Genomic DNA, 55,760 nt, shown 5'->3' on the forward strand with positions numbered 1-55,760 from the left:
GCCAAGCAACACGCGGACAATAGCGAGCGCAGCAAAACAATAAACCAACTGCTGAACAAAGCGCGCATTAGTGTAGATAAACACGCAGCAGCATTTCATAAATCGGCGCAGGCCACTTGGGATGCGCACATAAGCGGAACAGGAATAGGAGAAGCATTAATGATTGAGGGAGCCGAAACAGTATTGGCTATATCAGCATGGGTGCCCCAAATAACCACCAACATCTTTTCGCATTTGGGAATGACAGCCCTTATGGAAAAGCAACAGCTTAACCGCGTGTACCGTAACCTGCTTACCGCCAATCAGCACATACTTTTAAGAAAGTATTAAATTATTTTGATGCAAAGAGGTTGGATTATAAACACTCAACCTATTTACTACATTTGTAATCTTTCTAAATAAGAACATCAGTACAATGAAACATATCAGCGAAAGGTTGTTAGTCCCTGAAACCGTTGCCGCCATGTCGAACGAGTTTAAAACCAACCATCCGTACCCACATATAATTATCGATGATTTTTTAAAGCCTGAAACTGCCTCGGCAGCGTTTGACAACTTCCCTCCATACGAGTTGTTCAACAAAAAATACAAAGGGCTGAACGAGAAAAAGGCAGAAGGAAGTAACATTGAAGACTTTAACCCTATTTTCTCTGAAATCATCAACGATTTGTCATCGCCTGATATGTACAAATGGATACAACAGGTATGTAATATAAAAGAAGAAGTGGTGATGACTGACGATGCCGAAGGCCGCGGATTGCACCAAGGAGGCAAAGGCAGCTTTTTGGATATACACATCGATTTTAACATACATCGCAAACACAACCTGCACCGCAGGTTAAACATACTTATCTACCTTAATAAGCACTGGTTGCCCGAGTATGGGGGTGGCTTAGAAATGTGGAACCCCGATGTAACCAAAATGGAAAAGGTAGCAGAGCCTAAATTTAACCGCTGCCTTATTTTTGAAACGAACGAGATAAGCTACCACGGTTACGGTCGCATAAACGTACCCGAAAACGAAAGTCGTAAAAGCATTTACGGCTACTATTATACCCAAACCCGCGATGGTGCAGTACCCTATCACGACACAGTGTTTAAGGCACGTCCGGAGGAAGGAAAATTGAAGCAAATACAGACGGATTTGAAGGAAACTACTAAAAACACCATCAAAAGGGTGTTAAAAAAAGTAGGAATAACCTTTAAATAATTGATTGTTTGGCCTTGCCAAAAGCAAGTAACAATTCTTTAACCTTTACTTAACAATCCACTAACTGGCAAAAATTTGTTGAGAAATACTTTTGCGGCAGCAAAAAGTATTATATGAAATTAAAAATCCTGGGTTCTTTATTGTTAATGCTATTGGCATTATCATCGTTTGCCCAAAACGGCACTATTTCAGGAAAAGTGGTTGATGAAGCAACCGGCGAAGAAATGGTGGGCGTTACCATACAGGTACTAAACAACGGTAAGTTTACTACAACCGATCTTTTTGGCGACTATGCCATCCGCGATTTAGCCCCCGGTACTTACACCATAGAGGTTAAATACGTTTCTTACTCAACAAAACGCATCAGCGATATTATTGTTGCCAAAGGCGCTAACGTAACGGTTAACGTTACCATGCAGGAAGTGATAAGTGAAGTGGGCGAAGTAGTAGTTGAGGCTACCTATAAAAAGGAATCGATTAACGCACTGCTGGTTCAGCAAAAAACAGCTATCCAAATCGGTGACGGTATATCAGCCGACATTATAAAGCAATCACCTGTGAGCAACTCGGGCGATGTGCTTAAAAAGGTGAGCGGCGCCAGTATACAAGGCGGTAAGTTTGCGGTAATACGCGGCTTGAACGACCGTTATAACACAGCCTACCTGAACGGCGCACCACTACCCAGCACCGAACCTGACCGTCGTGCATTTTCGTTTGACATTATCCCTGCGGGTATGTTGGACAACATGGTGATTAGCAAAGCTGCTACACCTGATATGCCCGGTGATTTCTCGGGTGGTATTATCCAATTGAACACAAGGGATTTCCCCGCTGCTAATTATTACAACTTTTCACTTAGCACCGGATACAACACAGTTACTACCGGAAAAACATTTTTTGATTATGAAGGCGGAAGCCTTGACTGGGCCGGTTTTGATAACAGCCGCAAATTGCCCGAAGGCTTAACACAAGACAATTTAGGCAGGATGGAAAAAACAACTGCCAACTCGCAAAAGTTTAAAAACGATTGGGGTAGTACCAAAATGACGGCAATGCCCAACGCCAGCCTTTCATTCTCAATGGGACAAGTGTTTAAAAAAGACTCGTCTGAATCTGAATTTGCAAGTGTATTTGGACTTAGCTATAGCCACTCATACAAAACCAACCCTATACGCCGCCAACAACGTTTGGTAGAAAGTACCGATAACCAATTACTATTGGATGTAAACGATACCCAGTATATAACCGAAGTTTTGTGGGGTGCTTTGTGGAACTTGTCGTATAAAATCAACAAGAACAACAAAATATCGTTGAAAAACCTTTACAACGTTAATGCTGAAGACCAAACTATTCACCGTTGGGGAACCAACTACGATGCTGACCAAAACCAAAAGGCGGAGTCGTATTTTTATACCCAAAACCACATTTACTCAGCACAGCTTACCGGAGAACACATGTTCCCCAAAAACAAGATTAAATTTACTTGGACCGGCGGTTACAACAACATCCAACGCGATATACCTAATTACCGTATTATTCAATACCAAAAAGGAACTACAGCTCCTGATAGTACTTACAACGTATTCTTAGGGCCCGCCCCCAGTGAGCGTTTTGGCGCACGCTTTTTCCAACGCCTGAAAGAAGAGCTTGCCAGCGTAGGCGGTGATGTGTTGATTCCGTTGAAGCAAATACGCAGTGTAAAAACCGACATGAAGGTAGGTGCTTACTTCCAAACCCGTAGCCGTAGCTTTGATGCGCGCTTTACAGGTTATACCGCAAACATTGGCGGTTTAGACCCACGTTTCTACTTACCGGTTGATAAAATATTTGCACAAGAAAACGGGTTTTTGATGGCTGAAGCCACTAACCCTAACGATAAATACACTGCAAGCTCAGACTTGCGTGCTGCTTACATAATGTTTGACAACCGTATTGGCCGCAGGATTAGGGCTGTATGGGGTGTTCGCTACGAGAGCTTTGTACAACGTTTGGATTCGCGTAAGCAAGGTTCCGGTGACCCTGTGAGCATTGGCAAAGAAAACGCTGACCCATTGCCCTCTATCAACTTAACGTATGAAATGTCGGCCACAACCAACATTCGTGCATCATACAGCCGCACAGTTTCAAGGCCTGAGTTTAGGGAACTAGCCCCCTTCGGTTTCTTTGACTACAACAACTTTAGCGTAGTAACCGGTAACGATTCGTTGGTACGCGCTACAATTAACAACTTCGACATTCGCTACGAAATTTACCCCGGCGAAGGACAGCTACTTTCAGTATCTGCGTTTTATAAAGACTTTACAAACCCTATTGAAGGTATTATTATTCCTAACGCGGGTGCAGGTTCATTTAACGCATCTTACAAAAACGCCCCTAAAGCTACTTTGTACGGTATTGAAATAGAAGCCCGCCGCAACCTTGGCTTTATTAAAAAGAACAGCGAGTTCTTTAAGAACTTTGTGTTGTTTGGAAACTTTGCCTACATCATCGGTGAGGTAGATTTGAGCAACGTTACCAGCTCTACTCAAAAAAGCCGCCCAATGCAAGGTCAATCTCCTTACGTGTTGAACGTTGGTGCACAAATGAAGGAATTGAAATCAGGCTTGCAGATTGCAACATCGGTTAACCGTGTAGGTCGTCGTATTGTGTTTGTAGGTACAGGTGATGCAGGTTTGTTCCCTCACTTGTGGGAAAACCCACGTACCGTTTGGGATTTGCAAATAAGCCGCAAGTTTGGCAAGTTTGATTTGAAACTGAGCGTATCAGACATTCTTGCACAAAAACTAATCTTCTACCAAGACCGTAACAAAAACGGTAAGATGGATAGTTTTGAGAGCAACGAAGACATTCACTTTACCTCTTACACCCAAGGCCGTACAATCAGCTTTGGTGCCTCGTACAGCCTACGTTAACAAAACGTTAACTGTTTTAGATAAAATTATAGTTTAAGCGCCCCTTTACTAAAGGGGCGTTTTTATTATACGGCTTATTTACAGGGAATTGTGTTTTTATCAAATAGGCATTTAACATTCTTTTAACCAAGTTTTAACACACACACAAAGTGGGGCTTCTAATCTTGCACCCAAAGAAAAATCATCAAGAAACATGAAAAAATTATTTTTTACTTTACTTGCCGTGTTTGCAGCAAGCTTCATGTTCGGACAGATAGTAGTGAATGCCGACATTACTACTAACACCACATGGACTGCTAACAACAGGTACGAACTAAAGAACATTGTGTTCGTTACCAACGGAGCAACTCTAACAATTGAGCCCGGTACCGTTATTATGGGTGACTCAGCATCCAAAGGTACTTTGGTTATTACCCCCGGCTCTAAAATATATGCCGTAGGTTCAGTAGAAAAACCGATAGTATTTACCAGCAACCAACCTGCAGGAAGCCGTACTCGCGGTAGCTGGGGTGGTTTGGTACTTTTAGGTAATGCAAAAATCAACGTACCGGGTGGTACTGCAAAAGTAGAAGGCATTATTGATGCTAAAGGTACTTACGGTGGTAACGACGACGATGATTCATCAGGTGTTTTGAAATACATCCGTATTGAATTTGCCGGTGTTCCTTTGAACCCTAACCAAGAGATTAACTCACTTACTATGGGTGGTGTAGGTCGCAAAACCTCAATCTCTCACATTATGGTTACCGAAGCTTATGACGACTCTTACGAGTGGTTTGGCGGTACTGTAAACGCTAAATACCTTATTGCTAACCGCGGTTGGGATGATGATTTTGATACAGATTTCGGTTATACTGGTAAAGTACAGTTTGGTGTTGTTGTTCGCGACCCGGCTATCGCCGACCCAGGTTCAGGTTCTTCATCATTTTTCGAATCAGATAACGACGGTACAGGTTCAACCAACACTCCTCAAACAGCTCCTGTATTCTCAAACATTACTGTTATCGGGCCATTGCAAACGTCTTCAACCAGCATCAACACAAACTTCGTTCGTGCTGCGCAATTGCGTCGTAACACAGCCCTATCACTATTCAACTCAGTAGTTACCGGTTACCCTCGCGGTATTATGGTTGACGGTGCTGCAGCTGTTGCCAACGCAACCGCAGGTACTCTAGATGTTCGTAACACATTGTTTGCAGGTATCCCAACCAACCAAAAATTCTACACCAACCAAGGCTCTTTTGATGCTTACGCTTGGGGTAACGCTACAGGAAAAGGTAACGACAGCGTAACTAACAGTTCTGATATTAACGTTGTTAACCAAACTACTTTCAACGCTCTTGATTTGAGGCCAAACACAGGTTCTCCTGCTTTAACAGGTGCTGCTTTTGCTGATGCTAAACTACAAGGCGGTTTCTTCTCAACTACTACTTACCGTGGTGCGTTTTCACAAAACGATACTTGGGCTGATTGCTGGTGTAAGTGGGATGCTCAAGGCGAAAACTACACCAACGGTGTTAACTATACTGCTACTTCTGATTTTACAGTAAACGTAAACGGTGCCACAGTATCAGTAACTAACAACTCAACCAACGCTACTTCATACTCTTGGAACTTTGGTGACCCTAACAGCACAAACGACGTGTTTACTGTTCAATCACCAGCTCCTTACACTTATACCTCAAACGGTACTTACAACATCACTTTAGTGGTTCGTAACGGTAACTGTCCTCCAAAAACCATCACTAAATCAATTCAAATCACTTCATTGGTTTCTCAAACTGTAGTTGTTGCCGGAGATATCACCACTAACACTACTTGGACCAGCGACAAAATTTATGAATTGAAAAACATCGTGTTTGTTACAAACAACGCTGAACTTACAATCCAACCCGGTACTATTATCAAAGGTGACTCTGCTACTAAAGGTACTTTGGTTATCACTCGCGGTTCAAAACTATTTGCAATAGGAACTAAAACTCAACCTATCGTTTTCACATCTAACCAACCAGCAGGTAGCCGCAAACGTGGTAGCTGGGGTGGTGTAGTATTGTTGGGTAGGGCTACTATCAACGTTCCCGGCGGTACTGCTATTGTTGAAGGTATTACCGATGTTAAAGGTACTTACGGTGGTAACGACGATGCTGATAACTCAGGTGAATTGAAATACGTTCGTATTGAATATGCAGGTGTTCCTTTGAACCCTAACCAAGAGATTAACTCACTTACTATGGGCGGTGTAGGTAGCGGAACAAAAATCAGCTACGTACAAGTAACCGAAGCTTTTGACGACTCTTACGAGTGGTTTGGCGGTACTGTAGATGGTAAATACCTTATCTGTAACCGTGGATGGGATGATGATTTTGATACTGACTTCGGTTTCCGTGGTAAAATTCAATTTGGTGTAGTATTGCGCGACCCAGCTATCGCTGACCCAGGTTCTGGCTCTTCAGCTTCATTTGAATCTGATAACGATGCTGCCGGTTCAAGCAACACTCCTCAAACATCTCCTGTATTCTCAAACATTACCGTTGTAGGTCCTCGCGCTGTTGCTGGTCAATCAATCAACAGCAACTACGTTCGTGCTTTGCAAATCCGTCGTAACTCAGCTACTTCAGTATTCAACTCAGCATTTGCCGGTTACACTGATGGTTTGTTTATCGATGGTTCAGCTTCATCAACCAACGCTACCAACGGTGCTCTTGCATTCAAAAACAACGTAATGGCCGGTTTCACAAGGAACTTCCGTAGCAACACTGCTTCGTTTGATATTAACACTTGGGTAAAAACTACAGGTTTCAACAACGATACTGTTGTTCTTTCAACCGACTTGCGTTTGAACGATCCTTATACATTTGCTAACCCTGATTTGAAACCTAACGCTACTTCACCATTGCTAACCGGCGCCAACTTTACTGATGCTAAATTGCAAAATGCGTTCTTTACTACTACAACTTACCGTGGTGCATTTGCACAAAACGATACTTGGACTGATTGCTGGACTAAGTGGGATCCACAAAGTGAAACTTACAACTCAGCTATCAACTACGTAAAAGCTACTGCACAAGGTAACGGTCAAGTACAATTTGGTGGTTACACTTACAAATTCACCAACAGCTCACTAAACGCTGATAAGTATTTCTGGGATTTTGGTAACGGTGATACCGATACTGCTAAAAACCCAACCTATACGTTCCCTTCAGACGGTCCTAAAGCAGTTAAGCTTATTGCCTTCTCTGGTTGCGGAAACGACAGCACAACCATCAACATCACTGTTGTGAACGTTCCTGAAGTTGCCCGTAAAGTAGAAGCGTTGGTATATCCAAACCCTGCTCAAAACATTCTTAATGTTGAGTTTAACATGCCGGTTATGGAAAATGTTAAAATCATCGTTACAGATATCACAGGTAAAACAGTTGTAAATGCTTACGAAGTTGAAAACGCCTTCGGTCGTCAAAACCTAAGCCTAAATACATCTGAATTTAACAACGGTGTGTACTTCATCAACATTAGCACTCCTACTGCTATGGGTACTCACAAGTTTGTTATCATCAAGTAATAATAAACCACTTTTTAAAAGTTGATAAGGCCCGCACTATGTGCGGGCTTTTTTGTTTTTCGGGCTGCAGCAAAAACTTCATGTTTTTTTGAACGCACCCAATACTTATGTGTATAATGCAAAAGCAACGCTAGGGCACAGTTTGCCCATCTTGGGTTGTTAAGGGCGGGTTTAGCAAACGTTAAGCTATGTGTTTTTAGGTCAATGTAATTGCATACCTATTGGCAGGCTTAAAATCTTTGCTATTTTTGCCGTTTGGAGATAATTTATGGCTAAGATACACGACAGGGAAAGGCCTAGTTTTGAGCCTTCTAATAACGTAACAGTGCAACGCTGCTTTTATGCCTACGAATGGGCTGAAGAATTTGTGAAAGGCAAGCGCGTAGCCGATATAGGCTGTGGTACCGGATACGGCACCATTCATTTGGCAAAATTTGCCGAAAGTGCCGTTGGGGTAGATTACAGTGTGGAAACGGTAGCACAAAACAAAAAAGACAACGCACACATTACCAACCTTGAGTTTATAAACTGCACGGTACCGCCTATTACGCTACCCGATGCAAGTTTTGACGTGGTAACGGCGTTTCAGTTTATTGAGCATTTGAACGACCCCTTGGGTTTTATAAAAGAAGCTAAACGCATTTTGAAACCCGGCGGTGTGTTTTTGTGCACCACTGTAAACGCAAAAATGTCATTAGCCCGCAACCCCTTCCACGTGTTTGAATACACGTTTGACGGCATGGAGGCTGATTTCCGCAAAGTTTTCGGCGATGTAGAAATGATTGGTTTGCAAGGAAACGACCGCGTAAACGAATACTACAAACAAAATGCTAAGTGGGTTCGCAGTATTATGAAGTGGGATATATTGGGATTGCACAAAATATTGCCCGGCAAAGTATTGGCGTTTCCGTATAACTTGCTTACCAGCATGATGCGTCGCAACCTTATGGAAGAGAACAAACAAACAACTGACATAAATACGTCGGATTTCTTTTTACAAAAAGATAACCTTGATAAAACTTGGGATATATTCGTAATTGCAAAAAATTAAAATTGCTTTCCGCTTAGAACTAAGACATGAACAATTACAAAAAGATAAATAACATTTTCGGCTGGTTGTCGTTTGTGGCGGCTTTTGCCGTGTATGCGCTAACCATGGAGCCAACATCCAGCTTCTGGGATTGCGGCGAGTTTATTTCGGCATCATACGGTTTGCAAGTAGTGCACCCGCCGGGCGCGCCCCTGTTTTTGATAATAGGCCGCTTCTTTTCATTGTTTGCCGGCGATAATCTGCAAATGGTTGCACCGTTGGTAAACATGGTGTCGGTGCTTTCAAGCGCATTTTGCGTAATGTTTACTTTTTGGATTACCACCTACTTCGGTCGCAAACTGGTACAAAAAACCGTTGCACAACCGGGTATGGGTCATACAATAGCCATTATGGGTGCCGGTTTGGTGGCCGCACTTACCCTTACCTTTAGCGATACCTTCTGGTTTTCTGCTGTTGAGGCTGAGGTGTACGCTGCTTCATCATTCTTTACCGCCATTACCTTTTGGGCCATTTTGAAATGGGAAGAAAATGCAGACGACCCCACCAGCGACAAATGGTTGGTGTTTATAGGTTACCTAATCGGTTTGGCAATTGGTGTCCATTTATTGAACCTGTTGGTTATTCCTGCAATTGTTTATGTGTACTACTTCCGCCGTTACAACGGTAAAATTACTCGCAAGGGTCTTATCCTTGCCGGTTTGTTGGGCGGTGTAATACTTGTGTTTGTTCAGTTGGGTGTTATTCCCGGTATTCCTTCAATTGCCGCAAAATTTGACTTGTTTTTTGTGAATTCACTAAAAACAGGCTTTGGTGTAGGTGCTATTTTCTTTATGGCATTGCTGATGGCCGCTACCGTTTACGGCATTATTTATACCCGCCGCAGGGGCAAAGTGTTCTTTAACACTATGTTGCTGTGCTTCTCGTTCATTATCATCGGTTACTCTTCATACACAATGGTGTTGATACGCTCACGCGCCAACCCCCCCATTGACATGAACAACCCTGATGACCCCTTTAACCTTGTTTATTACCTGAACCGTGAACAATACGGCGACCGTCCGTTGTTGCGCGGCCCATACTTTACCGTTAAGCGCGAAGACTATACGTTTGAAGAAAAATCAAAACGCTACCGCCGCATGGACAACAAGTATGCGGTAATTGGCCAAAACTATAAGTTTGTTTACAAAGACAAAGACCAAATATTCTTCCCACGTATATACGACCACAACGATGCCAGCCACGCACAAGGCTACCGTTTGTGGAGCGGCATGAGCGAAACGCAAAAGCCGAAGTATAAAAACAACATCAAGTTCTTTATTGATTACCAAATGAACTGGATGTATTTCCGCTACTTTATGTGGAACTTTAGCGGAAGGCAGAACGATGAGCAGGGTATGATAGGTTTGGTAAACGGTAACTGGATTTCAGGTATTCCGTTTGTTGACGAAGCCCGCCTTGGGCCTCAAGCCAATATCCCTGAAGATTATACCAAAAACAGAGGCCGCAACAAATACTACATGTTGCCCTTTATCTTAGGTATCATCGGTTTAATATTCCATATTAAGAACGCTCGCGGAGACTCGTTTATCTTGGGAATACTATTCCTGATAACCGGTGCAGTACTGATAATTTACCTAAACCCGCCACCGTTTGAACCCCGTGAACGTGATTACGTATTTGTGGGGTCATTCCAAGTATTCTGTACGTGGGTCGGTCTTGCAGTATTAGCCCTAGTAACGTGGTTAAGCAAAAGAATTTCGCCAATGGCAGCAGCAGGAGCAGCTACCGTGGTGTGTCTGTTGGCTGCCCCTATGTTGATGGCCAGCCAAAACTGGGACGACCACGACCGCAGCAACCGTTACATGACCATTGATTTTGCGAAAGACTACTTGAACTCGTGTCCTAAAAATGCCATCTTGTTTACCAATGGTGATAACGACACTTACCCGCTGTGGTATGCCCAAAACGTAGAGAAATACCGCACAGACGTGCGTGTAATTAACTACAGTTTGTTGGGTGATGGTGAATATGCCAACGGACTACGAAACGCAGCGTATGAATCAGCTCCGATTAAACTTTCGTTTTCTGTAGACCAATGCTTGATTGACAAGTACCAACACATACCTCATATACCCGGTAATCCTAAATACAGCCCGAATGAGTATTATGAGTTGAAAGATATGATGGCCTTTGCAGCAAGTACCAACGAGGCAAACATGTACTACAATACCAACGCAAACCCACCTGAGTACATTCCTTATATCCCTGCTAAGAAATTCAAAATCACAGTGGATATGAATAAGTACATAGCCAACGGATGGGTAGCAGCCAACGATACCATTAACCGTGTGAACGAATTAACGTTTGACCTACCCGGAAATGCTTTGTACAAAAACGGATTGTTGCTATTAGATATTATCGCAAACAACTCAGCCGACAGGCCGATATGCTTTACCACTACTACCGGTAACGATGTGTACATGGGCTTAACCGATTATTTTGAAATGCGCGGATTGGTGTACCGTTTGGTACCCTTCAAAACCCCATCAACATCACAAAACACTCACGGCCGTGTAAATACAGATACCTTGAACAAGTTGTTGGTAGAAACCTACGCATGGGGCGGTATGGAGAAATACCCAATGTATGTTGACGACAAAGCCAAATTAGTTCCTTACAATGTTCGTAACCACTTTGGCCGATTGGCAGAAGCACTTGTAGCAGAAGGCAAAAACGAAAAAGCAATTGCAGCTATCGACCACTGCTTGAAATCGATACCTAACGACAACTATCCATATACCGACAACATGGTGTACTTGGTTGATTTGTATTACGCCGCAGGAGCTAAAGAAAAAGGCCGTTCATTAATGAATGCCTTAATAAAGAGCGCCAAAGAAAGGTTTGAATACTTTGGAGCTTTTAAAGGCTCAAAAGCCAAAGACATTGGTGTATCAGAAGAAAAACGCTATGCTTTAGGCGCGTTGCAAAACTGTGCTTCAATAGCTAATAAATACGGCGAAAAACAAGTGGTTGACGAGTTGCAGAAATACATTCAGCAATTTCCCAACACCAATAATTAAATAACTCATTAAGCAAAAAAGCCCCGAACAGGGGCTTTTTGCGTTATAAGCAAGGTATTTACTACTTTTGATGCGTGGTAAATTTTTCCCGCACCAACAACATCATTGGCTGGCTACTTTTTTTTGCCGCCCTGCTGGTTTATGCCCTTACCCTTGAGCCGTATGTTAGCTACTGGGATTGCGGGGAATTTATTGCGGCCTCATACAAGCTGCAAGTGGTACACCCGCCCGGCGCACCGCTTTTCCAAATGCTGGGCAGGTTGTTTAGCCTGCTATCGTTCGGCGATGAAACCCGCGTAGCTTTTTGGGTTAATATGCTTAGTGCAACATCAAGTGCGTTTTGCGTAATGTTTACCTACTTTATCACCATTCGTATTGCCCAAAAACTGATTAATCCCGCCCAATTACCCATTACAAAAAACAAAGCCATTGTGCTGTGGGGCAGTGGCATCATTGCTGCGCTTACCCTCACCTTTAGCGACACCTTTTGGTTCTCAGCTGTTGAAGCCGAAGTATATGCCCTTTCCTCTTTTTTTACCATGCTGGTGTTTTGGGCAGCCCTTAAATACGACGATTCGCAAGACAACAAGACCCAATGGTTGCTGTTTATCGCCTTTGCTGTAGGGTTATCCATAGGTGTGCACCTGCTCAACCTGCTGGTAGTTCCTGCCGTTGTATTAGTAATTGTGATGAGCGGAAAACCCTTTCAATGGTTGCGTTTACTGTGGGGCAGTGCATTAGGAGTGGCACTACTTCTTTTCATTCAGTTTATTGTTATTCCCAAATTGCCGCAATGGGCAGCCGACACCGACCGTTGGATGGTAAACGGTTTCGGGGCTTCTTACGGGATGGGCATTATATTGTTTTTTACCGCCCTGTTAATCATTGTAACCACCCTGCTGTTTATCAGCCATAAGAAACAGTGGGCAGCAGCGCAAATTGGGCTGTTGTGTGTGGTGTTTATACTGATTGGATACTCTTCGTACCTTATGGTGCCTATTCGTGCCGCTGCCAAGCCTCCGGTAAATATCAACGCACCTGCTGATGCCTATTCGTTTCTCTCCTACCTGAACCGCGACCAGTATGGCAGCCGTTCACTATTGCACGGGCCGTATTTTAACGCCCCTATAAAAGACTTTACACTGGGCAAAGAGGCATGGAGGCCTTCGGGGGGCAAATACGAGGTTACAGGCCGCGAAAATGAATATAAGTTTGACCCCGCCTATACTACCTTCTTCCCCCGAATGGGAAATGCCTTCGACGGTTCAAGCCAAACAGGTTACATAGGCTGGACAGGTGTTGACCCGTCAAAGCCGCCGACCTTCGACAAGAACCTTGAGTTCTTTTTCAAGTACCAAGTATTGCACATGTATGTGCGCTACCATCTTTGGAACTTTTCAGGTCGACAAAATAACCGTCAAGGACACGGGAACGCGGTGCACGGAAACGGCGTAAGCGGCATTAGCATTCTTGATGAAACCATTTCTGCCCCCGAAGAAAACCTGCCCGCCATCCTTGCACAAAACAAAGGGCGCAATTTTTATTATTTATTACCACTACTATTAGGGTTGGCGGGATTGCTATACCACGCTTCGCCCAAAAACTACGGGTTTTGGCCGTTGTTTTTATTGTTTCTGTTCACAGGCTTTTTCCTTTGTTTGTACCTCAACATTCCTCCCTTTGAGCCACGTGAACGAGACTACGTGTTTGTGGGGTCGTTTCAGGTATTTAGTATTTGGGTAGGATTGGGCGCGCTGTGGCTGGCACAAACATTACAGCGCCGAATACCCAAAGGAATATGGATAGGGTTAATAGCAGCATTTTTAGCGGCTCCGTGTTTAATGGCTGCCCAAAACTGGGACGACCACGACCGCAGCGGACGCAGCTTTACCCGCGATTTTGCCCGAAACTACCTGCAAAGCTTGGCTCCCAATGCTGTTTTGTTTGTGTACGGTGATAACGATACCTACCCGTTGTGGTACTTGCAAAACGTAGAAGGAGTGCGCCCCGATGTTCGCGTAGTAAACGCAAATCTTTTGAACACCGATTGGGCGGCAGCCGAGTTGACGGAAAAGAAATACGACTCAGAACCCCTGAAACTTTCCATTTCGCCTGATAAATATGTGTACGACCAGTTTGAGTTGGTGAAGATAGAAAACACAGGCAACGCGATGGAGCTTGAAAAAGCATTGGCATTGCTGGCTGCACCCCCTTCGGAAAAGAACAGGCACAAATACAATAACGGACGCGAGAGAAGCAAACTGTCGGCATCGGGAGTGTATCTCAACATTCCCCGTGAAAATGCAATCGGTATGATAGCCCCAACCGATACGATGTACAGGGTGGCTCGTTTTGAAGTTCCGTTAAGTTCTTCGGCGTTGTTTAGGGCTGAATTGTTGTTGTTGGACGTGATAGCCAATAACTTTTTAGAGAGGCCTATTTATTTCGCATCTCAAAGCGAGGCAGAAAACCTGAAACAACTGAACCGATATTTGCGTTTAGAAGGACTGGCTTACCGATTGGCACCCCTTCAATATCCCGATAGTGTAGGCTATTTCAATCGCCTTAACTCCCGCCAAATGTCAGGCATTTTAAAAGATTTTCAGCTAAACGGGTATAACAACCCGAAACTATATACCGACCCTGATGCCCTTTCGGCAGCGTTTCATTACAGAAACCTGTATTCCCTGACGGCTGAAAAGCTGATGGCCGAAGGAGATACAAGTACAGCCGGCCTTCTTGCCTCAAAATGTAACCAAGCATTTCCTTGTGCGATTGTGGATTACAAACACCCCGCGACGGCTATTAACTTTATTAAAGCAATGAGCAGGGGTGGTTATCAAAAAGAGGCCGAGCAATTGATTACGGATTTTACTACCCAACTGATGCAAAAGACGGTGTATTATAATAGCTTAAAAGGTGGAATTGCAGATTACGAGGGCAGAACAGAAACCGAAAAAGCGGTAAAAACACTTGGCGACTTAAAAGCGTTGTTGTTGCAACTAAACCAACCACAAAAGGCGGCAGAGATTGAAAAGTTTTTAGGGTTTTACAAATAACCTGATTTCATTGCTTTTACCTTTTAGAGCGAAGTAGTATATTGTTTATCCAAAGCTCGCCCCTGAGCCCGCCGAAGGGAACAGTCGTTTGTCTAATACTTTAAATTAAACCCTGAAAATAGCCGTAAAAACTATAAAATTGAAGTTGATATGGATTTGAACCAACAAATAGAGAGCCTTAGGCAAGCCCTTGAGTTTTCGCCCGAAAACTTACCCTTGCGAAAGCTGCTTTGCAGCACGCTGTATAATGCCCGCAGGCTGGACGAAGCAGAGGAAGAATACACAGAAGCGTTGGGATACGCCCGTAACGACAGCGAATTGAAAGCAGGTCTTGCCAAAACATTTGTAGCCCTTAAAAAGTTTGAGGCTGCACAAATGGTATTGGAAGAACTGATAGACGAAGGTGAAGAAAGCGCAGAGTTGTTTTTACTATACTCAAAAGTGAACCTTGAGACCGATGAGGTGCGCCAAGCGTATGAATACTACCAAAAAGCGATAGAGCTAGACGGTTCATTGGCTGAGAAGGAGTATGAACAACAGTTGCACAAAGCGATGAAGGAAAGCGGCGAAGCGGTGCAAACAGGCAATATAGATAACGGCATATCATCGTCGATACTTGAAAAACCCAAGATAAAGTTTGCTGATGTAGGCGGCCTTGAAGACGTTAAAGAAGAAATTGCCCTTAAAGTAATATACCCCTTAAAAAACCCCGACATATACAAAGCCTTTGGTAAGAAAACAGGGGGCGGTATTTTGGTGTACGGTCCTCCGGGATGCGGTAAAACATTGTTGGCTAGAGCAACTGCCGGAGAGATAGAGTCGAATTTTATCTCCGTTGGTATTAATGAAATACTGGATATGTGGGTAGGCGGCAGCGAGCAGAACCTGCACAAAATATTCAGCCTAGCACGTCAAAGTGCACCCTGCGTATTGTTTTTTGACGAGATTGATGCCTTGGGTGCCAACCGCGCTGATATGCGTCACTCTGCTTCGCGCTCATTGATAAATCAGTTTTTAGAGGAGCTTGACGGCGTGAAACACTCTAACGAAGGGATTTTAGTATTGGGCGCGACCAATACTCCGTGGTACGTTGACCCCGGTTTCCGCCGACCCGGCCGTTTTGACCGTGTAATCTTTGTGCCGCCGCCTGATAAAAAAGCAAGGGTAGAGATTTTGGATGGGATGCTTCGCGATAAACCCACCGAGAAGGTAGACATCGATGCATTGGCCAAACAATCAGAGGGATATTCAGGAGCGGATTTGAAAGCAGTAGTAGATATTGCTGTTGAAGCAAAGCTGCCGGAATCGCTAAAGCAAAACCGTGTTGTCCCCGTTACGCAATCCGACTTGAAAAAAGCGGTCGACCGCCACAAACCCACCACAAAAGAGTGGTTTAATACAGCCCGTAATTATGCCCTTTATTCAAACGAAAGCGGCCAATACGATGATATTCTTCAATATTTAGGCATCAAAAAGTAGGCGGGCAGACTTTCTGTTGTTTAGCAGATAAAACACTGTAAAACCCTACTTTTGCGGTATGTACCTGATTGCCGACAGCGGTTCAACAAAATGCAACTGGCTGCTTACTAATAACGATGGTGAGCAGTTGGGCAGATACGATACCATTGGTTTTAACCCGTTGTTTCAAAGCAGCGAAGACATTGCCCTTGAAATTAAACAAAACGAAGCCCTTTTTGCCATAGCCCCGCAGGTACAAAAGGTATACTATTACGGTGCCGGAGTTAGCAGTGATGCAAAAGCCCGCATTGTTCGCCGTGCGTTATCCCATGTTTTTGCCGGCGCAGAGGTAATTACCGGCCACGATTTAACCGCGGCAGCATACGCATCTTACAATGGTTCTACCTGCATTTGCTGCATATTAGGCACAGGTTCTAACTCGTGCTTGTTTGATGGGAATCATCTGATAGAAAAAGTCCCTTCATTAGGCTTCATTTTGGGTGACGAAGGCAGCGGTGCTTATTTCGGAAAACAGTTGGTTTCGGCCTATCTGTACAACAAGTTACCCGATGATATGGTACGCGAACTTGAAAAGGGCTACGGACTTACCAAGACCGATATTTTTGAAGCCGTGTACCAAAAGCCTCGCCCCAATGTTTACTTGGCTCGTTTAGCTCCTTTTATACACAAACACAAACATCATCCGTTGCTTGCTGATATTTTGCACAAGGGATTTGTGGCGTTTATTACCGAACACGTATTATGCTATGAAAACGCCAAGCAATTACCCGTGAATTTTGTAGGCTCAATAGCCCACATATTCAGCAACGAGCTTCATAAAGCCGCCGAAGAATGCGGCATCACCATCGGTGAAATAGTGAAACAACCCATCGAAAGGCTGGTGAAGTACCATGTAGAAAGGGTGTTTAATCAAGAATAAACGATAATATTCCATCTTTCTTCCACCAATATTCGTTAGTTTATGTAAGTTGGTTAATTTTCAAACATGAACAAACGGACAACACTATCCATCCCTAAACCCTGTCACGAAGACTGGGAAAAGATGACGGCCCAAGACAAGGGGCGGTTTTGTTCGCTTTGTCAAAAAACGGTGGTTGATTTCAGCCATTTTTCTGATAAGGAGCTAATAGACTACTTTAAAACAAACCGGACAGGTAGTACCTGCGGCAGACTTACTAGTAATCAATTAGAGCGTCCGTTAGTGATAAATAGAGCCCCAAAACGAAATCCTATTGTTGCTTGGGGAGCAGCTTTGTTTGCGCTCTTAGCAAGTAGTAATCTTGCTGCTCAAGAGCCGGCGGGCTTGCCTGCGGACACAACAATGGCACAACCATCCGCCGAGACGGATAGTTTAACAACTGGGAAAAAGCCTCAAACACGCAAGCAAATAACTATTAAAGGTCAGGTTACCGATAAATTAACAGGGGAGATATTAGTAGGTGCACCCGTTCGAATCAAAGGGTATCCGTATAATGCGGCAACGGATATTGACGGAAACTTTAGTATTACCTTACCGCCCTCTTTTGCAAAAGACTCGGTAGATATTGAATTCAGATATATTGGATATACCACCGTTATACTAACCGGAGTATATATTCACAAACCCGATTTAGTGGTTAACGCTAAATTGGAGGAGTCGTGTGAACTTTCCGGAGAGGTAGTGGTAACTGTTGGACGTCTTGTTCCCGCGCCTACTTTCTGGGAGAGGGTGGGTCTCTTTTTTAAAAAGCTGTTCTAACAAAAAAGCCCTTTCGGAATTTCCAAAAGGGCTTTTATATAAAGGTTAATCGTTGATTACAACTTACGTTTTACTTCTACTTCTTCAAAGCCTTCGATAGTATCGCCTACTTCGATATTGTTGAAGTTTTTAATGCTGATACCGCACTCGTAACCGGTAGCTACTTCTTTCACATCGTCTTTGTAACGTTTCAGTGCATCAATTTCTCCGGTGTGAATCACCACTCCGTCGCGTATGATACGGATGCGGGTGTTACGGGTAATTTTACCGTCGGTAACCATACAACCTGCAATGGTACCCACTTTTGATATTCTGAATACTTCGCGAACATCCACGTTACAAACAATTTTCTCCTCAATCTTAGGCTCTAACAAGCCCTCGATAGCGGCCTTGATTTCATCAATAGCGGCGTAAATGATAGAGTATAGTTTAATCTCGATGTCTTCTTGCTCAGCAAGACGTTTGGCTTGTGTACTTGGGCGTACTTGGAAACCGATAATAATAGCATCCGAAGCGGTAGCCAACATAACGTCGCTTTCCGAAATCTGACCCACACCCTTCAATATCACATTCACCTGAACTTCTTGTGTAGATAGTTTTAGCAACGAATCTGCCAAAGCTTCTGCTGAACCGTCCACGTCGGCTTTAACAATAACGTTAAGTTCTTTAAAGTTACCGATTGCCAAACGACGGCCAATTTCATCAAGGGTAATGTGTTTCTTGGTACGCAATCCTTGCTCACGGATAAGCTGTGTACGTTTAGTAGCAATTTCCTTAGCCTCAGCCTCAGTTGCCATTACGTTAAAGCTTTCACCAGCTTGCGGTGTGGCTGAGAAGCCTAGCACCGAAACAGGGGTAGAAGGACCTGCCTTTTCAATTTTCTGGCCGCGTTCGTTAAACATCGCTTTTATACGGCCATAAATTGCACCAGCTACTACAGGGTCACCTATTTTAAGCGTACCTTCTTGTACCATCAGGGTGGCTACAATACCACGCCCTTTGTCCATACGGGCTTCAATAATAGCACCTTTGGCACGTTTATCAGGGTTTGCCTTAAGATCAAGAATTTCAGCTTCCAACAATACTTTTTCAAGCAGCTGGTCAATATTCAATCCCTTTTTAGCAGATATTTCTTGTGTTTGGAATTTTCCGCCCCACTCTTCTACCAAAATATTCATGGCAGAAAGTTGTTCGCGAATTTTATCAGCGTTGGCACCGTCTTTATCAATTTTGTTAAAGGCAAATACCATCGGTACGTTTGCTGCCTGTGCGTGGCTGATAGCCTCTTTTGTTTGAGGCATCACGCTATCATCCGCAGCAATTACTATAATCGCAATATCCGTCAACTTGGCACCACGAGCACGCATGGCCGTAAAGGCTTCGTGACCGGGAGTATCCAAGAAGGTTATCTGGCGGCCATCTTTCAGTGTTACCTCATAAGCACCAATGTGCTGGGTAATACCTCCGGCTTCACCTGCCACAATATTTGCGTCGCGCACATAATCCAGTAACGATGTTTTACCGTGGTCAACGTGACCCATTACTGTTACTATAGGTGCACGGTGCAATAAATCTTCGGGACGGTCTTGTTCTTCTTCAATTGCTTCCTGAAGGTCAGCACCTACAAACTGAACATCAAATCCAAATTCGTCTGCAACAATCGTAATGGTTTCAGCATCCAAACGCTGGTTGATAGAAACCATCATACCCAATGAGAAACAGGTGGTGATTACCTGGTTTACCGAAATGTTCATCAGTTTCGCCAACTCGTTAGCGGTAACAAACTCGGTTACTTTCAGGATGTTCTTTTCTGCTTCCAGTTCCATCAACGCATCCTCACGGTTTTGAGCATGCTGATCGCGTTTGAAACGACGGTTTTTAGAACGTTGCGAAGAGTTGCTGCCGGGGCCTTTACCACCCGGATTCAGCTTAGCCATGGTTTGTTTCAGTTTATCCTGAATTTCCTTTTGGCTGATTTCCTTCGGCTCGTCTCTATTGAAACGACCTCTGCGGTCGTTGTTGTTATTGTTTGTATTGTTGTTGTTACCGCCCGGGCCGCCGGTATTGTTTCCGGGCCTGTTATCGGGACGTTTTTCTTTATTAAACTGCTTGGCAATGTTCGGGTTATCACTGCTGATAACCGTACTGGGTTTGCGTTTGCGTTTCTTCTTTGTCTTTTCGTTAGGGTCTGATGAAGCAATAGGCTTTTTCTTAGATTCTTCAACAGGTAGTTGAATTTTGCCTAATACAGTAAGCCCTTGCAGTTTTTCCATACGGGGTTTAATTACCTCGTTTTCAACAACGGCAGGAGGCTCTACTACAACAGGAGGCTCTATTACTTTAGCAACGGGAACTTCTTCTTTTACTTCTGGTTTTTCCTCAGGAACAACAACAACTTCTTCTTGCTTAGCAACAGGAGGTTGTTCAACCGGTTTTTCTTCAACCTTAGGTTTTACAGGCTCTTCTTTCTTTTCTTCCCTCTTCTTGCCTTTGCCTGATAAATCATCAAGGTTTATCTTACCAATCACATTAGGTCCGGTCAACTTCACTTTGGTTTCAGCTATCGGCTCCTGTACTACAGGAGGTTGCTCAACAACTTCAACCTTTTCAACCACCACCGGAGGTTGTTCCACTGGTTTTTCTTGCGGCACTTCAACCGGTTTTTCTTCAACCACCACCGGAGGCGGGGGAGGAGTTTCAACTACAGGAGGTTTAGGTGCAACAGGTGCAATTTCTTGCGGCTTTTCTTCAGGAATGGTAATGGTGGGGGTGTTTATCATCACCACATCATCATCCTCTTCAGCGTCAGCAATTTCTTTTTCTTTGGCAGGTTTGTTGGTGCGCACGGGCTCATGCAACTCTTTTTTGCTCTTGTCGAGTTGTATGGCCTCTTGGCGGGCCTCTTTGTCCGATTTGAATGCCTTAAGCAGCACGGCATACATGTCTTCGCTAAGTTTGGCCGTGGGCTTAGCCTCCACATTAAAGCCGCGTTTATTCAACTCTTCGGCAATAGTGGTAACGCCCACCCCTAACTCAGAGGCTACTTTGGCAATACGGTATGATTTAACTTCTTCCGTCATTTAGTTATTTTACAAAAATACAAGCAAACCGCAATAAACCCGCCATAAGCGAAAGTTTTATTCAAATTCGGCTCGAAGTATTTGCTTTATTTCTTCTATTGTTTCTTCCTCAAGCTCTGTGCGGCGCACTAAATCAGCGTCACTGATGGCCAACACACTTTTTGCTGTATCACAGCCAATTCCCTTCAATTCGTCAATAATCCAGCTGTCAATTTCATCTGCAAATTCGTCAAGGTCAATATCCTCCTCAACAACTTCATCATCACTTTCACGGTACACATCTATCTCGTAGCCGGTAAGTTTACCTGCCAGTTTAATGTTGTGTCCGCCCTTACCGATAGCCAAAGATACTTGGTCGGGTTTCAAAAACACCGACACACGCTCTTTGCCTTCATCTACCTTAATAGATGATATTTTAGCAGGGCTAAGTGAACGCTGGATATACAAAGGCAGGTTGGTGGTATAGTTGATTACGTCGATGTTCTCGTTGCGCAATTCGCGAACGATACCATGAATACGTGAACCTTTCATACCCACACAAGCACCTACGGGGTCAATACGGTCGTCATAGCTTTCAACAGCCACTTTTGCACGCTCACCGGGCTCGCGTACAATTTTCTTAATGGTAATCAACCCGTCTAAAATTTCGGGAACTTCCATTTCAAACAAACGCTCCAAAAACTCAGGCGCAGTGCGCGAGATAATAATCTTTGGAGTTCCGTTCAGCATTTCAGCACTTTTTACAACGCAGCGAATGCTATCGCCTTTTTTGTAAAAATCGCTGGGTATCATTTCTGTTTTGGGCAGCAAAAGCTCGTTGCCTTCGTCGTCCAAAATCATCAATTCTTTTTTCCAAATCTGGTACACCTCGCCGGTAACAATCTCGCCCATACGGTCTTTGTACTTGCGGAAAACTTCGTCTTTTTCCAATTCAAGTATTTTCGACATCAGGGTTTGGCGGGCGGTAAGTATCAAACGACGGCCAAAATCTTCCAGCTTCACTTCCTCCACAGCCTCTTCACCTACTTCAAAATCAGGTTCTATGCGGCGTGCGGCTGAAAGTTCAATTTCAAACGTTGGGTCTTCAATCATACCATCTTCCACAATGGTTCTGGTACGCCAAATCTCCAAATCACCTTTTTCGGTGTTAATAATTATATCGCAGTTTTCATCGGTGCCGTATTTTTTACGCAACATGCTGCGAAAAACGTCTTCAAGTACGCGCATCATGGTGGCGCGGTCAATGTTCTTAAACTCTTTAAACTCTGAAAACGATTCAACTAACCCAATGCTATGCATAACATTACTTACTTAAATGATACTATTATTTTTGGTTCTTTAATTTCTGATATGGTGTGTTTTTGCTCTTCGAAGTGGAGTTTTTTCTTGTCTTTTTCTTTTTTCTCCGCCTCTACGGTTATTACTCCGTTTGCTACGGCCGTTAATTTTCCTTTCACCTCTTTGCCTTCTGCATCCAAAAAGCGGATGCTGCGGCCAATGTGTTTAGGATATTGACGCTCAAGAATCAACGGGCGGTCAACTCCGGGTGATGCTACTTCAAACGTAAACGGTTCTATAGATTCTCCCAGCTCCTCATCTATCCTGCGCGAAATGTAACGGCTCAGTTGCGAGCAATAATCAATAGATACTCCCTTATCGCCATCTATTATCACTGAAAAACGGCGGTTCTTTGCGCCTTGCTCCACTGTAATCAAAAAATGGTCGCTGTCGGTAGCCAAATGGTCTTGGGCAAACTGTTGCAGGGTGTGTATCAAATTACTCATTATACCAATAAAAAAGGGGACTTGCGGGCCCCCTTTTCAATTAATTCAATTAAAAAAGTCCTGCAAAGATATGCAAAGTTTTTAAATATTGAAGCTTTTGAGTGAATAAACTATAATATAGGGTAATACGATACTTTTATTATGTGTTTGTAATCCAAAAGATTAACAAAAAGACTAAAAAGAAAACAGGCAATACTCAAAACATCGGTAAAGCGTCGCTGCTATTTTTTACTTTTGAAAAACCTTGAGCATTCACCCCTTTATACAAAAACACCGCGGCGGGCTGGTACTGTTGGTACTTTTGCTACCCTTGTGTTTTTCAGGCATACGTACTCACCACGATTGGGGCGATGATTTTGCCCAATACATCAATCAGGCAAAGTGCATTACAAAGGGCGAACCCGTTTCTCACACGGGGTATCTCTATAACCCGCACAACCCCATGCTTGGGCCTGCAGCCTACCCGGGCGGGTTTCCGTTATTACTTAGCCCTGTTTATGCCTTGTTTGGCAATAATATCGTTGCGTTTAATGTGTACCTGTCGTTGTGGTTAATACTGGCGGGTTTTATATGGTACTTAGTACTGCGGCGGCATCACAGCGAGTGGGTTTCTGTAGCGTTGAGTGTATTGTGGTGCTGGCATCCGTGGGTATTAGAATATAAAACCGAAGTAATGGCCGAAATTCCGTTTACGGCATTGCTGGGCCTGCTGATATTGTTGTACAAGCGCGGGTTTATGCGCTACGACGAAGAGAAACGACGCGAATCGCTGTTAAAAGCACTTACGCTGGGTATTGTTGCGGGGCTGTTGGTAGCAGTGCGCCTAAACGGAATAGTGATAGTGGTTGCCTTGTATGCGTTTGAAGTATGGCAAAATATATGGCACCTGAAACCACCTTTTGAACCAAAAAACAAATTATATACAAGTGCAGCCACGGCCTTGATTACCGCGTTTATTGTTTGTTTTGTGCTGATAGATTATTTGATAAGCGGCATACGCACCAACGATTTGCTTACCTATGGCAGCAATTTTAGCGGCGAACCTTTTTTAGTGCGTATCCGTGAAAATTTGGGGTATTACACCGCGTTAGTGCAAGACTTTTTTCAGCGCAGCAAACCCGAGTGGAAATTGTTTCCGCTGATTACCCAAGCCTTTTTGCTTGCGTTGGCGTGCATAGGTATTATTAAAGACATTGCTCTCAGACGGTCGTTTTTGCTTTGGGCATTTGCGGCCTATATGGCGTTGTTGATAGTGTACCCTTATCGTGGCGGGGGATTACGATTTATGCTGCCCGTACTGCCCATCATACTCCATTATGCAGCTCAAGGATTCAAATCTATTCATTGGGGGTTCGCCATACCGGTAAAAACCACAACGGCAGTTCTATCCGTTGTTATCCTGTTTCAATTTTTGCCTGAGCAACTTTCGGCCATTAAAAATGCCAAAAACAATTTTGCAGGCCCACAACAACCTGAAAGTGAAGAAGCGTTTGCATACATAAAGGCCAACACCCCAGCCAACGCTGTGTTTTTGTTTAAAAAACCAAGGGCACTTGCATTATATGCCGAACGCAAAGCATTTGCTACCCAAACTGCCGATACAGTGCTCTTTTTGCAGGATATTAAAACATTTAATCCCTCATACATTCTTACACACGCTGATTTACAAGACGTTGCAACCCAAAACTACCTGATGGCACATCAACACCAATGGGATAGTATATGGGGTAACAATAAGTTTACACTATATACCAAAAACCCGCGTTAAACTTCTAACTTTGCACCGTTTTTTAAAACCATGTTTAAAACCAATTGGTGGAAATATTTAGGAGTGCTGCTGGTATTGTATTCATTACTGGCGGGCTTATTAATACCCCTGGGCCCGGGCGTTATGGATGTTTCGCCATCACAATTAGTGCAGGGGCAAGCTAACACTGTTCTTGTAAAAGGGCACGGCACCCATTTTAAAGACAACGAGGCCACGCTGAAGCTTTGGATTAAGAACGGCGAGGCAACCTACCAAGCGCAAAGCCTTGTGGTGCAAGACAACGAAAATGTAGCAGCCGTATTTAACCTAGCTGCGCTAAACACCAAAGAGCCGTTGCACCTGATAGCCAACAACGATTTTGACGGAACAATAGCACTTGATAATGCCTTTTGGTTTAACAGCACCGAGAAAGGCCCAAACACAGCCACCCCATCAAAAGACCGCATTGAAGTAAAAAACAAAGATGCACAAGGCACCAGTTTTCCATTTCTAAAAATCCTGTTCCAAACCATACGTAACTTGTTTTTTCATGTACCCATGTGGTTTAGCATGGTAGCATTGCTTACAGGCGCATTGGTTTATAGCATTAAGTATTTACGTCACGGCAAACGCGAGTTTGATATTGCTGCGTCAAAAATCACCGAAACAGCCGTTTTCTTGGGTGTTTTAGGAATTTTGACCGGGATGCTTTGGGCTAATTTTACTTGGGGACAACCATGGCCCAACGACCCTAAGCTAAACAGCGTTGCCATAGGTATGTTGATGTACCTTGCGTACTTTATTTTGCGCGGTGCTATTGACGATGAAGAAAAACGTGCACGTGTGGCCTCGGTTGCCAACGTATTTTTTTACCCCATATTTATATCACTAATATTTGTGCTGCCCCGTTTAACCGAATCATTGCACCCCGGTAACGGCGGCAACCCCGGTTTTAGCAGCTACGACCTTGATGATACTATGCGGATGGTATTTTACCCTGCCGTTTTGGGATGGATATTAATTGGCTTTTGGGTAGCCCAACTAAAAACCCGCGTTAAAAAACTTGAAGTTTCTGATGATGAATAAACGTATAACTACTTTAGTACTGTTTTTACTGTCTGTACTAACAACGTTCGGTCAAAACGGAGCGGCTCCCGCCGGTGATGATAAAATATTAGTGGTTGCAGGAGTGCTTTCGGTAATTTTTGTAGGACTCGGCGTTTACTTATTCTCTATCGACCGCAAAATATCGCGGATAGAGAAGCAAAGGAAAGATACAAAGGTGTAACAAATCGCAAAACGTATGAAAACCTCGTACATTATAGCCATAATAATGGTTGCTGTGCTTATCGGGATTATTATCTCGATGTATGGCAGCTCTTCAGAGTATGCTACATTTACCACAGCAGCACAAAACCCTGATAAATCATACCACATTGTAGGTCATCTTGACCGTACAAAGCCACAAGTATACGACGAGTTGAAAGACCCTAACTACTTTGAGTTTTACCTTAAAGACAGTCTTGACAACGTGAGTAAGGTGATATACCGCAGCCCACGTCCGCAAGATTTTGAACGCAGTGAAAACGTAGTGGTGAAGGGGAAAATGAAGGGCGAAGCGTTTGAAGCAAAAGAAATTTTGCTGAAGTGCCCCAGCAAGTACAATGCTACAGAAGTAGAGGTAACGGAGTATAAGACGGCCGAATAATGGAAGAAACCGTTGTAAAGTTTGTTGGCGAGCACCTTGCCATAGGCAACTGGGGAAAGTTTTCGGTATATTTATCATTGGTTGCGGCGTTGTTTTCGGCAATCAGTTACTTTTTTGCTTTTAAAACTCCCGAAAATGCTGATTTCTGGCGAAAACTCGGTCGTGCGGCATTCTTTGTTCACTCAGCAGCCGTTGTAGCCATTTTTACCATCCTTTTTGTAATTATCCAGCAACATTATTTCGAGTACCAATACGCTTGGCAGCACTCATCGCGCAATTTGCCGCTCAAATACATGATTTCGTGTTTTTGGGAAGGCCAAGAAGGAAGCTTCTTGCTGTGGATGGTGTGGCACGTGGTAATTGGCAATATTCTGATTTTTACCTCACGCAGTTGGGAAAGCCCTGTAATGACAATCATGGGATTGGCGCAGGTAATGCTGGCCACTATGTTGGTTGGTGTTGAGATTCTTGACTTTAAAATAGGCAGCAGCCCCTTTGATTTATTGAGGAACAAGGTGGCCGGCCCCATATTTACCTTACCCGATTACCTAACCCGTATAGAAGACGGTAACGGTCTTAATCCTTTGTTGCAAAACTATTGGATGGTGATACACCCGCCCACATTGTTTTTTGGGTTTGCCGCTACTATTGTACCGTTTGCTTACGCTGTGGCCGCTTTGTGGACACGCCGCTATACCGATTGGATAAAACCTGCTTTGCCTTGGGCACTGGTAGGTGTAATGATTTTGGGTGCAGGTATTATTATGGGTGGTTTTTGGGCGTATGAATCGCTATCGTTTGGCGGTTACTGGGCTTGGGACCCTGTTGAAAATGCCTCGCTGATACCGTGGCTTATTTTGATTTCGGCGGTACATTTAATGCTCATCCACAAATCAACCGGCAACGCACTGTACAGCACATACCTTTTCACCATCCTTTCGTTTGTGTTGGTGCTGTATGCTACCTTCCTTACCCGTAGCGGAATATTGGGCAACACCTCCGTACACGCCTTCACCGATTTGGGAATGTCGGGTCAGTTGCTCATTTTCATGTTCTTGTTCATTTGGTTGCCCAGTTATGTAACCGTGCAAAACCCAATGGTAAGGTATGGCTACTTGGCAATAACGGCTATTGTTTTTGCAGCTAGCTTCAAATGGGGGGCTTCACAATGGGTGTTTATCCCATACTCATTAGTTACGCTGTTCTTCTTCTTCCGCAACATATATGTGGTAAACCCTGTAAAAGGCAAAGAAGAGGAGTTCAGTTCCCGTGAGTTTTGGATGTTTATCGGCTCGTTGGTGTTCCTTATTTCGTGTGCACACGTGCTTATCAGCACCTCACTACCCGTATTTAACAAACTTACAGGCGAAAACGTTGCTGTTCCCGATGATGTAATCGGATATTACAACCAATGGCAGTTACCCTTTGCGCTAATTATTGCCATACTTACTGCCATTACACAGTTTCTTAAGTATAAGAAAACAGGTAATGAGTATTACTTCAACAACATAATTATTAGCCTCACCATCTCTATATTGGTTACAACTGCGTGTATATACCTGTTTAAAATAAAAGCAGAGAATAACACCACGCTGTTATTGTATATCCTGTTCCTTTTGGCATCAGTATATGCTATTGTTGGCAATGTGTATTACTTGGTAAAAGTGCTAAAAGGCAAGCTGTCGTTTAGCGGAGCATCGGTAGCACACGTTGGCTTTGGCTTATTGTTGGTGGGCGTTCTTGTATCATCAGCCAATAAACAAGTAATCTCACTCAACTATTCTAATGTGAATTTTGGAGAAGAGTTTGACGACCAAGCCCAACGCGAACACTTGTTGCTGTATAAGAATATGCCCATGCGCATGGGGCCTTATGAGGTTACCTATTTAGGCGACTCAGTAGAAGGAGTAAACACCTATTACGAACTCAACTTTAAACGCACTGATAAAGACGGAAAACCAAGCGGAGAGGAATTTTACTTGTACCCGAATATCATTAGCAATCCTAAAACGGATATGCTTTCGGTAAACCCTGATACAAGGCATTATATTACCCACGACGTGTTTACGCACGTTACAATGGTATCTGACAAAAAAGCCCGCAATGAAGTGCCTTATGAAAGGGTGTATAACGACACCATACATTTAGGTGATACGATACATACCAACAATGCCAAAGTGGTAATGGTGGGAATGACGCCTGATAATGCCGCTGATGGCACATTTGGTATGCGAGCTAACCTTAAACTGATAATGTTGGGCGATACCCAAGAGGTTGCTCCCCGCTTTATGATTAGCGAATCGCAAAGTAGTCAGGTATCTCCCGAAGAAGTGGTTGACGATGCAGGATTGATGATACGTTTTGCAAACATTATCCCTCCGGATTCATCGGGGCACACACAACCGGCTTTCCATTTTGCCATTGCTGAACGTCCTGTGCAACGCGATTACGTAGTGTTGATGGCAAAAGTATTCCCCTATATCAACTTTGTATGGGGTGGCACTATTGTAATGGTTATCGGCTTCTTACTCTCAATTTTCCGTAGGGTAAAAGAATACCGCAGGGAAAAAACAACGGTGGCTTAAGCAGGCACACTCTTCCTTTTATTTTTACAGTTTCAGCAACGTTCTCGTTTACGAACGTATTGACAATAAACAGGTTATTGTCTACGTTTGCCATACATGAAAAAACTACTGTTGTTAATTGCGCTCGTTTTCTCTGTTGTTTGGGGTAACGCACAAAAAATAAAAGCCTTTACGCTTTCAGGCGGTTATGTGCGGGCAGACCATAACATGAAATTTGACGGAACTTTTCAACCGCTAACCACAAACCCCATTAATAGCTGGGGCCTTGATGCAGGACTTGAGTTTTGGAGAACCCCCGTTTTTTCCTTCAGCACCTCGGTAGGCATGATTAAGAAGGGATATAACTATGATATTGCGGTAACTACCGTTACCCAACCCGAAGGGACAGGTGAGGTAATAGAGGGTCGCGCACGCTTAAATTACCTGTACCTAGCTCCCCGTTTTGCGGTTAAGCTTTCTAGCAAAAAAATTGTTCCCTATGTTTTTATAGTACCCCGAACCGATGTATTCTTATACTCTTCACACACATTACACACAAATGATGGATCAAAAATTACAGATGACGGATCATTTGGCGGCTTCAGAGATTTTTATAAAAAAAATCATAGGGCTGTACTTTTGGGCGTAACGTCGGGCGCCGGTCTCGAAATTAAAATACACAAGAATATATCAGCGGGCATAGAAGCGGCCTATTTGGTTGATATTACTCCGGCAGTAAGAACAGCGACAACGAGCAACAGCGTTGGCATGAAAGCATACAATAATGCGTTTTCAGCATCTTTAGTCTTTAAGCATTACTTCGGCAAAGAGTAATTAAAACAGGTAGCTTTGTAGCAGTACTATGCCCTACAAAATATCCATAATAGGCGCAGGCAATGTGGCTTGGCATTTGGCAAAAGCGCTTGATGCAGCAGGGCATACCCTTTTTGAGGTGTATAGCCGTAATCCAAATCATGCTGCTCAACTGGCACAGCCGTACCGTGCTTTTGCGGTGAACGAGGTACGTTTACTAAAAGACGACATTGATATATTACTGGTGTGCGTGAGCGATGACGGGATAAAGGAGGTTGCTGAACAATTAAAGCATCGCAAGTTTTTGATTGCCCACACCGGGGGCGCTGTCGATATGAATGTGTTAGAAGGAACATCGGCGTATTATGGGGTGTTTTATCCGCTGCAAACCCTTAGTGCAGGCAAACCCGTTAATTTTTTTGATGTACCGCTATGTATAGAGGGGAATAACAAAGCTGCCGAAATGCAGTTAAAAGCATTAGCCGATACCATTAGCAACAACGTCCAATACATTACCACAGAACAACGCCGCTATTTGCATTTAGCAGCGGTATTTGCCAATAACTTTAGCAATGCTATGTATGTGTCGGCAGCAAAAATATTAGAAGCCCAGGGGCTTGATTTTAAGTTGTTGCGTCCGCTGATAAAGGAAACCGCCGAGAAAATACAAGCACTGTCAACGCAAACGGCGCAAACAGGCCCGGCCAAACGCCACGATACTACCACCCTGCAAAAACACCTTGATTTATTACCTAACGGTAGCGACGAAGAAAAAATCTATAAACTGCTTAGTGAGATTATAAGCGGAAGGTATTAATGGTTAATTAAGCTAATTTTTAATCCCTCGGCTCAAAGCACTCCACCGTCAAATCATCAATGTACACCGTTTTGCGGTCGCGGTTCCAAACGTAAACCTTTAGGTTGTCCTCAATACTGCGGGCCTCGGGAGTTTGGTATTCAAGCGTCACCATATTCCACTCACCCTTTTTCAGTTGAGGGTTCAAAAACTCGCTGCTGCGGTATTTATAAGCAGCATCTTTGTGGTGAAAGGCCATTGCCAGCAACGGAAAGCCGCCCTCGCTGTTTTGTGGCACAAAAATTCGTACACTCACCCGCAACCAAGCATATTCCTTTTGCGTAATGTCTTTATACTTAATATCCACCCCCGGCGAAAACTCCATGTCCTCGCCCATTCTTAGGCTTCCGCGTCCGTTGTGACCCATCGTATCCCAATGTTGGGCATAATTATCCTTGGCCGAGTCAAAGGAATAGCTTGCCAATATTTTCTTGCTAAAATCAACGTTAGCAGGCATTACCTCAATAACTTCAGTACTGCGCTCTACCAAAAGCAATTTCTTGTCTTCATCCGTAACACTTGTTTTACCGAAAACCCGCCAGTAGTAGGCTTTGGTTATCCGCTCACCGTCTAAAATCTTTACTTTAAACTGCCACGTTTGAAACACATTCAATATAGCCATTGCCCCAAGCACGGTATAAGTAAGCATTTTCAACGGTTTGCTTTGAGTGAGTGATTGCAGCATATACCCCAACGGAAGAAGCATCAGTGCATACGACGAAACCATCGAACGCGAGCTGTAACTACCGCCCGCATACCACCACACGCTCCAGCTTGAGGCGATGTACAGGTTAATGATAAAGTAGGCGGCAAAGCCCCAAAACAGTTTGCGGTTTTGCCTGAACAACGAAATAAACCCAAGCACGGCCAACAGCATTACGGGGGTATATACAAACCAGCCTTTGCGGTAGCTAAACAAAAAATCTACCGTGTGCGGCGATTTTAAATCAAAGCCCACCCCGGGGTCTTGATAGCTGTAATACAACCAATGACCGGTAGCGTATTTCCAGTAAATCAGCTGTACGCAGCCGCCTAAAAGGACACCGATACCCAGCACGATTACGTGCCCGAATTTTTTAAACACCAATTGCAGTTTCTCAACAATGGTGGCATTAAAGCCCGTAATACCCCACAACAAAGGAATAAGGATAACCACCAATTCATTAGGGCGTATCAGGGCAATTAAGCCCGTCATTAGCCCGATTAGAAAGGCACTGCCAATGGTGGGATTTTCATGCCATTTAAGGGTGTTTAGCAATAGTACCACATACAATGTAAAAAGGTAGTTATGCGCCAAAGTGCCAGCAAACACGGTTATTTGGTAGTAGTTGGTACCTATTACCAACAAACCAAGCAATAAGGCGGTGAGTTTGTCATCAAAAAAGCGGAGCAGCAATTTGCGGCACAACCACAACCCCAACAGGGTATAGAACAAAGCTCCCAGCACCATACCCCATTGGTAGGGCGGCGAAAACCCGTCTTGCGGGTAACCGGCAAGTCCTGCATAGCCATGCGCAGCGAAAAAGAACGGCGCATTAATCAACGCCAAACCGCTGGTGTAGCGCATCACCCAGCGACCGTCGGGCTGTTTAACGGCTTGGTAGAACGTAGCGGTGGGCTTGTACTTTTCAATAATATCGTCAACCCATTGCTTGTTTTGCACCGTAAGGTCGTCGTAAATAAACGTGGCGGGCAGGTAAATGTAATAGCCCATCACGTCCCAACTCAACACATTGCGGGCGGGGGTAGCCAATCGCGACACTACCAGCAGCAGTGTAAGCGAAAGCGCCACGTAAAACGATATTTTATGAATCACCTTCATGCGGTAGAGCAAACCTAAGGAAAACAAGGGTGATTTTGTTAGCGTAGGGCGCATTTTAACCACAAATAAGAACAGTAAAAACAACGAAAACACTTGTTACGGTGTTATGCAGTTACTGAGTTATGCTGTTATTTTTGTTACGCACGGCACAAGGGTTTTAGGCGATTACTCAAAAAATCGCAGGGTGGTCAAAGAACGGCAGAGATATGCAGTAATTGGAGAAACGCCGCAATGGGAAACAACAGCAGAGCCCGTGCGCAAGCCTTGCCACTATAAAGGGGGAACACAAGGGGGTGTCGGACGGCATGATACTCGCATTGTCCTGTTGAGCGATAGCGAAACATCTTATCCCGCTCTGTCAACACAGTTGTATAAGATTCTTCATTTCATTCAGAATGACAGCCCGCGCGCAGCACCCGGTCATTCCCGCGCAGGCGGGAATCTATCCCCAAACCTTCGCTCAGATTCCCTTTTCCAAGGGAATGACTGGCAACCGCACAACAGCCCGTAATGCCCGTACGCAAGCCTTCCCCCTATAAAGGGGGAACACAAGGGGGTGTCAGAAAAGCAAACCGCCTCGACACCCTCTCCGGCTCTCCCTTTCTAGGGAGAGAGACCCAGTGCCGCCAGTCGCATTGCCCTGTTGAGCGATAGCGAAACATCTTATCCCGCTCTGTCAACACAGTTGTAATAAGATTCTTCATTTCATTCAGAATGACAGGCCACGCGCCGCACCCCGTCATTCCCGCGGAGGCGGGAATCTATCCCCAAACCTTCGCGCGGATTCCCTTTTGCAAGGGAATGACTGGCAACCGCACAACAGCCCGTAATGCCCGTGTGCAAGCCTTGCCACTATAAAGGGGGAACACAAGGGGGTGTCAGAAAGGCAAACCACCTCGACACCCTCTCCGGCTCTCCCTTTTTAGGGAGAGAGACCCAGTGCCGCCAGTCGCATTGCCCTGTTGAGCGATAGCGAAACATCTTATAACAATTGTGTCAACATATTCGTAATAAGATTCTTCATTTCATTCAGAATGACAGGCAGCAGCGCTCACGGCAAAGCCACAATGTAGTCTTTGTATTTTGTGTAGCTGTCGTATTTTTCCTCTACCGACCAAGTGTGGCGAACAAAAAGAAAGGTTTTATCCCCCTGTTTAAAGGCTGTTATGTCAACTAGTTTGTTTTGAACAGGGATTAAATAGAGATAATTATAATGAAAAGTATCATTAATTAATGTTTTTTGGTTTGACCGAACCGAGAAAACACTTTCAAAAGATAAAATAGAGTCTCCAAGCATTTCATGCTTGGCAATAATGGGCGCTAAAATTTTCACCGAGCTTTCAATGGCGAGCCTGTCAATTTTGTTTACTTGCTTCGCTGCTGTAAAGTTATTTTCAGCAATGTATTTATTAAAATCGGGAGAAAAAACCTCCGTTTTATTTGAGAAATAGAGTGTATCGTTTCTGCGGAACAGGTGCTCATTACGTATTATGTTATTTGAGTCATCAAAAACCGTAAAGTAATACCAGTTGAGAAAACTTGGGTCGGCACAAAGGATATGTTTACCCGAATTATCAACCAGAAACTCCTCGTTTTTCAGAAGCCCTTTTTTAGTAAGGGGTGAACAAGAAATCAATAGTAGAAATAATACTAAGTAATAAAGCCTCATTTGTTATTGCTATTTCCCCACCAAAATACTGTACACCAACTCGTGCAATCTAGAGCGCACGTTGTTTTTAGTAATCAGGTTGTTTTCGGCACTGGGGTACACACGGTTACTCAGGAAAATGTATATGATACCGTTTTCAGGGTCGGCCCAGCAAATAGTGCCCGTAAACCCACTGTGTCCAAAGGCAGCATACGGCACATTATCCGCCGTTGGGTTGCCCTTGGTTTTATCCGGTTCAGGCTTGTCCCAGCCTAACCCGCGGCGGCACTCGTCCAGTTGTTTAGCCGTAAACAACTCCACCGTTTCCTTTTTAAAGTAACGCTTGCCCCCGTACTCACCGTTGTTCAGCAGCATTTGCAGCACCACCGCCACATCGTTACTGTTTGAGAACAAACCCGCATGGCCGGCCACACCGCCCAGCATAGCAGCAGCAGGGTCGTGCACGTAGCCCCACACCAACTGGCGGCGGAACTCCTTATCGTCTTCCGTGGGTGCAATCATCGTGCGGTCAACTTTCTCCAAAGGCAAATACGTCATGGTGCCCAGTCCCAGCGGCTTGTAAAAATGCTTTTCAACGTAGTCATTCAGTGGCTCTTCGGCAATTTGTTCCACCAAGCGTTGCAGCATAATAAAGCCCAAATCGCTGTACACATATTTACCCGCAGGCGAAACCTCAGAATCCAGTATTATCTGCCACAAAGTGTCTTTATAATCGCTGCGCATATACAGGTTATCCGCCACCTTGCATACGTACTGTCCGCCTTCTTCGTAACAATAAATATTGTTCAGGCGCAAACTATCGTCAAGCGTTGAGCGGTAAAACGGAATCCACGCCTTCAAACCACCCGTGTGTGTTAGCAACTGCTTAATGGTAATATCCTTTTTATTGGTTTTGCGCAGGTCTTTCAGGTATTTTGATACAGGCTTGTCCAAATCAATCTCGCCCTTTTCGTGCAGGCGCATCACCGCCAGCGTGGTGCCCATTACCTTACTCATCGAGGCAATGTCGTACAGCATATCGTTGGTAATGGGTGTTTTCTTATCGTAGGTAGTATAGCCGTAGGCCTTGCTGTAAATTACATTACCGCCTTTGGCCACCAACAACTGCCCGCCGGGCAATGCCTTTTGGCGGATGGCTTTGTTTACCACCGCATCCAGTTGTTCAAAATCGTGCGAGTTGTAGCCCAATGCTTCGGGCGTAGTGTAGCGCAACAGTTGTTTTAGCGTATCAGTAGTTATCCCGGCATTTTTGGGGTATTCGGCCGAAATAGTTACCGGTAGTTTGGCGTGGTTATTTATCACCCCGAAAATCAACTGAGCGGCCTTTTCTTGGTTAATATCCGTATCCTGATAACCCACCACCAAACTTTTGCAATTTGGAAAATAAAGCAGGTTGTACGGAATACCGAAGCTCACTAAAATTACGTTTTCCTCTTCGTTCAATCGGTTGGTAAACCCAATGGCGTTGGGGTTAAGTCCGTAATAATCGTTGGGGTTGCGGTTGGTATTGTGCAGGCTTACGATGATAACGTCGTAATTCTTTTGTTTGATGGATTGCAATACCGTTTCAAACGTGGCACTGTCTACTCCCAAGCCGTATTGGTAATAATCCACGCGAGCATAATTGCCCAACATTTGTTGAAAGACGGTTTTGGTAGAGAAACCCAACGCAATGGAGGCAATTTTTTTCTTATCGGGCGATTTAACAGGCAGCAGTTTTTTGCCGTTTTTTACCACCGTAATTTGCTGGGCAGCCATTTGCTCTTGCAGCAGCATGGCCGATGGCGGGTTGATGCGTTTGGTAATATTGGTAAGGCTTACTTTGGGAGCCGTTGTAAGCCCCATTTGGTACTTAGCCGCCAACACCTTTTTTACCGATTTATTAAACTGGTTGGTATCAATATCGCAGTTGTTAAGGGCAACATTCACCGCAGCAATTACCTTGGGTATTTGGGTGGGGCAAAGCAAAATATCATTGCCCGCCTGTAATGATTTTACGGCAATTTCAGGCTGGGTGTAATAAGCTGCAACCCCTTTCATATTCAAGGCATCCGTAAACACAAGGCCTTTGTAGTTGAGGGTGTATTTTATGTAATGATTGATAAGATGCGGCGATAAACTCACCGCCACGTTAGAGGCAGTATCAAACGCGGGTATACGCATATGTGCCACCATAATGCTGGCAGCACCTTCCTTCATCAGTTGCTTAAAGGGATAAAGCTCCAGCGTATCCAACCGTTTAAAAGGGAAACCTATTTCGGGCAAACCGTGGTGAGAGTCGGTTTTAGTATCGCCGTGTCCGGGAAAGTGTTTCAGGCAGGCCATCACCCCGTTATCCTGCATCCCCCGCATATACATCCCTGCAAGGCGCGTTACCATGTATTTATCATCGCCAAAAGAGCGGTCGTTAATTACAGGGTTGCCGGGGTTGTTGTTAATATCGGCCACGGGCGCAAAGTTGATGTGTATGCCCAGTGTTTTGCATTGTTTGGCAATCTCTTCGCCCATGCGGTACACAAGGCTGTCGTTATTGGCAGCAGCCAGCCCCATTTGGCGCGAGAACTTTATTACGTTACTAAGGCGCATGGCCACGCCCCATTCGCCGTCAATGGCTATCAATAGCGGGATATTGCTTTTCTTTTGATAGGCGTTGGTAAGCGTAGCTTGGGCTTCGGGAGTGCCTTTAAAGAAAATCACCCCGCCTATTTTATTCTCTTTAATGAGTTTTAAAACTTCTTTCGAGTTTTTTTCAGGGCCGGATGAAAATGCCGAGGCCATAATTAACTGCCCGATGCGCTCTTCACGCGTAAGCGAGTTAAACACAGAATCTACCCAACGGTCTTTGGGCGAAACACCATCCGGTTGCGCCACCACCTGTGTTGCTACTAAACAAAACCCTAAAACAGCCCAAAAAACCCGTATCATATTGTTAATCTGCGAAAATAACCCCGTTCCTATCCAATACCATCAACTTTTGAACCACAATCGGTTGAAAACGTTTACAAAATAGGGCAGTAAGCAGGAGAGGAGAAGCGAAAAGTAATTGCGGCGGCCTGTGTACAACTTGTAACATAGAGGCTCATCGTTGCATATAAAACGTAGCAGGCGGGGTGCTTTAGTATTATTGGGGATAAACACTCCACTGTTTTAAAATAATTGTAGGTTTGCAGTATATGGTGAGCTACACCGCCAAGCAAATAGAAGGTTTTTTAGGGGCAGTTGCGTTGCTGCCGCACCCTTCGGCACTGATTGAAGATATTATTACCGATACCCGCAAAATACACAATGCCCAACACAGCTTGTTTTTTGCGCTCACGGCCACCCGCGACGGCCACAACTATATCGAGGAGGCTTACAAAGCCGGCATCCGAAACTTTGTAATATCCGAACCCTTATCGCTTTTTGAGCGATTTACCGACGCTAACTTTTTTAACGTACAAGATACGCTGGAGGCATTGCAAAGCCTTGCGGCAAAGCACCGTGCTCAATACAACACCCCCGTAATAGGGATAACGGGCAGCAACGGCAAAACCATTGTGAAAGAATGGCTGCACCACTTGCTGAAAAACACCGAAAACATTGTGCGCAGCCCCAAAAGCTACAACTCGCAAATCGGGGTACCGCTGAGCGTTTGGCAAACAGACGGTGAACACACCTTGGGAATTTTTGAAGCGGGCATTTCTGCAAAAGGGGAGATGCTGCACCTGCAAAAGATAATCAAGCCCACCGTGGGCATATTTACCAATTTAGGGGATGCCCACAACGAAGGATTTGCCGATAAACGCGAAAAAGCCGCCGAAAAGGCCTTGCTGTTTATGGATTGCGAGAAGTTGGTGTATTGCGAAGATAATTACTGGATATTAGAAGCCATTGACGAGTTGCACGCCTACAATCCTAAACTAAAGGCTGTTGCATGGTCGGTAAAAAACAACCAATGCCCGTATTACGCTACTATCGAAACCAAAACAGGACAAACGTCCATTAACCTGCATACCTCTGCCAAAAAATATAGTTTCAGTATTCCGTTTACGGATGCTGCTTCGGTAGAAAATACCATTCATTGTGCAGTAACGTTAAGTGCAATGGGGTACGACTTGGCGGAATACAAAGACCGCTTTGCCGACCTTGCTCCCGTTGAGATGCGCCTGCAACTGAAAAAAGGCCTGCGGAATTGCGACGTGATAAACGATGCCTACAACGCCGACCTTAACTCGCTGGGCATTGCCCTTGATTTTTTAAAGTCGCAAAAGCAGCACGAAAAAACGGTTGTAATCCTTTCAGACATTAACCAAACGGGCTTAAGCAACACTGCTCTTTACACCAAAGTGGCGGCATTGGTAAACGAAAAAACCCGCGGACAGTTTATCGGGATAGGAGGTGAAATTTCAGCACAACGGCATTTGTTTTCTGCCACGGCTGAGTTTTACGACAATACCAAAGAGTTTTTGGGTCAGTTTAACTTTAGCTCATTAACCGATGCTACTATATTAGTAAAAGGTTCGCGCAGCTTCCGTTTTGAGAAAATTATACAACGACTGGAAGAAAAAACCCACGAAACCGTATTAGAAATCAACCTCACCGCGCTATCCTACAACCTTGCTTTTTTCCGTAGCTTGTTAAAGCCTGATACCAAAATAATGGCCATGGTAAAGGCGTATTCATACGGCAGCGGCAGCTACGAAACCGCCAACGTATTGCAGTTTCACGGGGCTGATTATTTTGCAGTTGCCTACGCCGACGAAGGGATAGAGTTGCGCAAAAAGGGCATATCGTTGCCCATTATGGTAATGAACCCCGGCAGCGGACAGTTTGCTGAAATGTTGGAGTATTACCTTGAGCCTGAGATTTTCAATTTCAGCATATTGGATGAGTTTTTACGCGCGTTTGACGAAAGCGCACAAGCCGAAGCCAGCATCCACCTTGAGTTTGATACCGGAATGCACCGCTTGGGTTTTGAAGAAGGCGACATTGACACCTTGCTGGAGATACTGAAAAATCGTCCCGAAATAAAAGTAGCGTCCGTATTTAGTCACCTTGCCGCTGCAGATGAACCGCAACACGATGCGTTTACCAACGAACAGATTCGCCGCTTTACGGCCATAAAAACCCGTTTGCAACCCCACTTGCCCCCAGAAACCCTGTTCCATATTTGCAACTCGGCGGGCATTGCCCGTTTTCCCGAAGCCCACATGGACATGGTGCGACTGGGCATTGGCTTATACGGCATTGATGCTACGACCAACTACCAAAGCAAACTGCAAACGGCATTTAGGTTACGCACCACCATTTCACAGGTGCGGGAAATCGGGATGGATGAATCGGTGGGGTATGCCCGCAACGGTATGCAACACGAAGCCCGCAGGATTGCCGTAGTAGCCATTGGCTATGCCGACGGTTTGCGCCGCGAACTGAGCAACGGCAAAGGACGCATGAAAATTAACGGCCAGTGGGCACCCATTGTAGGCAATGTGTGCATGGATATGTGTATGCTGGATGTTTCTAAAATTAATTGCCACGAGGGCGACGAAGCCGTGCTGTTTGAAACCAATGCAGAAATTATTGAGTTTGCCCAACGCCTCAACACCATACCTTACGAAGTACTTACCGATATAGGCCCCCGCGTGAAACGGGTATATTGGCAGGAATAGCAACCCGTGTATCAAAATGTTAACGTTGCCGCAAAGGCACGAAGACACGAAGCATTTGTTTTTAGCGACTTTATGTCTTTGTGGCAAAGAAGAACCTGATTAATCTTTACCCCAAATAATCGTGGTAAGCCACCCACCCGATACCCATAATTCTTATTTTTGCTTTCCGTATGAAAAAAGCTCTTTTCCTTTCAGCATCTCTGTTATTAGTTAGTGCCGCTGCGTTTGCGCAGGGCTATGTGCCTCGTGTACACGGCAATATATTGGCCGACGATAAAGGCCGGTTGTATATTAAAGACAGTAGTCGCCGCTACTATTTGCAAGACCCAAAGCCTACTTATACCCTTGCCCAGCTAAAAGGCAACCCCAAAGGCGATACCAAGGGCATTGCGTTTTACTTTGGCGATAACAACTTTAAAGGATTGCTATATTACGGACTGATTCCCTACGGCGACAGTAAACACCCGCAACCCGTATATTTTAAAGAAGCTGCCCCCATTACCAACGGCAGTGCATTTATAAACATTGCCGATAAACTAAAAGGCAAGTACGACATGGTGGGGTGGGAGAAGAGCGGAGCAGGTACCATCGGGTATCGCGTACTTAACGAAAAAGGCGAGATTTTATACGACGGTATCGTAGGGTTTACAGGCAAAGGCCCGTTTAAAGTAGCCCCTACCATCATCGAAGGCCCGTTTGTGAACCTGCTTACCCACAACGGGGTTACCATATCGTTTGAAACCAACGAGGCCGTAAAAGCTACCCTAAGTGTGGGCGGTAAGGTGTTTACCGACAGCAAGGCCACCCATCACCACGAAGTAGAGATAAAAGGCCTGCAACCAGATTCTACTTACAGCTATACCGTAAGCACGGGTACTCACCAACAAACCTATTCGTTTACTACAGCTCCCAAACCGGGCAGCCGTCAGTTTTTTACCTTTTCGTATGCCAGCGATTCACGCAACGGAAACGGCGGCGGTGAGCGTAACGTGTATGGTGCCAACTATTACATCATGAAAAAAATGATGGCACTGAACAACCACAAAGGCATTGCCTTCGCCCAGTTCTCAGGCGACTTAATAGACGGTTATTTGGCGGATAAAGGCGAAATAAACCTGCAATATGCCAACTGGAAACGAGCCATTGAACCGTTTGCGCATTATTTTCCGGTGTATATCAGCATGGGTAACCACGAGGCGTTATCGGCCTACTTTACCGAAGAGGGCGGCAAAACCCTTGAGATTGATAAATTTCCCTACGCTACTGAAAGTGCCGAGGCTGTGTTTGCCGATAATTTTGTAAACCCTAAAAACGGGCCTGCCAGCGAAGACGGCACAAGCTACGACCCCGACCCCAAGGCGCAGGATTTCCCCCCGTACAACGAGAATGTATTTTACTACACTTATGACAATGTGGGCGTGGTGGTACTAAACAGCAACTACTGGTATGCCCCCAACACCGATTTTGTGAGCGTGAGCGGCGGGAACATACACGGGTATATTATGGATAAACAGTTGGAATGGCTGGACAGCACCATAAAATTGCTGGAAGAAGATAAAAACATTGACCACGTGTTTCTAACCTTGCACACGCCCATGTTTCCCAATGGCGGCCATGTGAAGGACGATATGTGGTACAGCGGCAACAACCAGTTCCGTCCTTATGTGCGCGGGCAGGCGCTTGACAAAGGGATTATCCAACGTCGCGACCAACTGTTGCACATTATTGTGAACAAGAGTACCAAAGTGGCGGCCGTGTTAACGGGCGACGAACATAATTACTGCACCACTGAAATTGGCCCTAATACGCCCATTTACCCCGAAGACTGGACAATGCCCCGCCAGCAGCTTACCCGCACCATTATGCAGATTAACAACGGAGCGGCAGGTGCGCCTTACTATGCCCAAGAGCAAACCCCGTGGACAAAGTTTACCGATGGTTTTACTACTCAAAACGCTGTGGTGTATTTTCACGTTGAAGGCAAAAGCATTGAAGTAGAGGTGGTGAACCCCGATACGTTGGAAGAAATAGAATCGTTTATCCTGCGTAAGCCCTAAGCCCATGCCTATGCAAAGCATCGTGCAATGGGTATTGCGCATAGGGGTGTTCGGCATCTTTGCAGGGCACGGGTGGTATGTGTTCAACCTTCGTCCGCAGTGGTTTGCCTATTTACATACCGTGGGCATCAACGCACCTTACGATACCCTTGCCATGCGCTGCATCGGCATGATGGACTTGCTGATAGCCGCTATCACCCTTATAAAACCTGTGAAACAAGTGTTGTTACTGGCCGCCTGCTGGGCGTTTTTAACCGCCCTTATCCGCCCCGTATCGGGTGAAAATTGGTTGGAGTTTATAGAGCGCGCCGGAAACTGGGCCTGCCCCCTTGCCTTGTATTTTTTGATGCGGAAGAAATCCTGAACGTATTTCTGTGAGCTATTTTCCACCCCCTGCCCCCGCCTGCGGGGGATATTGAACGTTGTATGGGTGTTTTGTATTTGATGAAATGTTTGAAAAGGATTATTTCCCAATGCCCTCCTCTCAGAGGATGATGTAGAAGGAGGAGTTTAATCATCTGCTCGCCCTCGGCGTTCATAACGTTTGTGCCATAGTCGGCGAAGGTAACCTGAATATAAAATTCAGGTCTTTTGAGAATAACGTCCCGAATGGTTTTAAACCATTCGGGACGAACCCCGACAATAGCGGCGGGCTTTATGCCCGTCGACACGAATGCTTACACAAAAACACCTTCTTTAAACAATAGTACGCTCGTTCTTGCTAACCTATCCTGCTGACGAAGGATGCATCTTCTCCTGTTTTGTTTTTGGGTTTGAGCAACACTCATTTGTTTGTAGTATTTTTGATACAACTGTCAAATTAGGAATATGTATATACAGATAAATGATAACTTTGATGAAGAGCTTAAAGATGCGGAATATTACGATGTAAATGCCGAAGAACGTTTATCAGCCTTTGGCCCCGTTAGCACAATTAACCTGTTTGTTGGGGTAAACAACTCAGGAAAGAGCAGGTTTTTGAGGACAATTTTAAAAAAAAGTAATGTCTTAATTACCAGTGAAAAAATTAACGTTAAGGATATATTTGATAAACTTGAAGAAGAAATAAGGAAAAATCAGGCAGTTTTTGGAGAGTCTTCGTTTGGAATCAAAATTAATAAAGCCCATAGCATTCCAAACTTCTTTGCTAATCCAATAACACCCCCAGAGTTTAAAAAATTAATAAATATAATCAAATCAAATATTGATATTTATGATTTAAAAAACTCTTTATCAGAGTATGTCAAGGAGATTAAAAAATTATTTTCGGAATTCCGGTTTACTGATCTTTCAGAATACATACAAGAGGTGAGTTTAGTCCTTGATTTAATAGATGGCATCTATGATAGAAAATATGATGATTTTTTTTTGAATCAGGCACAAATGACGTCTTCTCTTGTAATCACACCATCTGTTCTTGGTAAGAACTTTTTTAAAAACCCAATAAAAGAGTTTAATATAATTTTCAAAAAACTTGAAGCTACCTCTATTATAGGAACTACTATTAAAAACCCACTATATATCCCTATTCTTAGGTCTTCCCATAGTTTATATGAGAATGAAGAATTTTCGAAAATAAAAGCGGACATATTTGAAACAAGCATTATAAATCACTATTTTCTTAATGAGAAAAAATCTACTCAAATTGTTGTTTCATCCGGACAAAAGCTCTATGAAACAATAAGAAAACACCGCAATAGTTTTAGGGATAAAAGAATATTATTTGAAGAGTTTGAAAAATTTCTTGGCACAACATTTTTCAATACAGAAGAGTTTGAAATTATTGCCAGGGAAGACGAAAAGGACTCTGGGAGACACATAACAGTTTCAATTAAAGGAGAAGAACAGGACATCCATAATTTAGGTGATGGCATACAATCATTAATAACATTGCTATTTCCAATATACGTGGCAGAGCCGGAAACATGGGTGTTTATTGAAGAGCCTGAAATTAACCTGCATCCGGGTATGCAGCGTATATTTTTGGAGCAGCTTACAAAAGAGCCCTTAAAATCGAAAAAACTAAAATACTTTATTACTACCCACTCTAATCACCTGCTGGATTTAAGTTTAGAAATGGGCGAAGAGACCTCCATCTTCACTTTTGATAAGAAAATTTTAGAAGGCGATAAAGCGCATTTTGAAATTAAAAATGTAAAAAGCGGGGATACCGATGTATTAAACTTATTGGGGGTTAAAAACTCTTCAGTGTTTATGGCCAATTGCACCATTTGGGTGGAAGGTATAACAGACAGGTATTATATACGGGAGTTTTTAAAAGCGTATTATAAACAGTTTGAAGAAAGTACAGTTTATAAAGAGGACTTACATTATGCTTTTTTTGAATATGCAGGGACTAATATTGAGCATTATATTTTTGAAGAACCTGCGTTGATTAAAGAAACCCCCGCCATAAAAGCACAGTTTTTGAGTAATAAGATTTTACTTGTAGCAGATATGGATAAAGGCAAAGAAAAAAGGCATTTGAAGAGAGAGTTGGCGCAATACAAAAATTTTCAATTTGAGCTTTTATCAGTACGTGAGATTGAAAATTTGTTGAGCGAACAAAATCTATCCGAGCTGCTGCCTAAAGTATATACATACTTTAAGCATAATATTGATTTTACTAAAATCAAGTTTTCAGAATATAAAGAGAAATATTTAGCAAGGTATTTAGAAACAACGTTTGGTAATAAAGTGGTGGGTAAAGCGTTCATAGCTGAAAGCGGAACAATCAACACAAAGTATAAATTAGATTTAGCACTCGCCGCTAAAGACAATTTGACTTGGGAGAATATGAGCGAACCCGCCAAAGAACTTGCCAAAAAAATTTATAAATTTATTAAGAAAGCAAATTCATGACCCCTGCACGGATTCCCATTTTAAACGGGAATGACTGCCGCGCGCTCCTTTGGCATGCTCGGGACCCCTTCGACAGGCTCAGGAGTCCTTTGGCAAGTTTAGGGGTTCTCACAATTATATCAAATTCCAATTACAGGATAACCGGTTCTTTGAAAGCCTGAAAGCTGTTGTAATGGCAAACCCCGCAAACCCTTGTGCGGTGCGTAACAAAAATAACACAATAACTGCGTAACCGCATAACACCGTAACTGAGTAATTGTCCCGTTTTGTCCCACCCCAACGGGACAATTTTTTCACAGATAAACAACAGAAAATCAATAGCATGGGATTGAAAATTGACTGTCCCGCGTGTCCCACCCTTATGAAAACGATTATTGTGGTTGAGGATAATTCCCCTTTAACAAAACGGGATAAGAGGCAACCTTGGGCAGCAGAACAGTTGGTGAGAACGTGAAGGACTTAAGCCCTTTACAGCAGGGTAATTGTAAGAGTATGGGATTTCAATCCCGTGAAATGAGATGAAATTATTGTTTAAGGAAGGTGTTTGGTGGGTAAGCATTCGTTTCGACGGGCATAAAGCCCGCCGTTGTTGTGGGACTCGTCCCGAATGGTTTTAAACCATTCGGGACGTTATTCTCAAAAGCCCTGAATTTTATATTCGGGTGGAAGGTTGGGCGCTTCTTGATGGTGATGTTGCTCGATACAAACGGATTGCTTCAAAACTCAAAAGCAGTTTTTCGCAATGACGCGGAGGCAAGAAGCAACGCCCCGCTACCTCACATACTTGCGGCGGCGGATGATGCCGTTAATCAAACCAAAGATAATTACCGCCACCACAGGGATAACCATGTTCACGGTTTTCCATGTATTAGCCTCTTTTTTCACTTTGGTTTTGTTTAGCGGGCGAATTTCAAACTCTTTGGTGCGCACCTCAATCAAGCCGCTGGCATCCAGCATATAATCTACGCAGTTCACAAAAAACTTTTTGTTGTCGAACATACGCTTGGTGTTACGGTCGAAACCCAGTGGGAAAATCTCGCCCTTGCCCGATATGGTATTGCGGATAAAATCGCCGTCACCGATTACCACCATTGATGTGGCAGGACTTTGCTCTTTGTACTTCATGTTAGGGTCGGCAGTAGCGCGACGTTGCCCTTTAAGGAACGAAGAGAAATTACCCTCTAACAATACCGCCAACGGACGCTCGGGTTTGTTGAGCAACTGCGGGGCGGGCGGACGGGCTACTACATCAAAGCTAAGTTCCACAGGGTTGTTTACCGGCCTTGAATACAGCGACGAGGTAAGCAATACCTTTTTGGCCAAACCGTTTTTGCCCACTGTATCTACGCTGCTGGCAAACTGCATCAGCATGGGGTTTAGGTTGTTTACAATGGGGTGCTTGCTTTTGGCCACCACAATAGGGTTATACACCCACGGGTATAGTTTGCCGCTCAACATTAGCTGGTTGCACTCGGCATCCTGTATCAAATCAGGGTTCACGCGGGCACCGTAGCTAAACAGCATATCGTTTAGGTTTAGCGAGTAGTCCGCCGTCATTATGTTTTTATACTTGTCAATACTGTCCAAACTGGCAATTAGCGGGTCAATCAGCCAAATAATCTTACCGCCGTTCATCAAGTATTGGTCAATGTGGTATTTCTCCTGATTACTAAAAGCCAGCGTAGGCTTGGCAATCACCAGCATATCATAGCTGTTTAGCCTGCGTTGCAGGGTGTCTAACAACCAGCTAACCGCCTCTTCCTCATTAGAAACCTTATCCAAACCGCCCGCAAACTGCTGTATAAATGCCGTGTTCGATGAATCCATCAGCATATTAAAGCGTTCCAACGCGTATTGGTTGCTCAATTCAGTAGCAAGGTCGCCCACTTCGTTGGCACTCAACTCGCCGTGGCCTTCTAAAAAGGCAATGCGTTTGCGCTTGCCTGCCACCACCTTGCGCATGGTAGAGGCTATTTCATACTCAAGTGCCTCGATAGATTTATTAAGAACCACTTGTGCCTGTTGGCCAAATTGCTGCTTAAGCAGGTTAAGGGTATAGTATTGGGTGGTTTTATAGTAAAACGTAGCCCCGGGTACAATTACACGGCGGGTGTTTTGGTCGCCTGTGTTGTCAAATATTTCGGTGGGTTGCAGGCCGCTTTCTTGCAGTTGGGCAATAATTTCGGCCTTTTCTTTGCCTGTTTTTCCGGCCAATGGGTCGGCAAACTCGTATTCAATCTTACCGCCCGAAGCCACTCTAAACTCATCCAACATCTCTTTGGTAGCGGTGCGAAGGCGTTTAAAGTCGGGGTTCAACTCTCCGTCAAGGTGCACTTTCACGTACAGCACGTCTTCCAGTTGATTTGCCAGTTCTTTACTGGCTTTGCTCAGTGTGTAGCGTTTTTCTTTGGTAAAATCTATACGGGTATAAACGCGTGAGGCAATAATATTAAGCACCACCAACAAGGCAAGGGCTATACCCAGCTCAAGCATGGCTTGGTATTTTAGGCTGCGTTTGCGTTTTTTGGTGGTGGCGGCTATGTTTTGTTCTTTCATCAAGTAAAAGTCGTTTTAGTATGAAAACCTACCACTTGCGGCTGCCAAAAACGGCTTTGGTGAGTAATAAAAACAAGGTGATTAAACTGATAAAATATGCAGCATCACGGGTATCTAACACTCCGCGGCTGATGCTCTCGTAATGACTGGAAATGCCTACCCACTGGATGATATGACTTACGTTGCGCAAGGCATCCAACTGGCCGATGTATTCAAAAGCGATGTAAAAAAAGAAGCACAAGAAAATAGAGATAACAAACGAAACTATCTGGTTATCGGTAATGGCCGAAGCAAACACCCCGATAGACACGAAGGCACTGCCCAGCATCAGCAAACCAAGGTAAGACCCCCACATAGCACCGGTATCAATATTGCCTTTGGGGTAGCCCAGTTGGTGGATGGTATAGTAATACAAAAGCGTGGGCAGTAATGAAAACAATACCAGTACGACACCCGCAAGGTATTTGCCCATAATTACCGACATATCGCTAACGGGCGAGGTGGTTAGGGTTTCAATAGTTCCTACCTTCTTTTCTTCTGAAAAGCTGCGCATGGTGATGGCAGAGATAAGAAAGATAAATACCCAAGGCCCCATAAAAAACAGGGTATCAATATTGGCATAGCCGCCATCCAGTACGTTGGTATCTTTAAACACCCACATAAACAGTCCTATGGCCAGCAAAAACACGCCTATGGTAATGTAGGCAATGAGCGAGCTAAGGAAACTGCGGATTTCTTTAACAAAAACTGTCAGCATAATTCGGTTGCGAATTTATCAATTATCGGGCAGCATTTACTATATCCGTGTATAACGTGTGTTTTTGCGTTTTGGGTGCTTTCTCCCGCACATTTTTTAGCCAAACGTAAGCGTATTACCTGTAATGGTGCCTGATACCCCCATAGGCAGGGCAAGGTTGTTGGCAATGTGTCCGGCCTGAAGCCCAAAGTAAAGCGGGTAATTGTATTCTTTTACTGCGTCGTAAATAATCTGCTCGGCAGTTTTACCAAAAGGCACGGCGTTATCGCGCATATCCGTCATACCGCCCACAACCAAAGCGGCAAGACGGGTTAGTTTGCCTGCACGCTTCAATCCCATCATCATACGGTCAATGTGGTACAGGTATTCGTCAAGGTCTTCTAAAAAAAGAATTTTTCCGTCAGTATCAGGAAACGATACCGACCCCATCATACTATACAATACCGATAAATTGCCGCCCACTACCACACTGCTTGCGTTGCCTTCTTTATTCATTGGGTGTGAATTCAATGTATGAACCACCGGATTACCCGTTAGTGCCTCCTTTAGCGAGGCAATGGCGGCCTGCCGTTCTTCCTCGGGAGTAATGTTAAACGCCATGGTTGCGTGCAACGAGGCTATTCCCAGTGTTTGGTTAATATGCCCGTGCAAAACGGTAATATCGCTGTAACCTACAATCCACTTGGGGTGTTTTGCAAACTGTGTCCAATCCAACAAATCCACTATCCGAATAGTGCCATAGCCCCCTCTTGCGCAAAACACTGCTTTTATTTCAGGGTTATCCAACAAGCTTTGCAAAGCAGTTGCACGTTCTGCATCGGTACCGGCAAGTTGGTGGTCTTGAAGGTACAAGCCTTCGGGCAGCACCACCTCAAAACCCCACTCGGTAAATGTGTTAATCGCATACTGGATTTCTGATAAACTTATTTTGCGCGCAGTAGCAGCAATGCCAACCTTATCGCCGGGTTTTAAATACGGAGGTTTTATCATGAGTGATTATAGCTGTGAAGGCTGAATGGGCAAAGAGGGAGTATCGGTTTTAAGGGTAGTTAAGTACGCGGATAGTTCAGCGGCTTTTTGGGTGCCAATCAAAAGTTTCTTGCCATTTTTAAACGTTAACTGAAGTCCTTTATTCCCCCAAACATTATAGGCTTTGCCACTTTTAAGGCCGCCTTTTAAGCCCCACCCGCCATATTCGCCCAAGGGATTGTACTTGCGCACATAGGCCGCCTCCACATCACCCCATTGATAAGTGCGTTGACGGATAAAAGGAAAATAGGTTACTGTTATACCTTTGTTATCAATACTATAAGTAAGCCGTAACGCAAAAAGTAAAACCGCTACAAGCCCTTCAAGGGCAATAACTATAGGCAAAGCCTGCACCAGTTCGGCTTTTTCTACCGGGTCGGTTTCGTTGCCCAAAGTACCCAAAATAACAATTACAGGAATGAAAACGGGTAGTAACATCCACCACCATTTTACCATGCTTTGTTTTTCAGAAAACGCCATAGCACAAAATTACTTATTTTGAAGGAGCATCGGGAAAGTAGTTTCTTCACCAGCTTATCGAAGGCTCACATTGAGTTTTCCGAAAGGTTCACCTTGAGCCTGTCGAAAGGCTGTCCGGAAATATCTTGCCCGGGTTTAAAATGTTTTTAGGGTCAAAAAGCTGTTTGATGCCCCTCATTAGCATAAGCTCGGTTGAGGAGAAAGCGATGTCCATATAATTCTTCTGTACCCACCCGATGCCGTGTTCGCCCGAAAGAGTTCCCTTAAGGCTCACCGTAAGCTCAAAAATCTCTCGAATACCGATGGGTAATTTCGTATTCCAATCTTCGTCGCTCATGTCGCCCTTTATAATATTCACGTGCAGGTTTCCGTCTCCTGCATGGCCGTAACACACGCTTTTGAAGTTATATTTCTTGCCGATGGCCTTTACTCCTTCCAGCAAGCGGGGCAACTCGTAGCGGGGCACTACCGTATCCTCTTCCTTATATACCGAGTGAGATTTTACCGCTTCGGCAACCCTGCGGCGCATCTTCCAAAGTGCCTCTTTTTGGTCGGCAGTATCGGCAAATAAAATCTCGTCGCATTCATAATTCAGCAGTACTTCATTTATCCGTTCCGCTTGTTTAAACAACTCGTCCATATCGTTACCGTCCACCTCTATCAGTAAGTGGGCTTGTACTTCATCCTTCACGGGCACGGTTAGGCCATCTACAAACTTCATTACCCAATCAATCGCGTCGCGTTCCATAAACTCAATAGCCGATGGCATTATACCCGCGCGGAATATGGCCGAAACTGCTTCGCAGGCTTTGGTGGCCGAGAAAAACGGCACCAACATTAAAATGTTTTTATCAGGGTAGGGGATAAGCTTTAGCACGGCTTGGGTAATAATCCCCAACGTACCCTCGCTGCCCACCATTAATTGGGTAAGGTTATACCCCGTTGAGTTTTTTAGCGTATTTGCACCCGTTTGTATTACCTCTCCATTGGGTAATACTACCTCAAGGTTCAGCACATAATCTTTGGTAACTCCGTATTTAAGTGCGTGCGGCCCGCCTGAGTTTTCAGCAATATTACCACCTATAAAACACGAGCCTTTGCTGCTGGGGTCGGGGGGATAATACATTCCCTTTTCAATCACCGCTTGTTGCAATACTTCAGTAATTACCCCCGGCTGCACGGTTAGTTGCAGGTTTTTCTCATCAATCTCAATAATACGGTTCATTCGCTCCACCGATAATCCAATGCCTTTGTGCACGCTTAATGCGCCACCGCTAAGCCCCGTTCTTGCACCTATGGGGGTAACGGGTATAGCATTTTCAAAGGCTATTTTTAGTACGCCAGCCACTTCTTGCGTAGTAGCAGGTTTCACCAACACCGAAGGCGGGAAGCTTAAGTTTTCGGTTTCATCGCTACCGTATTCGTGCAGGGTTTCGGCATCAGTAAAAACGTTGGCGTTACCTAAAACGGCCTGTAATTGAGTAAGTATATCGGGAGTAATCATCTTTCTACAACAAAAAAGAGCACAGCCTGCTGCTTGCAGCAACAGTTCTGTGCCCGTAAAATTAACTATTAATAACTCAACTTTTAAAAATGAACACCTTATTCGTAGCCCTTGCCTTCCATTACCAACGCTCCCTGGTTGTTTAGTATAGCAATGAACTCGTTGTGGGGCATGGGCTGGCTAAACATGGGGAAATCCTTAGTAAGGGCATTGTTGTGTTCCTCAATACTAAGTGTGGCGCAACAATCGGTTAGGGTTACCACATTAAAACCTTTTTCGTACGCAGTACGCATGGTCGACTCTACACAACAGTTGGTAAGAAACCCGGCCAAGGCAACCGTATTAATGCCCATGCTGCGCAAAATAAAATCGAGGTTGGTGCTGGCAAAGCTGCACAATCCGCGTTTACCTTCTATCACCACATCCTCTGCGTGGGGTTTTAGTACATCTATAATTTCTGAGCCCCAGTTGTTTTTCTTAAACGCACCATTGTCAACCACACCCTTCAAAATACCGTAAGGAGTAGCAGTTAATTCGTGGTAGTCTTCGGTAAAAGAAATGGGTACATAAATAATGTGTGCACCCGCTTTGCGAGCAGCGGCAACGGTTTCAAGGGTATTGTTCAGCATATTGTTGCTTTCCATTACCCCTCTAACAGCTTCGTGAAAGACACCTCCGGGCGAGGTAAAATCATTTTGAAATTCTATTAAAACTAATGCGGTTTGTTTTGGGTTCATACTATTGGTATTTATTAGTAAACACAAAGCTTCTTTTCTTTTACGAAACCCTAGCGGCACAATTTTCCCAATCAATAGCACATTCTTCCCAAATGTTAAAAACAAAAATATATTGAGCCGCGTATTCGTTAACTTCGTTACTACGATACTACAAAGTCATGTTCAGTCCCCGAACATATCATCTCACGCCACACCACAAGCTCCAATCATTGGTAGAACATAAAAGCGCGTTTAACCTTAACCGTTGTCAGCTTAATATTTATGAAACCAATGAGGAAACCCATAACTACAACTTAAGTTTTGAAGGGTTTACCATCACATCGATGTTGCGGGGAAAGAAAAAGATAATGTTGGGCGAAGCACCGCGCAGGGACTATTTACCAGGCAATACAGTAATAGCACCTTGTAATGCTAAACTAACCATCGATTTTCCAGAAGCCAGTCTGACATCGCCCACACAATGCACGGCAGTGGTAATTGATAATGATTACCTGAACAAGCAAGTGGCATACATAAACGAATACTCGATGCGGCAAGAGGTAACAGCCGACTGGAAGTTTGAAAACTCCCCCGCTTTGCTGGATAATAACAGGGAAATGGCGTTTTTGAATGAGCAGATTGTACGTACGTTTACAAGCACCGACCCGTTTAAAGATATTCATGCCGACTTGCTGCTAAAAGACCTTATTTTATGTGTGTTGAGGTTGCAAAACCTTAACAGACTTGAGAATGCCACAGGGGAGAACCCGTTTAAGCTGGTTCTTGATTATATACGTACGCACATAACATCAAGTATTAAGGTGGAAGAATTATGCAAACTGGCCTGTATGAGTAAATCGGCGTTCTACAGGGCGTTTACTCACGAGTTTGGCATTGCCCCTAATCAACTGATAATCCGCGAGCGACTTCAACTATCAAAGCAGCTAATGGTGCAAGAGCGTTTAAGTGTAAAGGAGGCGGGCTATGCGGCAGGTTTTTCAGACCCTAATTATTTTGTAAGAATGTTTCGCAAAAGCGAAGGCATTACCCCCGGCGGCTTTCTTAAAGCCAACGGCAGATTTCAAGAAATCAATCCTCTTTCTTTTAACTAAACGGCACAATAAACAGGCGGGTTTTATTCGTTAGCAATAACAGTGAAAAAACTAACGGGTATATTACTCATTGCATTATTTACGGTTTCTTTTGGGGCGGTGCTGCTATGCAAAAGCCCTACGGCGCAAACCTTGGCGGGCAAAATGCTCACCGAACACGAAGTAGGAGACGTTGTTGACAGCCTTAACGGGGTGCCGGTATATTACAACGGGGCGGTGGCCAATACAGGCAAACGGCATTTGGCTACTGACGGATATAACTACGGGTTGCGCTGGCAATGTGTAGAGTTTGTGAAACGGTATTATTACGATTATCTGAACCATAAAATGCCCGACTCATACGGCCACGCAAAGGACTTTTTTGATACGGCACTTGCTGACGGAACGCTAAACAAAAAGCGTAATCTCATTCAATATAAAAATGGTAGTAAGGCAGCACCCAAAGAAAACGATTTACTGGTGTTTAACTCGCATGACTTTAACCCGTATGGGCACGTTGCCATTGTTTCAAAAGTAAGTGACAAAGAGATAGAGTTAATACAGCAAAATCCGGGCCCTACAGCTCCCTCGCGCGAAACTTATACGGTGGAGGAGAAAGACGGCAAGTGGACGATAGACCGCGATGATTTACTGGGCTGGTTACGATTGCAAGATGAATAAAAGCAAGAAGGCCGCCCAAGGGCAGCCTTCTCAATAAAATTATAAAGGGTAACGGATTACTTAACAGTATCCATGTGTACCATCAAATCAACAAGTTTGTTGCTATAACCCCACTCGTTATCGTACCACGATACTACTTTAACAAAGTTAGGGCTCAACATAATACCTGCATCAGCATCAAAAATAGAAGTACGAGAATCACCCATAAAGTCGCTAGATACTACTGCGTCTTCAGTGTAACCCAAAATACCTTTCAATTCGTTTTCGCTGGCACGCTTCATAGTAGCTTTAATTTCTTCGTATGAAGTTGCTTTTTCCAAACGGCAGGTCAAATCAACAACAGATACGTTAGGAACCGGAACACGGAACGACATGCCTGTTAGTTTACCTTTAAGTGAAGGGATAACCAAACCTACTGCTTTAGCAGCGCCGGTAGATGAAGGAATAATGTTTTGGTATGCACCACGGCCACCGCGCCAATCTTTGGCAGAAGGGCTATCAACAGTTTTTTGGGTGGCAGTTACTGCGTGTACAGTAGTCATCAAACCTTCCAAAATACCGTAGTTATCATGCAACACTTTAGCTACAGGAGCCAAACAGTTAGTAGTACATGATGCGTTTGATACGATGCTCATATCAGCAGTGTATTGGGTGTTGTTTACGCCCATTACAAAAGTAGGGGTATCGTCTTTAGCAGGAGCTGACATGATAACACGTTTAGCACCGGCTTCAATGTGTTTGGCAGCAGTTTCTTTAGTTAGGAACAAACCGGTACTTTCAACCACATACTCAGCACCAATTTCATTCCACTTAAGGTTGGCAGGGTCTTTCTCAGCAGTTACGCGGATAGTTTTTCCATTTACTACCAACATACCGTTCTCTACCTTCACATCACCGTTAAAAATGCCATGGGTACTATCGTACTTAAGCATATAGGCCATGTAATCTACCTCAATAAGGTCGTTAATGCCTACAATTTCAACTTTTGGGTTGTTAATGGCAGCCCTGAATACAAGGCGACCAATGCGGCCAAAGCCGTTAATTCCTACTTTCATTTACTGAAGAAAATTATGTTATGATGGCTTGCTTTGGCAAACGCCGCGCCCGGCAAACAAGCACTTTAAAAACAACAAGGCGTTTTTGGTGGCGCAAAATTAGGATTAAAGTAACTGAAATACAAACCCCTGTGCGTGTTGTTTTTGTGTCGTATAAACGGCCAAACAAAAAATTTTAACCAAAACTGTTGCATTGTATTTACAAATAGCTATCTTTGCACTCCTTTTTACCGAGACGGCCCGTTAGTCTATCGGTTAGGACGCATCCCTTTCACGGATGAGAGACGAGTTCGATTCTCGTACGGGCTACTGAACAAGAATGGCTGTCAGCAATGGCAGCCATTTCTTTTATAAATAAGCCTTCGGGCTTGGTTCGATACTCAGAACCATCAAAAATCAGCTTTCCGTTAACTATCGAACCAATCAATATTCGCTTACCTTCAAGGTCAAGTTCTCTCCATAAATTTTGCAGGTTGCTCAATACAGAAAACGCAAACTCCATACCTTTAATCGTTTCAGAAACGTCAATATCATGCTCTTCTTTCTCCAACCTCAACTTGGCGATCTCGTCCTTATACGAAGACTTGAGGTTTTCATAATCGGTATCATCCACTTTGCCTTCAACATACAACCGACCAAGCTTTACCAAAGAGTCTTCGGTTTTTGCGATTTCACTTTTTATACGCTCTAACTCCTTCTTTCTGGCTTCATCATCTTTCATAAACATCGACTCAAACAATTGTATATAGTTTTCTGTATGTTCCGGTTTAAGGCTCACCGTTGCAAGCCACTCATCAAACGCATCATTGGCAGCATCCGACCTAAAGCGAGTAGGGCATCCCTTTTGACAGTGATAATAAAAGTGCTTTACACCGTTTCGAGAGCGGGAAGCACTCCCCGTCAAATTACCTCCGCATATGGGGCATTCCAAAAACCCGCGCAATGGCAATTCCTCTTTTGCGGTTTTCGGTTTACCATGGCTTTCCTTTTCTCCCTTAGCTACAGATTGAACCTTATCAAACAACTCTTCTGACACCAAACCTTCATGTACCCCTTTGACCATTACTTCCGCTTCTGCCTTGTCCGCTTTAATCACAATACTGCCCGCATACAACCTGTTATGAAAAACATTGGAAAATGCAGCGCGGGAAAGCGTCAAACCTTTTGGTAGAAGCATTTTACGAATTGTTTGT

At 44.2% G+C, this 55,760-nt stretch carries 36 protein-coding genes, 1 tRNA gene and 1 pseudogene (1 of these 38 cut by a window edge); 24 read left to right on the forward strand and 14 right to left on the reverse strand.

Annotated elements, in window-relative coordinates; all coding sequences use genetic code 11:
• The 10 genes from F9K23_08190 to F9K23_08235 form a co-directional block, all read left to right on the forward strand.
• Nucleotides 1–330, forward strand: the 3' end of a protein-coding gene (locus F9K23_08190; GenBank protein ID KAB2916574.1) for a hypothetical protein. 708 nt of this gene lie to the left of the window's left edge; 330 of the gene's 1,038 nt are visible here — the last part of the coding sequence; its start codon lies off the left edge, out of view; its stop codon occupies nucleotides 328–330.
• Nucleotides 331–415: 85 nt separating this feature from the next.
• Nucleotides 416–1,210: a 2OG-Fe(II) oxygenase gene (locus F9K23_08195; protein KAB2916575.1), complete on the forward strand. Its 795-nt coding sequence runs from the start codon at nucleotides 416–418 to the stop codon at nucleotides 1,208–1,210.
• Between the two features lie 113 nt (nucleotides 1,211–1,323).
• Complete coding sequence (locus tag F9K23_08200) at nucleotides 1,324–4,122, forward strand: TonB-dependent receptor (protein ID KAB2916576.1); 2,799 nt, start codon at nucleotides 1,324–1,326, stop codon at nucleotides 4,120–4,122.
• A gap of 193 nt (nucleotides 4,123–4,315) precedes the next feature.
• Nucleotides 4,316–7,681, forward strand: a complete 3,366-nt coding sequence (locus tag F9K23_08205) for a T9SS type A sorting domain-containing protein (protein ID KAB2916577.1) — start codon at nucleotides 4,316–4,318, stop codon at nucleotides 7,679–7,681.
• A 268-nt stretch (nucleotides 7,682–7,949) separates the two neighbouring features.
• Entirely contained in the window at nucleotides 7,950–8,732 is a 783-nt protein-coding gene (locus F9K23_08210) for a class I SAM-dependent methyltransferase (GenBank protein KAB2916578.1), read from the forward strand.
• A gap of 26 nt (nucleotides 8,733–8,758) precedes the next feature.
• Nucleotides 8,759–11,812, forward strand: coding sequence for a DUF2723 domain-containing protein (locus F9K23_08215; protein ID KAB2916579.1), 3,054 nt, complete (start codon nucleotides 8,759–8,761; stop codon nucleotides 11,810–11,812).
• 74 nt (nucleotides 11,813–11,886) lie between these two features.
• Nucleotides 11,887–14,871, forward strand: a complete 2,985-nt coding sequence (locus F9K23_08220) for a DUF2723 domain-containing protein (protein KAB2916580.1) — start codon at nucleotides 11,887–11,889, stop codon at nucleotides 14,869–14,871.
• A gap of 150 nt (nucleotides 14,872–15,021) precedes the next feature.
• Entirely contained in the window at nucleotides 15,022–16,350 is a 1,329-nt protein-coding gene (locus F9K23_08225; GenBank protein ID KAB2916581.1) for an AAA family ATPase, read from the forward strand.
• A 58-nt stretch (nucleotides 16,351–16,408) separates the two neighbouring features.
• On the forward strand, nucleotides 16,409–17,269 hold the full coding sequence (locus tag F9K23_08230; protein ID KAB2916582.1) for an ATPase: 861 nt from the start codon (nucleotides 16,409–16,411) through the stop codon (nucleotides 17,267–17,269).
• Nucleotides 17,270–17,335: 66 nt separating this feature from the next.
• Nucleotides 17,336–18,088: a hypothetical protein gene (locus F9K23_08235; protein KAB2916583.1), complete on the forward strand. Its 753-nt coding sequence runs from the start codon at nucleotides 17,336–17,338 to the stop codon at nucleotides 18,086–18,088.
• 56 nt (nucleotides 18,089–18,144) lie between these two features.
• Here F9K23_08235 and infB read toward each other — a convergent pair whose 3' ends face one another.
• Genes infB through F9K23_08250 form a run of 3 tightly spaced genes read right to left on the reverse strand, consistent with a single transcriptional unit; the run spans nucleotide 18,145 to nucleotide 22,952 of the window.
• Nucleotides 18,145–21,168, reverse strand: coding sequence for a translation initiation factor IF-2 (gene infB / locus F9K23_08240; protein ID KAB2916584.1), 3,024 nt, complete (start codon nucleotides 21,166–21,168; stop codon nucleotides 18,145–18,147).
• A 57-nt stretch (nucleotides 21,169–21,225) separates the two neighbouring features.
• Complete coding sequence (gene nusA / locus F9K23_08245) at nucleotides 21,226–22,467, reverse strand: transcription termination/antitermination protein NusA (GenBank protein ID KAB2916585.1); 1,242 nt, start codon at nucleotides 22,465–22,467, stop codon at nucleotides 21,226–21,228.
• Nucleotides 22,468–22,475: 8 nt separating this feature from the next.
• On the reverse strand, nucleotides 22,476–22,952 hold the full coding sequence (locus F9K23_08250; protein KAB2916586.1) for a hypothetical protein: 477 nt from the start codon (nucleotides 22,950–22,952) through the stop codon (nucleotides 22,476–22,478).
• A 244-nt stretch (nucleotides 22,953–23,196) separates the two neighbouring features.
• Here F9K23_08250 and F9K23_08255 point away from each other — a divergent pair, with 244 nt between their 5' ends.
• From F9K23_08255 to F9K23_08285, 7 genes are all read left to right on the forward strand, one after another.
• Entirely contained in the window at nucleotides 23,197–24,720 is a 1,524-nt protein-coding gene (locus F9K23_08255) for a hypothetical protein (GenBank protein ID KAB2916587.1), read from the forward strand.
• Nucleotides 24,721–24,843: 123 nt separating this feature from the next.
• On the forward strand, nucleotides 24,844–25,785 hold the full coding sequence (locus F9K23_08260; GenBank protein KAB2916612.1) for a cytochrome c assembly protein: 942 nt from the start codon (nucleotides 24,844–24,846) through the stop codon (nucleotides 25,783–25,785).
• On the forward strand, nucleotides 25,775–25,987 hold the full coding sequence (locus F9K23_08265) for a CcmD family protein (protein KAB2916588.1): 213 nt from the start codon (nucleotides 25,775–25,777) through the stop codon (nucleotides 25,985–25,987). The genes F9K23_08260 and F9K23_08265 overlap by 11 nt, the downstream gene beginning before the upstream one ends.
• Nucleotides 25,988–26,002: 15 nt before the next feature.
• The gene (locus F9K23_08270) at nucleotides 26,003–26,407 is read left to right on the forward strand and encodes a cytochrome c maturation protein CcmE (protein KAB2916589.1); all 405 of its coding nucleotides are present in this window, start codon (nucleotides 26,003–26,005) and stop codon (nucleotides 26,405–26,407) included.
• Nucleotides 26,407–28,992, forward strand: coding sequence for a cytochrome C biogenesis protein (locus tag F9K23_08275; protein ID KAB2916590.1), 2,586 nt, complete (start codon nucleotides 26,407–26,409; stop codon nucleotides 28,990–28,992). Before F9K23_08270 ends, F9K23_08275 begins: the two co-directional genes overlap by 1 nt.
• Nucleotides 28,993–29,088: 96 nt before the next feature.
• Complete coding sequence (locus F9K23_08280; protein ID KAB2916591.1) at nucleotides 29,089–29,805, forward strand: hypothetical protein; 717 nt, start codon at nucleotides 29,089–29,091, stop codon at nucleotides 29,803–29,805.
• Nucleotides 29,806–29,833: 28 nt separating this feature from the next.
• Complete coding sequence (locus tag F9K23_08285; GenBank protein ID KAB2916592.1) at nucleotides 29,834–30,601, forward strand: DUF2520 domain-containing protein; 768 nt, start codon at nucleotides 29,834–29,836, stop codon at nucleotides 30,599–30,601.
• Between the two features lie 19 nt (nucleotides 30,602–30,620).
• Here the strand turns inward: F9K23_08285 and F9K23_08290 are convergent, their stop codons facing one another.
• The 3 genes from F9K23_08290 to F9K23_08300 form a co-directional block, all read right to left on the reverse strand.
• Nucleotides 30,621–32,462 (reverse strand): hypothetical protein, encoded by a 1,842-nt coding sequence (locus F9K23_08290; GenBank protein KAB2916593.1) that lies wholly within the window; start codon nucleotides 32,460–32,462, stop codon nucleotides 30,621–30,623.
• A 1,051-nt stretch (nucleotides 32,463–33,513) separates the two neighbouring features.
• On the reverse strand, nucleotides 33,514–34,131 hold the full coding sequence (locus F9K23_08295; GenBank protein KAB2916594.1) for a hypothetical protein: 618 nt from the start codon (nucleotides 34,129–34,131) through the stop codon (nucleotides 33,514–33,516).
• 9 nt (nucleotides 34,132–34,140) lie between these two features.
• Nucleotides 34,141–37,056 (reverse strand): serine hydrolase, encoded by a 2,916-nt coding sequence (locus F9K23_08300; protein KAB2916595.1) that lies wholly within the window; start codon nucleotides 37,054–37,056, stop codon nucleotides 34,141–34,143.
• A gap of 248 nt (nucleotides 37,057–37,304) precedes the next feature.
• Here F9K23_08300 and F9K23_08305 point away from each other — a divergent pair, with 248 nt between their 5' ends.
• The 4 genes from F9K23_08305 (at nucleotide 37,305) to F9K23_08320 (ending at nucleotide 44,698) form a co-directional block, all read left to right on the forward strand.
• Nucleotides 37,305–39,779 (forward strand): bifunctional UDP-N-acetylmuramoyl-tripeptide:D-alanyl-D-alanine ligase/alanine racemase, encoded by a 2,475-nt coding sequence (locus F9K23_08305; protein ID KAB2916596.1) that lies wholly within the window; start codon nucleotides 37,305–37,307, stop codon nucleotides 39,777–39,779.
• A 170-nt stretch (nucleotides 39,780–39,949) separates the two neighbouring features.
• The gene (locus F9K23_08310) at nucleotides 39,950–41,836 is read left to right on the forward strand and encodes a metallophosphoesterase family protein (protein KAB2916597.1); all 1,887 of its coding nucleotides are present in this window, start codon (nucleotides 39,950–39,952) and stop codon (nucleotides 41,834–41,836) included.
• A gap of 10 nt (nucleotides 41,837–41,846) precedes the next feature.
• Complete coding sequence (locus F9K23_08315; protein ID KAB2916598.1) at nucleotides 41,847–42,200, forward strand: hypothetical protein; 354 nt, start codon at nucleotides 41,847–41,849, stop codon at nucleotides 42,198–42,200.
• Between the two features lie 464 nt (nucleotides 42,201–42,664).
• Nucleotides 42,665–44,698: an AAA family ATPase gene (locus F9K23_08320; GenBank protein ID KAB2916599.1), complete on the forward strand. Its 2,034-nt coding sequence runs from the start codon at nucleotides 42,665–42,667 to the stop codon at nucleotides 44,696–44,698.
• A gap of 771 nt (nucleotides 44,699–45,469) precedes the next feature.
• On the opposite strand, the gene gldG is transcribed toward F9K23_08320, so the two are convergent.
• The 6 genes and pseudogenes from gldG to F9K23_08350 all read right to left on the reverse strand — a co-directional run bounded on the left by gldG (nucleotide 45,470) and on the right by F9K23_08350 (nucleotide 51,761).
• The gene (gene gldG, locus F9K23_08325; GenBank protein ID KAB2916600.1) at nucleotides 45,470–47,254 is read right to left on the reverse strand and encodes a gliding motility-associated ABC transporter substrate-binding protein GldG; all 1,785 of its coding nucleotides are present in this window, start codon (nucleotides 47,252–47,254) and stop codon (nucleotides 45,470–45,472) included.
• A 28-nt stretch (nucleotides 47,255–47,282) separates the two neighbouring features.
• On the reverse strand, nucleotides 47,283–48,011 hold the full coding sequence (gene gldF / locus F9K23_08330) for a gliding motility-associated ABC transporter permease subunit GldF (protein KAB2916601.1): 729 nt from the start codon (nucleotides 48,009–48,011) through the stop codon (nucleotides 47,283–47,285).
• Nucleotides 48,012–48,107: 96 nt separating this feature from the next.
• On the reverse strand, nucleotides 48,108–49,001 hold the full coding sequence (locus F9K23_08335) for an LD-carboxypeptidase (protein KAB2916602.1): 894 nt from the start codon (nucleotides 48,999–49,001) through the stop codon (nucleotides 48,108–48,110).
• Nucleotides 49,002–49,070: 69 nt separating this feature from the next.
• Nucleotides 49,071–49,277, reverse strand: a pseudogene (locus tag F9K23_08340) (hypothetical protein).
• 331 nt (nucleotides 49,278–49,608) lie between these two features.
• Nucleotides 49,609–51,024 (reverse strand): FAD-binding protein, encoded by a 1,416-nt coding sequence (locus tag F9K23_08345; GenBank protein ID KAB2916603.1) that lies wholly within the window; start codon nucleotides 51,022–51,024, stop codon nucleotides 49,609–49,611.
• 98 nt (nucleotides 51,025–51,122) lie between these two features.
• Nucleotides 51,123–51,761 carry a cysteine hydrolase gene (locus F9K23_08350; GenBank protein KAB2916604.1) on the reverse strand — a complete coding sequence of 213 codons (639 nt, stop codon included), beginning with the start codon at nucleotides 51,759–51,761 and terminating at the stop codon, nucleotides 51,123–51,125.
• Between the two features lie 158 nt (nucleotides 51,762–51,919).
• Here F9K23_08350 and F9K23_08355 point away from each other — a divergent pair, with 158 nt between their 5' ends.
• Together F9K23_08355 and F9K23_08360 are read left to right on the forward strand one after the other, a co-directional pair.
• Nucleotides 51,920–52,852, forward strand: coding sequence for an AraC family transcriptional regulator (locus tag F9K23_08355; protein KAB2916605.1), 933 nt, complete (start codon nucleotides 51,920–51,922; stop codon nucleotides 52,850–52,852).
• 144 nt (nucleotides 52,853–52,996) lie between these two features.
• Nucleotides 52,997–53,512: a CHAP domain-containing protein gene (locus tag F9K23_08360; GenBank protein KAB2916613.1), complete on the forward strand. Its 516-nt coding sequence runs from the start codon at nucleotides 52,997–52,999 to the stop codon at nucleotides 53,510–53,512.
• Between the two features lie 56 nt (nucleotides 53,513–53,568).
• On the opposite strand, the gene gap is transcribed toward F9K23_08360, so the two are convergent.
• Entirely contained in the window at nucleotides 53,569–54,567 is a 999-nt protein-coding gene (gene gap / locus F9K23_08365) for a type I glyceraldehyde-3-phosphate dehydrogenase (GenBank protein ID KAB2916606.1), read from the reverse strand.
• 237 nt (nucleotides 54,568–54,804) lie between these two features.
• Here gap and F9K23_08370 point away from each other — a divergent pair.
• A tRNA-Glu gene (locus F9K23_08370) sits at nucleotides 54,805–54,876 on the forward strand.
• Here the strand turns inward: F9K23_08370 and F9K23_08375 are convergent.
• Nucleotides 54,839–55,744, reverse strand: coding sequence for a hypothetical protein (locus F9K23_08375; GenBank protein KAB2916614.1), 906 nt, complete (start codon nucleotides 55,742–55,744; stop codon nucleotides 54,839–54,841). The genes F9K23_08370 and F9K23_08375 overlap by 38 nt on opposite strands.
• Between the last annotated feature and the right edge of the window lie 16 nt (nucleotides 55,745–55,760).

Source organism: Bacteroidota bacterium (genome assembly GCA_008933805.1).
Lineage (GTDB): Bacteria > Bacteroidota > Bacteroidia > UBA8524 > UBA8524 > SB11.

What these genes read in the sequence shown, in the direction of transcription:
- F9K23_08195 (KAB2916575.1), top strand. Translation starts at nt 416, where the DNA reads ATGAAACATATCAGCGAAAGGTTGTTAGTCCCTGAAACCGTTGCCGCC.
- F9K23_08310 (KAB2916597.1), top strand. Translation starts at nt 39,950, where the DNA reads ATGAAAAAAGCTCTTTTCCTTTCAGCATCTCTGTTATTAGTTAGTGCC.
- F9K23_08200 (KAB2916576.1), top strand. Translation starts at nt 1,324, where the DNA reads ATGAAATTAAAAATCCTGGGTTCTTTATTGTTAATGCTATTGGCATTA.
- F9K23_08350 (KAB2916604.1), bottom strand. Translation starts at nt 51,761, where the DNA reads ATGAACCCAAAACAAACCGCATTAGTTTTAATAGAATTTCAAAATGAT.
- F9K23_08225 (KAB2916581.1), top strand. Translation starts at nt 15,022, where the DNA reads ATGGATTTGAACCAACAAATAGAGAGCCTTAGGCAAGCCCTTGAGTTT.
- gap (KAB2916606.1), bottom strand. Translation starts at nt 54,567, where the DNA reads ATGAAAGTAGGAATTAACGGCTTTGGCCGCATTGGTCGCCTTGTATTC.
- F9K23_08205 (KAB2916577.1), top strand. Translation starts at nt 4,316, where the DNA reads ATGAAAAAATTATTTTTTACTTTACTTGCCGTGTTTGCAGCAAGCTTC.
- F9K23_08275 (KAB2916590.1), top strand. Translation starts at nt 26,407, where the DNA reads ATGGAAGAAACCGTTGTAAAGTTTGTTGGCGAGCACCTTGCCATAGGC.
- F9K23_08210 (KAB2916578.1), top strand. Translation starts at nt 7,950, where the DNA reads ATGGCTAAGATACACGACAGGGAAAGGCCTAGTTTTGAGCCTTCTAAT.
- F9K23_08305 (KAB2916596.1), top strand. Translation starts at nt 37,305, where the DNA reads ATGGTGAGCTACACCGCCAAGCAAATAGAAGGTTTTTTAGGGGCAGTT.
- F9K23_08345 (KAB2916603.1), bottom strand. Translation starts at nt 51,024, where the DNA reads ATGATTACTCCCGATATACTTACTCAATTACAGGCCGTTTTAGGTAAC.
- F9K23_08290 (KAB2916593.1), bottom strand. Translation starts at nt 32,462, where the DNA reads ATGAAGGTGATTCATAAAATATCGTTTTACGTGGCGCTTTCGCTTACA.
- F9K23_08230 (KAB2916582.1), top strand. Translation starts at nt 16,409, where the DNA reads ATGTACCTGATTGCCGACAGCGGTTCAACAAAATGCAACTGGCTGCTT.
- F9K23_08250 (KAB2916586.1), bottom strand. Translation starts at nt 22,952, where the DNA reads ATGAGTAATTTGATACACACCCTGCAACAGTTTGCCCAAGACCATTTG.
- F9K23_08335 (KAB2916602.1), bottom strand. Translation starts at nt 49,001, where the DNA reads ATGATAAAACCTCCGTATTTAAAACCCGGCGATAAGGTTGGCATTGCT.
- F9K23_08355 (KAB2916605.1), top strand. Translation starts at nt 51,920, where the DNA reads ATGTTCAGTCCCCGAACATATCATCTCACGCCACACCACAAGCTCCAA.
- F9K23_08260 (KAB2916612.1), top strand. Translation starts at nt 24,844, where the DNA reads ATGGATGTTTCGCCATCACAATTAGTGCAGGGGCAAGCTAACACTGTT.
- F9K23_08285 (KAB2916592.1), top strand. Translation starts at nt 29,834, where the DNA reads ATGCCCTACAAAATATCCATAATAGGCGCAGGCAATGTGGCTTGGCAT.
- gldG (KAB2916600.1), bottom strand. Translation starts at nt 47,254, where the DNA reads ATGAAAGAACAAAACATAGCCGCCACCACCAAAAAACGCAAACGCAGC.
- F9K23_08300 (KAB2916595.1), bottom strand. Translation starts at nt 37,056, where the DNA reads ATGATACGGGTTTTTTGGGCTGTTTTAGGGTTTTGTTTAGTAGCAACA.
- F9K23_08215 (KAB2916579.1), top strand. Translation starts at nt 8,759, where the DNA reads ATGAACAATTACAAAAAGATAAATAACATTTTCGGCTGGTTGTCGTTT.
- F9K23_08295 (KAB2916594.1), bottom strand. Translation starts at nt 34,131, where the DNA reads ATGAGGCTTTATTACTTAGTATTATTTCTACTATTGATTTCTTGTTCA.
- F9K23_08265 (KAB2916588.1), top strand. Translation starts at nt 25,775, where the DNA reads ATGATGAATAAACGTATAACTACTTTAGTACTGTTTTTACTGTCTGTA.
- F9K23_08270 (KAB2916589.1), top strand. Translation starts at nt 26,003, where the DNA reads ATGAAAACCTCGTACATTATAGCCATAATAATGGTTGCTGTGCTTATC.
- F9K23_08320 (KAB2916599.1), top strand. Translation starts at nt 42,665, where the DNA reads ATGTATATACAGATAAATGATAACTTTGATGAAGAGCTTAAAGATGCG.
- F9K23_08235 (KAB2916583.1), top strand. Translation starts at nt 17,336, where the DNA reads ATGAACAAACGGACAACACTATCCATCCCTAAACCCTGTCACGAAGAC.
- infB (KAB2916584.1), bottom strand. Translation starts at nt 21,168, where the DNA reads ATGACGGAAGAAGTTAAATCATACCGTATTGCCAAAGTAGCCTCTGAG.
- F9K23_08375 (KAB2916614.1), bottom strand. Translation starts at nt 55,744, where the DNA reads ATGCTTCTACCAAAAGGTTTGACGCTTTCCCGCGCTGCATTTTCCAAT.
- F9K23_08315 (KAB2916598.1), top strand. Translation starts at nt 41,847, where the DNA reads ATGCAAAGCATCGTGCAATGGGTATTGCGCATAGGGGTGTTCGGCATC.
- gldF (KAB2916601.1), bottom strand. Translation starts at nt 48,011, where the DNA reads ATGCTGACAGTTTTTGTTAAAGAAATCCGCAGTTTCCTTAGCTCGCTC.
- F9K23_08280 (KAB2916591.1), top strand. Translation starts at nt 29,089, where the DNA reads ATGAAAAAACTACTGTTGTTAATTGCGCTCGTTTTCTCTGTTGTTTGG.
- F9K23_08360 (KAB2916613.1), top strand. Translation starts at nt 52,997, where the DNA reads ATGCTCACCGAACACGAAGTAGGAGACGTTGTTGACAGCCTTAACGGG.
- nusA (KAB2916585.1), bottom strand. Translation starts at nt 22,467, where the DNA reads ATGCATAGCATTGGGTTAGTTGAATCGTTTTCAGAGTTTAAAGAGTTT.